Origin of the sequence: Actinocatenispora comari, from assembly GCF_017312725.1 — a bacterium.
GTDB classification, from domain to species: Bacteria; Actinomycetota; Actinomycetes; order Mycobacteriales; family Micromonosporaceae; genus Actinocatenispora; species Actinocatenispora comari.
In genome coordinates, this window is the sequence record NZ_BOPO01000116.1 from 55391 (window position 1) to 98857 (window position 43467).

Annotated in this window: 39 protein-coding genes (1 of these 39 running past the window's edge); 15 read left to right on the forward strand and 24 right to left on the reverse strand. The window is 72.7% G+C overall.

Annotated elements, in window-relative coordinates; all coding sequences use genetic code 11:
* On the forward strand, positions 1–945 hold the 3' portion of the coding sequence (locus NUM_RS28340) for an SAM-dependent methyltransferase (RefSeq protein WP_207128009.1). The gene continues 63 nt to the left of window position 1, outside the view; 945 of the gene's 1008 nt are visible here — the last part of the coding sequence; its start codon lies beyond the left edge, outside the window; the stop codon is at positions 943–945.
* 105 nt (positions 946–1050) lie between these two features.
* On the opposite strand, the gene NUM_RS28345 is transcribed toward NUM_RS28340, so the two are convergent.
* From NUM_RS28345 to NUM_RS28370, 6 genes are all read right to left on the reverse strand, one after another.
* Positions 1051–2940, reverse strand: coding sequence for a bifunctional metallophosphatase/5'-nucleotidase (locus NUM_RS28345; protein WP_207128010.1), 1890 nt, complete (start codon positions 2938–2940; stop codon positions 1051–1053).
* Positions 2941–3131: 191 nt separating this feature from the next.
* Positions 3132–4007 carry a helix-turn-helix domain-containing protein gene (locus NUM_RS28350; RefSeq protein WP_207128011.1) on the reverse strand — a complete coding sequence of 292 codons (876 nt, stop codon included), beginning with the start codon at positions 4005–4007 and terminating at the stop codon, positions 3132–3134.
* Positions 4008–4095: 88 nt separating this feature from the next.
* Positions 4096–5877, reverse strand: coding sequence for a glycoside hydrolase family 36 protein (locus NUM_RS28355; RefSeq protein ID WP_207128012.1), 1782 nt, complete (start codon positions 5875–5877; stop codon positions 4096–4098).
* 33 nt (positions 5878–5910) lie between these two features.
* Entirely contained in the window at positions 5911–7239 is a 1329-nt protein-coding gene (locus NUM_RS28360; RefSeq protein ID WP_207128013.1) for an ABC transporter substrate-binding protein, read from the reverse strand.
* A gap of 50 nt (positions 7240–7289) precedes the next feature.
* Positions 7290–8120: a carbohydrate ABC transporter permease gene (locus NUM_RS28365; RefSeq protein ID WP_207128014.1), complete on the reverse strand. Its 831-nt coding sequence runs from the start codon at positions 8118–8120 to the stop codon at positions 7290–7292.
* Positions 8121–8131: 11 nt separating this feature from the next.
* Positions 8132–9133, reverse strand: coding sequence for a carbohydrate ABC transporter permease (locus NUM_RS28370; protein ID WP_207128015.1), 1002 nt, complete (start codon positions 9131–9133; stop codon positions 8132–8134).
* A gap of 328 nt (positions 9134–9461) precedes the next feature.
* Here NUM_RS28370 and NUM_RS28375 point away from each other — a divergent pair, with 328 nt between their 5' ends.
* Positions 9462–9989 (forward strand): CGNR zinc finger domain-containing protein, encoded by a 528-nt coding sequence (locus tag NUM_RS28375; RefSeq protein ID WP_207128016.1) that lies wholly within the window; start codon positions 9462–9464, stop codon positions 9987–9989.
* 106 nt (positions 9990–10095) lie between these two features.
* Here the strand turns inward: NUM_RS28375 and NUM_RS28380 are convergent, their stop codons facing one another.
* From NUM_RS28380 to NUM_RS28390, 3 genes are all read right to left on the reverse strand, one after another.
* Positions 10096–10806 carry a DUF2625 family protein gene (locus NUM_RS28380; RefSeq protein WP_207128017.1) on the reverse strand — a complete coding sequence of 237 codons (711 nt, stop codon included), beginning with the start codon at positions 10804–10806 and terminating at the stop codon, positions 10096–10098.
* A 12-nt stretch (positions 10807–10818) separates the two neighbouring features.
* Positions 10819–11643, reverse strand: coding sequence for a sugar phosphate isomerase/epimerase family protein (locus NUM_RS28385; RefSeq protein WP_207128018.1), 825 nt, complete (start codon positions 11641–11643; stop codon positions 10819–10821).
* Between the two features lie 107 nt (positions 11644–11750).
* Positions 11751–12680, reverse strand: a complete 930-nt coding sequence (locus NUM_RS28390; protein WP_207128019.1) for a Ppx/GppA family phosphatase — start codon at positions 12678–12680, stop codon at positions 11751–11753.
* Positions 12681–12837: 157 nt separating this feature from the next.
* On the opposite strand from NUM_RS28390, the gene NUM_RS28395 reads away from it, so the two are divergent.
* Positions 12838–13653, forward strand: a complete 816-nt coding sequence (locus NUM_RS28395; RefSeq protein ID WP_207128020.1) for a polysaccharide lyase family 7 protein — start codon at positions 12838–12840, stop codon at positions 13651–13653.
* Between the two features lie 103 nt (positions 13654–13756).
* Complete coding sequence (locus NUM_RS28400; protein WP_207128051.1) at positions 13757–14557, forward strand: hypothetical protein; 801 nt, start codon at positions 13757–13759, stop codon at positions 14555–14557.
* A gap of 13 nt (positions 14558–14570) precedes the next feature.
* On the opposite strand, the gene gdhA is transcribed toward NUM_RS28400, so the two are convergent.
* The 3 genes from gdhA to NUM_RS28415 form a co-directional block, all read right to left on the reverse strand.
* Entirely contained in the window at positions 14571–15920 is a 1350-nt protein-coding gene (gdhA, locus tag NUM_RS28405; protein ID WP_207128021.1) for an NADP-specific glutamate dehydrogenase, read from the reverse strand.
* Between the two features lie 362 nt (positions 15921–16282).
* Positions 16283–16963, reverse strand: a complete 681-nt coding sequence (locus tag NUM_RS28410; RefSeq protein WP_207128022.1) for a response regulator transcription factor — start codon at positions 16961–16963, stop codon at positions 16283–16285.
* Positions 16964–16975: 12 nt separating this feature from the next.
* A complete protein-coding gene (locus NUM_RS28415) occupies positions 16976–18280 on the reverse strand; it encodes a sensor histidine kinase (protein WP_207128023.1) in 1305 nt (434 codons plus the stop codon).
* A 165-nt stretch (positions 18281–18445) separates the two neighbouring features.
* On the opposite strand from NUM_RS28415, the gene phoU reads away from it, so the two are divergent.
* From phoU to NUM_RS28435, 4 genes are all read left to right on the forward strand, one after another.
* On the forward strand, positions 18446–19090 hold the full coding sequence (gene phoU / locus NUM_RS28420; RefSeq protein ID WP_207128024.1) for a phosphate signaling complex protein PhoU: 645 nt from the start codon (positions 18446–18448) through the stop codon (positions 19088–19090).
* A 268-nt stretch (positions 19091–19358) separates the two neighbouring features.
* The gene (locus NUM_RS28425) at positions 19359–20213 is read left to right on the forward strand and encodes an alpha/beta hydrolase family protein (protein WP_207128025.1); all 855 of its coding nucleotides are present in this window, start codon (positions 19359–19361) and stop codon (positions 20211–20213) included.
* Positions 20214–20433: 220 nt separating this feature from the next.
* Positions 20434–21954, forward strand: coding sequence for an alpha-amylase (locus NUM_RS28430; RefSeq protein WP_207128026.1), 1521 nt, complete (start codon positions 20434–20436; stop codon positions 21952–21954).
* Positions 21955–22322: 368 nt separating this feature from the next.
* Complete coding sequence (locus NUM_RS28435; protein ID WP_207128027.1) at positions 22323–23351, forward strand: LacI family DNA-binding transcriptional regulator; 1029 nt, start codon at positions 22323–22325, stop codon at positions 23349–23351.
* A 72-nt stretch (positions 23352–23423) separates the two neighbouring features.
* Here NUM_RS28435 and NUM_RS28440 read toward each other — a convergent pair whose 3' ends face one another.
* Positions 23424–24167 carry a phosphoglyceromutase gene (locus NUM_RS28440; protein ID WP_207128028.1) on the reverse strand — a complete coding sequence of 248 codons (744 nt, stop codon included), beginning with the start codon at positions 24165–24167 and terminating at the stop codon, positions 23424–23426.
* 127 nt (positions 24168–24294) lie between these two features.
* Complete coding sequence (locus NUM_RS28445) at positions 24295–24618, reverse strand: hypothetical protein (RefSeq protein WP_207128029.1); 324 nt, start codon at positions 24616–24618, stop codon at positions 24295–24297.
* 243 nt (positions 24619–24861) lie between these two features.
* On the opposite strand from NUM_RS28445, the gene NUM_RS28450 reads away from it, so the two are divergent.
* Entirely contained in the window at positions 24862–26100 is a 1239-nt protein-coding gene (locus NUM_RS28450; RefSeq protein ID WP_207128030.1) for a globin domain-containing protein, read from the forward strand.
* A gap of 8 nt (positions 26101–26108) precedes the next feature.
* On the opposite strand, the gene NUM_RS28455 is transcribed toward NUM_RS28450, so the two are convergent.
* Positions 26109–26609, reverse strand: coding sequence for a type III secretion system chaperone family protein (locus tag NUM_RS28455; RefSeq protein WP_207128031.1), 501 nt, complete (start codon positions 26607–26609; stop codon positions 26109–26111).
* Between the two features lie 49 nt (positions 26610–26658).
* Positions 26659–27987, reverse strand: a complete 1329-nt coding sequence (gene mshA, locus NUM_RS28460) for a D-inositol-3-phosphate glycosyltransferase (protein WP_225918912.1) — start codon at positions 27985–27987, stop codon at positions 26659–26661.
* 128 nt (positions 27988–28115) lie between these two features.
* Between mshA and NUM_RS28465 the strand changes: the two genes are divergently transcribed.
* The 3 genes from NUM_RS28465 to NUM_RS28475 all read left to right on the forward strand — a co-directional run bounded on the left by NUM_RS28465 (position 28116) and on the right by NUM_RS28475 (position 30287).
* Positions 28116–28883, forward strand: a complete 768-nt coding sequence (locus NUM_RS28465) for an SDR family oxidoreductase (protein WP_207128033.1) — start codon at positions 28116–28118, stop codon at positions 28881–28883.
* A gap of 255 nt (positions 28884–29138) precedes the next feature.
* Positions 29139–29924, forward strand: a complete 786-nt coding sequence (locus NUM_RS28470) for a class I SAM-dependent methyltransferase (protein WP_207128034.1) — start codon at positions 29139–29141, stop codon at positions 29922–29924.
* 57 nt (positions 29925–29981) lie between these two features.
* The gene (locus NUM_RS28475) at positions 29982–30287 is read left to right on the forward strand and encodes a YrhK family protein (RefSeq protein ID WP_207128035.1); all 306 of its coding nucleotides are present in this window, start codon (positions 29982–29984) and stop codon (positions 30285–30287) included.
* A 254-nt stretch (positions 30288–30541) separates the two neighbouring features.
* Here the strand turns inward: NUM_RS28475 and NUM_RS28480 are convergent, their stop codons facing one another.
* A complete protein-coding gene (locus tag NUM_RS28480; protein WP_207128036.1) occupies positions 30542–31066 on the reverse strand; it encodes a chloramphenicol phosphotransferase CPT family protein in 525 nt (174 codons plus the stop codon).
* A 177-nt stretch (positions 31067–31243) separates the two neighbouring features.
* On the opposite strand from NUM_RS28480, the gene NUM_RS28485 reads away from it, so the two are divergent.
* Both NUM_RS28485 and NUM_RS28490 read left to right on the forward strand, forming a co-directional pair.
* On the forward strand, positions 31244–32803 hold the full coding sequence (locus NUM_RS28485; protein WP_207128037.1) for an esterase-like activity of phytase family protein: 1560 nt from the start codon (positions 31244–31246) through the stop codon (positions 32801–32803).
* Between the two features lie 189 nt (positions 32804–32992).
* A complete protein-coding gene (locus tag NUM_RS28490; protein WP_207128038.1) occupies positions 32993–33868 on the forward strand; it encodes a hypothetical protein in 876 nt (291 codons plus the stop codon).
* A 358-nt stretch (positions 33869–34226) separates the two neighbouring features.
* Here the strand turns inward: NUM_RS28490 and ccsB are convergent, their stop codons facing one another.
* From ccsB to hemL, 6 genes are all read right to left on the reverse strand, one after another.
* Positions 34227–35276 carry a c-type cytochrome biogenesis protein CcsB gene (ccsB, locus tag NUM_RS28495; protein WP_225918910.1) on the reverse strand — a complete coding sequence of 350 codons (1050 nt, stop codon included), beginning with the start codon at positions 35274–35276 and terminating at the stop codon, positions 34227–34229.
* Positions 35277–35281: 5 nt separating this feature from the next.
* Entirely contained in the window at positions 35282–37141 is a 1860-nt protein-coding gene (resB, locus tag NUM_RS28500) for a cytochrome c biogenesis protein ResB (protein ID WP_207128039.1), read from the reverse strand.
* Complete coding sequence (locus NUM_RS28505; RefSeq protein ID WP_207128040.1) at positions 37142–38017, reverse strand: cytochrome c biogenesis CcdA family protein; 876 nt, start codon at positions 38015–38017, stop codon at positions 37142–37144.
* Positions 38018–38180: 163 nt separating this feature from the next.
* Positions 38181–38786: a TlpA family protein disulfide reductase gene (locus NUM_RS28510; protein WP_207128041.1), complete on the reverse strand. Its 606-nt coding sequence runs from the start codon at positions 38784–38786 to the stop codon at positions 38181–38183.
* Between the two features lie 4 nt (positions 38787–38790).
* Positions 38791–39438 (reverse strand): histidine phosphatase family protein, encoded by a 648-nt coding sequence (locus tag NUM_RS28515; RefSeq protein WP_207128053.1) that lies wholly within the window; start codon positions 39436–39438, stop codon positions 38791–38793.
* A gap of 32 nt (positions 39439–39470) precedes the next feature.
* Complete coding sequence (hemL, locus tag NUM_RS28520; RefSeq protein ID WP_207128042.1) at positions 39471–40841, reverse strand: glutamate-1-semialdehyde 2,1-aminomutase; 1371 nt, start codon at positions 40839–40841, stop codon at positions 39471–39473.
* A gap of 203 nt (positions 40842–41044) precedes the next feature.
* Between hemL and NUM_RS28525 the strand changes: the two genes are divergently transcribed.
* A complete protein-coding gene (locus NUM_RS28525) occupies positions 41045–41635 on the forward strand; it encodes a Uma2 family endonuclease (RefSeq protein WP_207128043.1) in 591 nt (196 codons plus the stop codon).
* Between the two features lie 42 nt (positions 41636–41677).
* On the opposite strand, the gene NUM_RS28530 is transcribed toward NUM_RS28525, so the two are convergent.
* Positions 41678–43467, reverse strand: a 1790-nt coding sequence (locus NUM_RS28530; RefSeq protein ID WP_370467075.1) for an AAA family ATPase, incomplete at its 5' end; no start/stop codon positions are given.

The window sequence follows — 43467 nt, forward strand, 5'->3', positions numbered from 1 at the left end:
CGGGGGTTCTTCCGCACCGGCGCCGGGCCGGCCGGGCACTTCCGTACCAGCGCGCAGACGGTGCCGATGGCCCGCGCGATCGGCACCCTGCTGGTACGGCTGGACGCGGCGCTCGGCCGACCGGCCCAGCTGGACGTGGTGGATGTCGGCGCCGGCGGCGGCGAGTTGCTGACCGCGCTCGCCGCCGGTGCACCCGCCGAACTGGCCGGTCGGGTCCGGTACGCGGGCGTCGACCTCGCACCGCGGCCCCGGCTGCTGCCGTCCACCGTCGGCTGGCGGCACGACCTGCCGGCACGGGTCACCGGGCTGCTGCTGGCCACCGAATGGCTCGACAACGTACCGGTGGACGTGGCCGAGGCCGGCCCGGACGGGGTGCCGCGGCTGGTCCTGGTCGACCCGGCGACGGGCGCGGAGACGCTCGGCCCGCCGCTGACCGGCCGCGACGCCGACTGGCTCGACCGCCACTGGCCACTGACCGGGCCCGGGGCGCGCGCCGAGATCGGGCACCCGCGGGACGACGCGTGGGCCGACACCACCGCCCGGCTGGTACGGGGCGTCGCGGTCGCCGTCGACTACGGGCACCGCGCCGGCGACCGCCCGTACCCGGGCACCCTCACCGGCTACCGGGACGGCCGGCAGGTCCCGCCGGTACCGGACGGGTCGACCGACCTGACCGCGCACGTGACGTGGGACTCCCTGCTCGCACCGGGTGACCTGCTGGTACGCCAGCGCGAGGCGCTGCGCGCGCTCGGGGTCACCGGTACCCGGCCGCCGCTCGCGGACGCGACGACCGACCCGGCCGGGTACCTGCGCGCGCTGGCGGCGGCCACGCACGCCGCCGAGGTGACCGACCCGACCGGGCTGGGCGGCCACCACTGGCTGCTGCGACCGGCCGGTATCGCCCTCGCCGCACTGGGCCTCCCCGACCCACCCCGCCCGCGGTGAACCGATCGCGGAGTCGGTCGAGGGATCGCGGTACGAGAGCGCGCCTTCCGTCGCACGATCCCCCGACCGGCGGGCGAACTCCCTGATCGACGGTACGGGGGCGGGTCAGCGCGGGCCGCGGACGCCGGGCGGTTCGGGGCGCGCGTGCGGACCGGGCCGCTTCGGCGGCGTGTACGCGGGGGCGTGGTGGGCGTTGGCGGCGGTGGCACGGCCCAGTTCCGGCGGCGACACCACCTTCCGCAGCCGCAGGTACCGGACGAAGCCCTCGTGGTCGAGGCTGTGCCGCACCGCGTCGGTGTACTCGGTGAACGCCGGGTAGCCGTCGTAGGCGAGCACCGTGTACGCGTTGGTCGCGACCCGGTAGCCGCGGGCCAGGTCGAGCGGCTGCCCGTCGATCGTCACGGTCGCCGGATCGACCCGCTGCCCGACCGGCTTCGTCACGTCGTAGACGTAGCCGACCTGCCGCGACACCGCGACCGGCGCGTACTTCACGGTGCCGTCCGGTTGGGTCTGCCACTGCTGTTCCAGCCCGCGGTGGAACGCGTCGCCGGTCATCGTCACGGTCACGATCGGCGAGTCGAACCCGTACGACTTCCACGCCGCGCCGTAGGAGATCACGCCGTCCTCGCCGGATCCCTTGGCGTACGGGAGATCCGTGGTGAGCGCGCTGCGCCCCTTCGGCGGCAACACCGGCAGGAAGCCGAACTCGGCGGTGGCCCGCGGCCCGTCCTGCGCCGCGTCCCACACGATGAAGTCGGCAACGAAGTTGCCGAACGTGCTCTCCCCGTCGGGGTTCGGGGTGCGCACCAGATCGCCGGTCTGCCGCGCGATCGGCGTCGCCGACAACCGGTCCGCCGCGGCCGACCAGTAGTCGACGATGTCCTGCACCTGCGGGTCGGTCGGCACGTCCCGGGTGACCGGGTGGTTGGTGGCGGTGGTCAGCTCGCGGACGAACCGGCCGGTCGTCGGGTCGAGCTTGAGCCCGACCTCGGTGATCAGCTGGCCGTAGCAGCCGGCCTCGGTGACCGGCCGCGGCACGCCGTCCGGCCCGGGGACCATCATGTTGAACCGGCAGTGCCAGTGCCCGGTGACGATCGCGGCGATGTCCGGGTCGGCCACCGCGGCCAGGTCGAACGCCGGCCCGGTCGGGTTGGTACCGGAGTTGTAGTCGCTGCCGGCGACCCCGCCCTCGTGCATCACCACGATCAACGCGTGGACGCCCTTGCGCTTCAGCGCCGCGGCCGACCGGTTCGCCGCGGCGATCAGGTCGGTGGTGGCCAGCGTCGGCTGGTACGAGCAGTTGAAGCCGGGGCCCTCCACGCAGCCCTCGACCGTCAGGTGGATGAACCCGATCGGAATCCGCCGCCCGTGCCCGGCGTCCACGTACTCGATGTTGTACGCCGGGGCGACGAGCCGGTTCCCGTCGCGGTGCACCACGTTTCCGGTGTAGTACTTCCAGTCGGCGCCGTGGAAGCGCCGGCCGGTGGAGTCGACGAAGTCGACGAACGGCTCGTCGTACGGGTAGCGGTGGCCGTCCTGCATGTGGTGCAGCAGGAAGTCGGTGCTCTTGTCGAGCTCGTGGTTGCCGACCGAGGAGAACCGCAACCCGAGCGCGTTGAGTACCTCGATGGTCGGCTCGTTGTTCTGCGCGTCGACGTAGTAGGGCCAGCCGGAGAAGTTGTCCCCGGACGAGCAGAGGATCGAGTTGGCGTGTCCCTGCTGGATCCGCTTCAGGTGGGTGGCAAGGTATCCGACGCCGCCGACCTGGAGCTTCACGCCACCGGCACCGGTGATGATGCCGCCGTCGGTGTCCGCCGGCGGCTGCAGGTACCCGTGCAGGTCGGTGATGTTCACCAGCTGCACGTCGACGTACCCGTTGGCGCTGGCGGGATCGGCGGCCGCGGCGGTGGACAGGGTGGTGGCGCCGACCGCGGCCGCGGCGGCGAGACCACCGCTCGCGGCGAGCACGGTACGGCGACTGATCGGGGTGGGCATGGCTCTCCCGTCGTCCCGGGACACCCGCGATCCGTGACTGTCCACAAAGGACTACGAGGGGCCGGGTCGGGGGTGGTGTGCCGGGGCGGCACACGCTCCGACCCTACGAGCGCGCGGCGACGAGCCCCATACCGTGTCGCGCTACGGTTTTGCCCGATGCTGCCGCGGTTTCCCGCGCCCGGCGCCGATCGTCACACCGGCTGGTGACTGCGCACCCGGGCGCGGTACGCGCTGGGCGACAACCCGTACCGGGCGTGGAACTGCCGGCTGAAGTAGTACGGCGAGGAGAAGCCCGCGTCCGCGGCGATCCGGCCGACGGCGCGGTCGGAGAACTCCAGCAGCGAGGCCGCCTTGCGCAGCCGCACCGCGAGCACCACGTTCACGATCGAGTCGCCGACCTCGCTGCGGAACAGGTGGGACAGCCGGGACGCGGACAGCGACACGTCCCGGGCCAGCTCGGCCACCGTGACCGGGCGGGCCGGGTCGGCCACGATGCGGTCCAGCACCTGCTGGATCCGCGGGTCCAGCAGCTGCGCCCGGCGCTGTTCGTGCACGACCGCGGCGAGCAGCAGGATCTCCTCGATCGCGTTCAGCGCCAGCTCGGTGGCGAAGATGCCGGTCCGGCTGCGCGGCGTCTCCACCACCCGACCCTCCGGCGCGTGCACCGTCGCCTTCGTCGCGTTGCGGTGCACCCGCTCGAACGCCCCGACGGCCTCGTGCAACCGGTCGCCGGTACCGAGCCGGGTCAGGCTGAACCCGGGCGCCAGCTCCGGCAGCCGCAACCAGGAGAACCACGCGGTCCGCGGCTGGAAGTGCGCCCACCAGTAGCCCCAGGGCGGCCCGTCCGGCGCGGCCCGGTAGTGCTGCACCGCACCGGGCGCGATCACCACCAGGTCGCCCGGTTCGATCGTCACGTGCCGGCCGTCGGCCCAGTAGTCGGCACGGTTGGCGACGGTCAGGCTGACCATCCAGTTGCGGGCGCCGTTCTCCCGGTACACGGTGAAGCCCGGCGTCTCGTCGAAACGGCCGGCACACAACAGATCCGGCGCCGGAACCTCCGTGTACACCGCCGCTCCCTCCCCCGCCACCCGCCGGCGCCGACGCGCCCGGCCACCGACACCGGCGCCCGACCGCGCTCGGCCGGTGCCGCGCCGATCAGCCGACCGACAGCTCCACCAGCCCGGCGCGGGGTACCGCGATCCGGGTCAGGCCGGGCGACAACGCCGTCGCCGGCAGCGGCACCGGATCGCCGCAGTGGTCGCGCACCGCGGTCACCCGCGCACCGTTCGCCGCCGTCAGGTCGACCAGCAGTCCGTCCGAGCCGGTGGCGTTGACCAGTATCACCGTCGCGGGGTCGGTGTCGTCAACGGTGACCGGCAGCTTCGCGTACGCGGCGACGATCGTCTCGCCGTCGCCCCGGGCGCGGACCACCGGGTACGCGAGGTCCGGTCGGGACGGTTCGATCGCCCCGACGACCAGGGTGTCCGAATGCGCGGTGTGGAACCCCAACCAGTGCGACAGCATCCGCCGGTGCTCGGCCGGCAGCTCGGACAGCTCCACCGACACCTGCGGCACACTGAACAGCGCGCACAGCAACTGTTCCGCGGCGTACACGGCGGATCCGGTGGGATTCCACAGGATCGGGTCGGAGTGCACGGTACGACCCGGCAGCAGCAACCGTACGTCGAGTGTCCGGGTCCGGTTGTCCACGATGTCCATCGGGCAGTCCGCGGCGCGGAACAGGTTGCCGTAGCGCTGCATCGCCGGCCCGGTGTAGTTCTGCCGGAACTCCAGCAGCACCGTCGAGCGGCGCCTGGTCAGCTCGGCCCGCAGCTCGGTGAGCCAGCGCGCCACCGCGCTCTCCACGTCCGGTACGTCGGTGCCGGCCCCGGCCGGCGGCGGGTCGGCGACCAGCCAGGCGTCCAGGAAGTCGAGCTTGAACCCGTCCACGTCGGTCGAGTCCAGCAGCCGGGCGCACACGTCGGTCAGGTGCGCCCGCACCTCCGGGTACCGCGGGTCGAGGATGTCGGCGTCCTGCGCGGACAGCGAGCCCAGGGTGCGGTCGGCGAACCGGGCCCGGGCCGGACTGCGCCGGCCGAGCAGCGGTGGCGCCAGCCACAGCAGGTAGCTCAGCCCGGCCGCCCGCACCCGCGCCACGTGCTCGGTCAGGTCGCCCATCTTGCCGGCCGCGACCTCCCAGTCGCCGCAGTACCAGTAGCCGCGGGAGGTGTCGTCGGTCTGCCAGCCGTCGTCGACGATCAGCGAGCCGAACCCGAGCGAGCGGGCGTCCGCCGCGGCCCGCTCGACCCGGTCCGCGGTCAGCTCCTGGTGCATCGAGTACCAGGTGCAGTAGGTCGGCGCGCGACCGGCGGGCGGTGCCGGCATCGGCGGCTCCGGCAGCAGTGCGTCCCACCACGCCGCCACGTCGGCCAGCACCGACCAGTACGCCCGCCGGCGGCGGTCGACGCGCAGCACCACCGGATCCTCGGTACCGGACAGGGCGATCCTCACCGTGCACCGGAACCGGGCCGACTCCTCCCGGACCCCCTCGCGCCGGACCTGGATCCGGTGCGAGGTCTCGGACAGCGACCAGCAGGCCACGTTGCGGTCCGCGGCGTCGACGAGCGCGCCGACGGGCGCGGACCGCAGCAGGCTCACCGACCGCCGGGACCCCCACTCCGCCGGCAGGTGCCGGCGCTGCGCGTAGTCCGGCTGCCAGTACACGGTGGCGTCGTCCACCGGTACGTCCCAGTCGAGGTCGAGGCTTCCGGCGCCCGGCGGCGCGGTCACGTGTATCTCCAGCACGTCCGGCGCGACGGTGGCGATCTTCGCCACCGGCTTGCCGGTGTCGGCCTCGACGTGCAGTCGGATCCCTTGTACGTCAAGCGAATCCACGGGTGGCGGCGCGGTGGTGAGGGTGACCGGGTCGGTCGGCATGCGCGACTACCTTTGCTTGGTGGTGATCTTCCGTCACTTGGTGGCGATCTGCTGGTTGAGCTTGCCGACGAGGCTGCGAGCGGTCGCCGGGACCGGCTTGCCGCCCTGGAACATCGGCTGGAAGGCGTTGTCGATCGCGGTCTCGCAGGCGTTCCAGACCGGCGTCTCCGGCAGCAACGTGGTGGGGCCGGTCGCCGCCTGCTGGAACGGGCCGAAGTCCTGCCCCTTGCCCTTCCAGTAGTCGAGGTAGGACTGCCCTTCGGACTTCAGCGCCGGCCAGACGTACCCGCCCGAGCCCATGATGTGCTGCGACTCGGCCGACGCGAACCACTTGACGACCTCCCAGGCAGCCTTCTGGTTCTTGCCGGTCCTGGCCATCGCGAACGAGAGCCCGTTGACGTTGTTGGCCGCGCCCTTCGGCCCGGACGGCAGGTTGGTCACGCCGACGGTGAACTTCACCTTCGGCGCGATGAACGGCAGGATCGCGTTGACGCAGGGGTACATGGCGACCTGACCGCGGTTGAACAGGTCCAGCGCGGAGCCGGCCGACGGCGGGAACGCCACGTGCCACTTGTTGATCAGGTCCGACTGCCACTGCAGCGCCTGGATCGCCTTCGGCTGGTCGAAGGTGAACTTCCCGAACGGCTTGTCCATGAACGTCCCGCCGTTCTGCGGGATCCAGTTCAGGTACTGCGTCTGGTTGTGGTTCTCGGCGCAGAAACCCCACTGCTTGACGTGCTGGGGATCGAAACCGGCCTGGTCCGGGTGCTTGCCGTTCCGGTCGACGGTCAGCTTGCGTGCCAACGCGAGCAGCGTGCCCGACCCGTCCGGCGCCCAGGTGAGCTGACCGGGGTGCGGCAGCCCGGCCGCCTTGAACAGGTCCGCGTTGTACACCATCCCCGTGATGCCGAAGTCGGCCGGCATCCCGTACAGCTTCCCCTGGTACTTGTAGGAGTCGACGACCTGCGGGTAGAACGCCGAGGTGTCCACCGAGTCCTGCTTGATCAGGTCGGAGAGGTCGACCAGCACCCCCTGGGTGACCAGTTCCGGGAAGTACGACACGGTGTTCCAGAAGATGTCCGGCCCCTTGCCGGCGGCCACCTCGGTGGTCAGCTTCGACCAGTACTGCGGGTAGGGCAGCTGCTCGACCTTGACGGTGATGTCGGGGTGCTTCGCGTGAAAGGCCGCCGCGGACTTCTCGTAGCCGGGCTGCTGGGTCTCGTCCCAGATCCGGAACACCACGGTGCCCTTGCCGCTGCCCTGGCCGCCGCCGCTCGCGCCGCCGCCGCAGGCGGCCAGTCCCAGCGCCGCGGCACCGCCGGTCATCGCGGTGAGCACCGAGCGCCTCTGCCATCCGTGCATGGTGCAGTCTCCTCGGGTCGTACGAACGAACGAAGATGGGTGCTGCGCGGTCACTTCAGGCCGGTGAGGGCGACCGAGCGCACGATGGAACGTTGGAACAGCAGGAAAACCACGATCAGCGGCACCAGCGCGACGAAACTGCCGGCCATCATGAGGTTGTAGTCGGCGCCGAGATTGCCTTGCAGCGACGCGATCCCGACCGTCACCACCCGGGTGGAGTCGGACGAGCTGATGATCAGCGGCCAGAGGAAGTTATGCCAGGAGAACACGACGGTCAGGATCGTCAGGGTGCCGAGGATCGGCTTGCTCAGCGGCAGGATCACCCGCAGCAGGATCGACATCGTGCCGGCGCCGTCGATGCGCGCCGCGTCCTCCAGATCGGCCGGCAGCGTCTGGAAGAACTGCCGCATCAGGAAGATCCCGTACGGCGAGCCGAGCACGTACGGCGCGACCAGCCCCATCCAGGTGTCCACCCAGCCGATCTGCCGCATGATCAGGTACAGCGGGATCATCGTCACCACGTTCGGCACCATCAGCGTCGCCACGTACGCCCAGAACAGCAGTTGCCGCCCGGGGAACCGCATCCGCGCGAAGGCGTAGGCGGCGAACGTGGTGAACACCAGCTGCCCCACCGTGAGTACGACGGTGAGCAGCACCGTGTGCCACAGGTACGCGACGAACGAGACGTTCGCGATCGAGCCGTCGAACAGCGAGACGAAGTTGTCCAGCGTGCCCGGGACCGCCGGCAGCCACGGCGCCGTCGAGTTCAGTTCCGGCGCCGTCTTCAGCGACGTGAACACCACCATCAGGTACGGGAAGACCGACACGAACGCGCCGACCACCAGCACCGCGTACACCGCCACCCGCGCGGTCGCCTTCATCGTCGCCGCTCCTAGCTGTAGTCGTAGGTGGTGCGCTTGCGGAAATAGAGCACCTGGGCGAGCGTCAGCAGCAGCAACAGACCGAACAGCAGCATCGCCAGGGCCGAGGCGTACCCGTCGTCGAAGTTCTGGAACGCGGTGGCGTAGATCTTGAAGTTGAGCACCGTGGTCGCGTCGTCCGGGCCGCCCTTGGTCATCGCGAACACCGTGTCGAACACCTGGAACGACCCGATGATGCTGGTGACCAGCACGAAGAACATGGTCGGCCGCAGCAGCGGCAGGGTGATCGCGAAGAACTGCTGCACCCGGCCGGCGCCGTCCAGCCGGGACGCCTCGTACAGGTGCTCCGGGATGCCCTGCAGACCGGCCAGGAAGAACAGCATCGTGTAGCCGGTGCCGCCCCACACACCGACCGCCGCCACCGCGGGCAGCGCCCAGGTACCGGACGACAGCCAGGCGATCGGATCCACCCCGAACAGGCCGAGGAAGCTGTCCAGTGCGCCGTTCTGGGTGGAGAAGATCCACTTCCAGACCTCGCCCATCACCACCGGCGTGGCCATCCACGGGATCACGAAGAACGCCCGCAGGAACCGGATCCCGCGCAACCTGGTGTTCAGCAGGATCGCGAGCAGCAGCGCCAGGACCGTCTGGGTCGGGATCGCGATCAGCACGTACAGCGCGGTCACCGCGACCGAGTGCCACACGGTGCCGTCACCGGCCATCCGCCGGTAGTTCGCCAGCCCGACGAACTCCGGCGGCGCCAGCATGCTCCACCTGAACAGGCTGACGACCGCCACGATCACCACCGGCGCCAGCAGGAACGCCAGCACTCCGAACAGGCTCGGACCGAGGAACGCGTACGCGGTGGCCGCTTCGCGCAGCCGCCGCGCGCCACCGGCACGGCGGGACGCCCGTACCGTGCGTGCCGGTACGACCCGGTTGGTACCGGAACCGGCACCCGGCGATGCCGGAGCACCACCCGGCGCGCGAGACGTTGCCGCGGACCCTGGCATGGCCGACACCTCCGCCCTCCGTACGCATGCATGCGGACGCTGCCGGGCGACCCGGCGTGGCGGCGGCAGGAAGCGGCCGGCGCGGGCCCGGATCACCCGGTTGTCCAGGGATGTTGTTCGGGATCGAGGCTAGGATCCGGCCCCGCGCAACGACATGGCCGCTGTTGCCGTGCTTTTGCCCGATCCTGCTGCCCCGGCATCCGCGGCACTGCGATCGGAGGGCCGTTTCACCCGCCGCCCGGTGGGAACATCACGGACGGGTATGAGGAATGCCCGTACGGTGCCCCGCCGGTTGGTTACGGACCGCGATTTTGTCTAACGTAGGTCCGTGGACTTCGACGCGTACGCGCAGACGGCGGTCACACTGGCGAACCTCCCGGCCGACGACCCGGTCGATCCGGCGGTCGCCTTCGGTCCGGACACCCGGGCCGCACAGCAGGCCGGCGAGCGCGACCTGGTCGCCGTGCGGCGCGCCGGCAAGCGGCTGCGACGGGTGTTCGAGCTCGGTGCCGGCGGCCGCGACACCGACGCCGTCGACGAGCTGAACGCGCTGCTGGTCGCCTATCCGGTGCAGCCGCACATCTCCGGACACGACGGCAAGTCCTGGCACGTGCACGTCACCGGCCGCGGTTCCACCGCCAGCGCCGAGCACATCGCCGGCGCGGTCTGGGGGTTGTCGGTGTGGCTGTGTGAGAACGGCAGCGACCGGTTCGGCGTCTGCGCTGACGAGCACTGCGGCAACGTCTACCTGGACACCTCGTCGAACAACTGCCGCCGGTTCTGCTCGGAGCGCTGCGCCACCCGCTCGCACGTCGCCGCGCACCGCGCCCGCAAGCGCGCCGCCGCGGTCGGCTGACCCGCGTCCCGCGCGCTGCCCGTCGCGCCGGCTGAGCACGGTGGTACGCGGCCGGCAGCGATCGCCGCGACCCGGCACACCACGATCGGGCGCGGGCGGTGGGTGATCAGTGGCGGGCGGCGCGTTCGGCGGTCAGCTCGTCGAGCAGACCGTAGAGCTCCTCGGCGCCGACAGCCTCGCGATCGGAGTCGGCGAGCTGCGCCCGCCCCTCCTTGGTGTACACCGGGGGGTAGAGCGACAGCAGCCGGTCCGGCGGCACCGCGGACACCTCCGCCTCCCAGCCCGGCCAGCGCAGGTCGTGGTAGAAGTCCACGATCGCGCCGCCGACCAGCAGGGACAGCCAGTCGCGGTAGGCCCAGGACAGCGGCTCCCAGCGCAGCGTGTCCGGCCCTAGGTAACAGATCTCGCCCGGCTCACCCGGCAGCACCACGGTGTCCACAGTGGACTCCGGGTCGCGGCCGCGGATCACGTACCGGCCGCCGAGCACGTCGGCACCGACGAGCAGGTGACCGGCCGCCTCCGGATCGGGGTTGACCGCTGCCAGGTCGGGCAGCCGGCGCTGCGGGCACCCGCCCCCGTACACCCGGAGCCAGCCGTTGTCGACCAGCGCGCCGCCGGTGTGCAGGGCCATCGCGCCGAGCCAGCTGTCCGCGGTGGCGCCGATCTGCCGCAGGCACCGCTCGCCGGCCGCCGGATCGACCGGTAACACCTCGACCGAGACCGCGCCGTCGGACAGCATGGCCGAGATCTCCGGCCATGCTGGACTGCCCTGCAGCACCAGGTCGCGGCGCGGCCTGGCCCGTCCGGTAACCGCCATGGGGGTAAGCCTCTAGACGTCGGCAGTGGAGGGAAGAGTCAGATGGGTCCGGGCGAACGCGAGCGTCTCGGCCAGCGCCGCCTCCCGGCCGGCCCGGTCCATCTTGCGGGTGGCGATCTCGACGCCGACCGACTGCAGGTGGCCGTCGGTGGCGAGCTTGCGAAGCACCTCGGCGCACGGCATCGTGCCGCGGCCCGGAATCAGGTGCGCATCCCGACCCGGTGAGTTGCCGTCACCGAGATGCAGATGGGTGAGCGCCGAACCCATCCGGTCGGCGAGCGCCAGCGGATCGGCGCCGGCGGCCGCGCAGTGCGAGATGTCCAGGGTGTAGTCGTGGTAGCCGACCACCGTCGGGTCCCAGTCGGGCGAGTAGGGCACGAAGCGGCGGCCGGCCATCTTCACCCAGTACATGTTCTCCACGGCGAACCGGACACCGCGGTGCGCGGCACGCAGCTTGTCCAGCCCGGCGGAGAACGTGCGGGCGTACTCCCGCTGCCAGAAGAACGGCGGGTGCACCACCACGGTGCCGGCGTTGAGCTCCTCGGCCATCACCGCGGCGCGGCGCAGCCGCTCCCACGGATCGGGGCTCCACACCCGCTGGGTCATCAGCAGGCACGGGGCGTGCACGGTGCCGATCGGGACGTTGTAGTGCTCGGCCAGGCCGCGCAGCGCGCCGATGTCCTGGCTCACCGCGTCGGTCCACACCATGACCTCGACGCCGTCGTACCCGAGCTTCACGGCCAGCTCGAAGGCCACCGCCGTCGGCTCCGGATAGACCGCCGAGGTGGACAGCAGGACCGGGACCGGGTGCCGACTGTGCTTTGCGTCGGATGTCACCGGTACAGCGTAATCGCCATCGCCGCGAGCGGCATCATCACCCTCCGTAGACCATTCCGACACGGCACCCTCACCACGCTGACCTGCGGAATCACCGGACACCGCGGTCAGGTACCGCGGAGCCAGTCGAGCCGGCGCAGGATCACGCCCTCACGCAGGGCCCACGGGCACAGATCGACCGCGGCCAGTTCCAGCCGGCTGAGCGCCTGTTCGGCCACCACGCCGCCGGCCAGCAGCTGGTGGGCCCGGGCCGCGCTCACCCCGTCGAGCTCGGCCAGCCCCGCGGACGGGATCCGCCGGACGAACCCGAGCACCTGGTGCAGGCCGGTACGGGTGAGGCTGCGCGGCACCCGGATGCCGGCGCCGGACGGTGCCGCGCCGGCCAGCCGGGCCAGGCTGCGGAACGTCTTGGAGGTGGCGACCGCGCGGTCCGGCCGCACCGAGCCCAGCTCGGCGAGCACGTCGTCGAGCAGCCCGCCGACGTGCTCGGTCAACCCGGCCAGCTCGGCCGCCGAGGGCGGGTCGGCGGACAGCCACTCCCGGGTGAGCCGACCCGCGCCCAGCGGTACCGACAGGGCGACGTCGGGCGACTCGTCGATGCCGCACGCCACCTCCAGCGAGCCGCCGCCGATGTCGAGCACCAGCAGGGTGCCGGCGGACCAGCCGAACCAGCGCCGGACCGCGAAGAAGGTCAGCCGCGCCTCGTCCACCCCGGTCAGCACCTGCAGGTCGACGCCGGCCTCGGCGCGGACCCGGTCGAGCACCGTGGCCGAGTTCGTCGCCTCCCGCACCGCCGAGGTGGCGAACGCGAGCAGGTCGTCGGCGCCGATCCGCTCGGACTCGGCGTGCGCCTCGCGTACCGCGTCGACGAGCGCGTCGGCGCCGGCGGCGGTGAGGGTGCCGCCCGGGCCGATCTGCTCGGCCAGCCGCAGCGTCCACTTCATCGAGGTCACCGGCCACGGGTGGGCACCCGGATGGGCGTCCAGCACCAGCAGATGCACGGTGTTGGACCCGACGTCGATCACTCCGAGCCGCACGAGTGCGAACCCTAGCGGGTCGGCCCGCACCGCCGCCGTACCGGCGCGAACGGTGCGGATGATTCACATCCGTGAACGCTGTCTTGACTTGTGGCACCTGTTGTCCAACGATGCCGGAACAAGACCGAAACGCCCGTGTCCGGTACCTGGAGGAGACATGCGCCGTACCCACCGCCGCGCCCGCCGGGCCGCCCTGGCCGTCGCGATCGCCGTCCTGGCAACGGTTCCCGGCACCACCGCGACCGCCGCGCCGTGGCACGGTGAGTCCGTGCCGCCGAACCTGCGCACCGACGTACCGCCGGGCGGGAACTTCGACCTGTCGGTGTGGGAGCTGCAACTGCCCATCGGCGCACCCGGATCGCCGACCACGATCCCGTCGTCGCAGCTGGTCGGCGACGACGGGTACAGCAATCCGGCGTACTTCTGGACCGACTCCCACGACGGCTCGATGACGTTCTGGGACCCCGAGTCCGGCGTCACCACCCCGCACTCGCACTACCCGCGCAGCGAGCTGCGGGAGATGAACCGGGACGGCAGCGCCGCCGACTGGTCGCTGCCCGGTACCCACCGGCTCGACGCGCGGCTGCGGATCGTGTCGGTGACCAGGAGCGTCTGCGTCGGGCAGATCCACCTCGGCAGCGGCGGCGACTCCACCAAGCCGCTGGTCGAGCTCTACTACGCGCCGAACGGCGACATCACCCTCGGCACCGAGAACTCGCCCGACGGCGGGCAGACCCGACACCCGGTCGGCAACGTGCCGCTGGGCACCCAGTGGACCTACCGGATCGCCGTGACCGGCGGCGACACCGTGCAGCTGACCATCGACGGCGACACCACGAGCTACCCGATCCCCGGCTCGTTCGACCGGTACCACCAGTACTTCAAGGCCGGCGACTACAACCAGTCGGCATCCGACAGCACCAGCAACGGGGCGAAGGTCAAGTTCTACTCGCTGACCGTCACGCACGGCTGAGTACGGCGGCAGGCCGGGCCGGCGCGTCCGCGGGTAGGTTCGCCGGTCCGGCCGGTGGCTGCGTAGGCTTGCCGTCGTGGCAGGAAAACGCGCTCTGGTGCAGGTGACGGTGGAAGACCCGGACGAGCCGCGGAGCCGGGAGGTCCCGCTCGACTTTCCCCGGGAGTGGATCGAGTTCACCGACCCGACCGACGACGAGCACGTGGTGCGCGCCGACCTGACCTGGCTGCTGTCGCGCTGGCAGTGCATCTTCGGCGCCGGCTGCCACGGCATCGTCGCCGGGCTGGCGGAGAACGGCTGCTGCTCGCACGGCGCGTTCTTCACCGACGCCGACGACGAGAAGCGGGTCCGCGCCGCGGTCAAGAAGCTCACCCCGGAGACCTGGCAGCACCACACCACCGGGTTCAAGAACTGGACCGAGGTGGACAGCACCGACGGCGAGGCGGACGGCCGGAAGACCCGGGTCGTCGACGGCGCCTGCATCTTCCACAACCGTCCCGGCTTCGCCGGCGGGTACGGCTGCGCGCTGCACGCCCAGGCGCTGCGCGACGGCGTGCACCCGCTGGAGTACAAGCCGGACGTGTGCTGGCAGCTGCCGGTCCGGCGGCTGCAGGAGTGGGAGGACCGGCCGGACGGCACCCGGGTGCTCGTCGACACGCTCGGCGAGTACGACCGGCGCGGCTGGGGCGAGGGCGGCCACGACCTGCACTGGTGGTGCACCTCGTCGCCGGAGGCGCACACCGGCGGCGAGGCCGTCTACCAGTCGTACGAGCCGGAGCTGACCGAGCTGATCGGCAAGGAGGCGTACGGGCGGCTCGCCGAGCTGTGCGCCGCCCGGGCGAAGCGCGGCCTGGTCGCCGAACACCCGGCCACCACCGCCGCGCCCAAGCGCCGCAAGAAGTAGCTCGACCCTCGGCTCAGATGATGCCGAGGGCGAGCATCGCGTCGGCCACCTGGATGAAGCCGGCGATGTTGGCGCCGGCCAGGTAGTTGCCGGGCGCACCGTACTCGTCAGCGGTCTCCAGGCAGCGGTCGTGGATGTTGCGCATGATCACCGCGAGCCGCTCCTCGGTGTGCTCGAAGCTCCACGAGTCGCGCGAGGCGTTCTGCTGCATCTCCAGCGCGCTGGTGGCGACGCCGCCGGCGTTCGCCGCCTTGCCCGGCGCCACCACCACCCCGGCCTCGGTGAACCGGCGGACCGCCTCCGGGGTGCACGGCATGTTCGCGCCCTCGGCCACGACCCGGCAACCGTGCTCGATCAGCGCGGTCGCGTCCGGACCGTCGAGCTCGTTCTGGGTCGCGCACGGCAGCGCGACGTCGCAGGGCACCTGCCAGACCGAGCCGCGGTCGCTGACGCGCGCGGACCCGCCGCGCGCCACGGCGTACTCGGCGATCCGGGCCCGGCGGACGTTCTTGACCTCCTTGAGCAGGTCCAGGTCGATGCCCTTCTCGTCCACCACGTAGCCGGACGAGTCGGAGCAGGCGACGACGGTACCGCCGAGCTGGTGCACCTTCTCGATCGCGTAGATCGCCACGTTGCCCGAACCGGACACGACGACCCGCTTGCCGTCGAAGGAGTCGCCGCGGGTGTCCAGGATCTCCTTGGTGAAGTAGACGGTGCCGTACCCGGTCGCCTCGGTACGCACCTGGGAGCCGCCCCAGCTGAGCCCCTTGCCGGTCAGCACCCCGGACTCGTACCGGTTGGTGATCTTCTTGTACTGGCCGAACAGGTAACCGATCTCCCGGCCACCGACGCCGATGTCGCCGGCCGGCACGTCGGTGTACTCGCCGAGGTGGCGGTACAGCTCGGTCATGAACGCCTGGCAGAACCGCATCACCTCGGCATCCGAGCGGCCCTTCGGGTCGAAGTCGGAGCCGCCCTTGCCGCCGCCGATCGGCATCCCGGTCAGCGCGTTCTTGAAGATCTGCTCGAACCCGAGGAACTTCACGATGCCCAGGTAGACCGACGGGTGGAAGCGCAACCCACCCTTGTACGGCCCGAGTGCCGAGTTGAACTCGACCCGGAAGCCGCGGTTGAGCTGCACCTCGCCGGCGTCGTCGACCCACGGCACCCGGAAGATGATCTGCCGTTCCGGCTCGCACATCCGGCGCACCACCGCGGCGTCGACGTACTTCGAGTGCTTGGCCACCACCGGGCCGAGGCTCGCCAGCATGTCGTGCACGGCCTGGTGGAACTCGGTCTCACCCGGGTTGCGGCGCAGCACCTCGGCGTAGACGTCGGCCAGCGTGTCGTCTGAAGCGGTCACCCGCGTTCCCCTCGTCCGTGTTGTCCTTCTCGTCGAGGGGCCGGCCGTCCGGCAGCCACCGACGGCTGCGCGGCCGGCAGCGCTGCCGTCACGCGCACCCCGCCCGGCACCGGCCCGGGGCCAGCACCGACACTATGCGGTCACGCTCCAGCACGCCAATCGTCCGCACCGCCCGACCGCGATGCGAGAAGCCGACCGGACACCGTTGTTGGTTTACCTGGTTTGATCCCGCGGTGATGTGAGGTCACGGCAGCGAGCCGAGTCCGATTCGTTCGCTGGCAAGGCGGAGGAGGCGCCGTGTGCGTCAGCACACAAGCCGACGACAACGCCGCCAGCGGACGAATCGGGCCGGCGCGGCGACCCTAAGACTCGAACTTGTAGCCGAGGCCGCGGACGGTGACGATGTAGCGGGGGCTGGAGGGCTCCGGCTCGATCTTGCCCCGCAGCCGCTTCACGTGCACGTCCAGCGTCTTGGTGTCGCCGACGTAGTCGGCGCCCCAGATCCGGTCGATCAGCTGGCCGCGGGTCAGCACCCGGCCGGCGTTGCGCAGGAACATCTCCAGCAGCTCGAACTCCTTGAGCGGCAACGAGACCCCGTCACCGCCGACGGTGACCACGTGCCGGTCGACGTCCATCCGTACCGGGCCGGCGGCGAGCGTCGGCGACTCGGCCTCGGTCGGCTCGGACCGGCGGCGCAGCACGGCGCGGATGCGGGCGACGAGCTCGCGCGGCGAGTACGGCTTGGTCACGTAGTCGTCCGCGCCGATCTCGAGGCCGACCACCTTGTCGATCTCCGCGTCGCGGGCGGTGACCATGATGATCGGAACGCTGGAGCGCTGCCGGATCTGCCGGCACACCTCGCTGCCGGACATCTCCGGCAGCATCAGGTCGAGCAGCACGATGTCGGCTCCGGTGCGCTCGAACGAGGTGAGCGCCTCGGTGCCGGTGGCCGCGACGGAGACCTCGAAGCCCTCCTTGCGCAGCATGTACGACAGGGCGTCGGAGAACGACTCCTCGTCTTCCACGACCAGTACGCGGGTCACGGCTGTCCTCTCTCACGCGCGCCGGGCGGGCGCGCCGGGTTGTACCTCTGCTTGTCCGATGTCTTCGGCGATCTCACCCGGGTTGTGCTCCACCGCGATGTCGGCCGGCGGGCGGCCGGGTAGCCGCAGGGTGAACGTCGAGCCGACCCCGACGGTGCTGGTCACGTCGACCCGGCCGCCGTGGTTGGTGGCGATGTGCTTGACGATCGCGAGGCCCAGCCCGGTACCCCCGGTGGCCCGCGAGCGTGCCTTGTCGGCGCGGTAGAACCGCTCGAAGATGCGGTCCAGGTCGCGCGGCTCGATCCCGATCCCCTGGTCGATCACCGACAGCAGCACGGTGTCGGCCCGGTGGTCGGTGCGCACCGTGACGGTGGTGTGCTCCGGCGAGTACGCGAGGGCGTTCTCGACCAGGTTCGCCAGCGCGGTGGCGAGCTGCGTCTCGTTGCCGTACACGGTGTGCCCGTGCTCGCCGTCGGCGACCACGGAGATCTGCTTGGCCTGGGCGGTGGTGCGGGTGCGGTCCAGCACCTCGGCGACCAGCCGGTCGGCGGCCACCGGTACCGGGTCGGGCAGCGGTTCGGCGCCCTGCAGCCGGGACAGTTCGAGCAGCTCGGTGACCAGCCGGCCGAGCCGGGACGACTCGTGCGCGATGCGTTCGGCGAACCGGCGGGACGCCTCCGGGTCGTCGAGCGCGTCGACCAGCGCCTCACCGAGCAGTTGCAGCGCGCCGACCGGGGTCTTCAGCTCGTGGCTGACGTTCGCGACGAAGTCCCGGCGGACCCGGGCGACCCGGTGCGCCTCGGTGACGTCCTCGGCCTCCATCGCGACGTACCCGCCGGTCAACCCGACCAGGTGCACCCGGACACCGGTGCGGTCCGGGCCGTCGGCGGCGGCGCCGGGCAGGTCGCGCCGGTTGAGTTCGAGGTCGACGTCGCGCTGCTGGCCGGGCTGGGTGACCCGGCCGCCGAGGGTGCGCAGCACCGAGTGCGGGGCGAGCCCGGTCGCCTCGGCGCGGACCAGCCCGAGCCGGCGCGCCGCCGGGTTGGCGAGGACCACCTCGCCGCCGCAGCCGAGTACGACGAGGCCGACCCGCAGGGCGGCGACACTCTCCTCGACCAGCGCGGCGTGCGTGGGTCGGCTGACTGGTTCCGGCACGGTGGCGGCCTCCCGGTCCGGCGGTGCCGGCTGATTCGACGGGGCCTCCCCCGATGCGGCGGCGCTCGACCGACCGTGCCGGCCGCGCAGGGCCGCGATCGCGCCGAGGCCGCCGACCAGCAGCCCGACGAGCCCCCCAACGCCGAGTGCTGCCCAGTCCACGCGGCGATCGTAGGCCGGGTAACGCCCAGGTGAAGGAGCATTTCACCACAAACCCGGCGTGGTTCGGGGAATGTTCACACCCTGGGAAGGCGGCGTTCACCACCGTTCACCGCGGGTACGCCCCGGCTGCCTACCGTCGGAGCCGCACAGACGTCAGGGGGGACGATGCGAGACGAGTATCAGGTGCAGCTGGCGCTGGTCGGCGAGCTGCTGTCGGCCATGGCCGAGCACGTCGGTACGGCCATGCGGCACGCGACCGCCGGCCTGCTCGGCGCCGACCGGGCCGCCGCCGAGTCGGTGCTCGCCGACCACCCGAACCTGATCGCCCAGCGCGACCAGGTCGAGGCGCGCACCTACGAACTGGTCGCGCTGCAAGCGCCGGTCGCCGCCGACCTGCGTACCCTGCTCACCGCGCCGCGGGTCGCCACCGACCTGGAGCGGATGGGCAACCTGGCCCGGCACGTGGCCCGCGCGGCGCTCCGCCGGTACCCGGAGCGGGCGGTGGTGGACGAGCTGGCCGGCGTATTCGCGTCGATGGCCGACACCGCGGTACGGATGGCCGACAAGATGCGCGCCGTGGTCGCCGACCACGACGCGGACCTCGCCGCGCAGCTGGACCGGGACGACGACGAGCTCGACGAGCTGCACCGCCGGATGTTCGGCATCATGTTCGCCGCCGGCTGGAGCCACGGCGCGGAGGCCGCGGTCGACGCCGCGCTGCTCGGCCGCTACTACGAGCGGTACGCCGACCACGCCGTCAACGCCGCCACCCAGGTCATCTACCTGGTCACCGGCGAACACGCCGGCTAGCCGGCCTGGCACCGGCGAACACGCCGGCTGGCGGGCCCGGCGCCGGCGAACACGCCGGCTGGCGGCCGGCCCGAAGCCCGCCGCCGAGCGGGCGGCCGGGCCGCCGCCGGCACGCCGGCCACGCGCCCACACCGGTTCACCGCGGCGATGCTGGGGGTGCCGCCGCGGTGAACCGGTGTCGGAGCGGCGGTGAACAGCTCGCGGCGGCGCGCTGACCGGCCGCGACGGGCCGGCGATCGGCTCCGAGCCAGGCCGTATGATCCGCCGCATGGCGATCCCCCCGGCCAGTACGCCCGACGTCCTCGACCTCACCGATCCGGTACGCCCGGCCTGGCGCGACGACGCGCCCCGGCCGGTGCGCACGTACCTGTGGCGCCCCGCCGGCACGCCGCGCGGCACCGTACTGCTCTCGCACGGCAGCGGCGGCGCCGCCGAGACGCTGTCCTGGCTGGCGGAGGCGCTGGCCGCGGCCGGCTTCCTCGCCGTCGGGGTGGACCACCACGGCAACAGCTACCCGACCGGGTACGTCGCGGAGGCGTTCGCCTGCTGGTGGGACCGGCCCCTGGACCTGACCGTGGCGCTGTCCGAGGTGGCCGCGCACGAGGAGACCGGGCCGGTCGGCGTGGCCGGGTACTCGGCCGGCGGCTACACCGCGGCGGCACTGCTCGGCGCCCGGATCGACCGCGGCATCTACAGCGACGTCGTGCACGAACGGATCCCCTCGGCGCCGAACCCGGAGTACCCGAACATCGTCGAGGAGCTGAAGTCCCGGCTCACCGAGGCCGACCTGGACCAGTGGATCGACCACTGCGGGCGCAACTACCGGGACGCGCGGGCCCGGGCCGGGTTCCTGATCTGCCCGGGGATGGCTCCGGCCCTGGACACGGACAGCCTGCGGCACATCGAGGAACCGGTGTCGATCTGGTCGGCCGGCGCCGACGACCAGACCCCGGCGCCCGAGTACGCGCTCCGGTACGCCTCGCTCATCCCCGGCGCGACGCACCAGAGCGCCGGCGACTCGGTCGAGCACTACGCGTTCCTCGCCGACAACGAGGCCGGCGCCCCGGCCCGCCGGACCGTGGCCGCCGCCGCCGTCGACTTCTTCACCCGCACCCTCGGCTGAGGGTCGCGCCCTCCGGGTCGGTCCCGGTGGAACGCCGTGCGGCTCGTGCAAGGATTTTCTGAATCTTGCGGTGGAAGGGTTGACAGGGGTGTTGTCGGGCTAGCAGGGTCTTATCGGACGAAATCCGACGTACGGGTCGAGCGTGCTTGCCGGTTCGCCCGTGCGGCCGGAGCCCGACACGCCCAGGGCCGGCGCCACGCGCCGGCGGGACGGAGGTCCGATGGGGAGCAGAACGCGGGTACTCACCCGCCTGGTGGCGGTGACCGCGCTGGCCGCGTCGCTGACCGTACCGGCGGCGGCGCACGCCGACACCTCGCCCGAGCGGGCCGGTACCGCCGTGCCCGGGCAGGACGCGGGCGGGTCCGGCGGGTACGCGGCCGCGGACGCCGGCGGGCGCGACGTGATCGCCACCCTGTTCGAGTGGCCGTGGACCTCCGTGGCCGACGAGTGCACGAACGTGCTCGGCCCGGACGGCTACGGCGCCGTGCAGGTGTCCCCGCCGCAGGAGTCGGTGACGGTCGACGGCCACCCGTGGTGGGAGGTGTACCAGCCGGTCAGCTACCAGCTGACGAGCCGGATGGGCACCCGGGACCAGTTCGCCGCGATGGTGCGCAGCTGCCACGACGCCGGGGTGAGGGTCTACGCCGACGCGGTGCTCAACCACATGACCGGGCAGGGCAACACGGGCTACGGCGGCAGCACGTTCCCCGACAAGTACGACTATCCGGGGCTGTACGGGTCGCAGGACTTCCACCACTACCCCGGCGACTGCCCCGAGTCGGACGGGCAGATCCACGACTACGGCAACGCGACCGAGGTACGGGAGTGCGAGCTGGTCAGCCTGGCCGACCTGCGCACCGAGAGCGACTACGTGCGGGGCAAGCTCGCCGACTACCTGAACGACCTGCTCGGGCTCGGGGTCGACGGGTTCCGGCTCGACGCGGCGAAGCACGTGAGCCCGGACGACATCAAGGCGATCGAGACCAGGCTGTCCCGCTGGACCTACATCTACCAGGAGGTCAGCTACGGCGCCGGCGAGGCGGTGCAGCCGTCGCAGTACGAGGGGACCGGCAACCTGCTGGAGTTCCGGTACGGCACCAGCCTGAAGTCGGCGTTCGACGGCCGGCTGGCCGACCTCGCCGGGCTCGGCACCAGCGCCGACCCGAAGGGCATGGAGCCGAGCAACCTCGCGGTGTCCTTCGTGGACAACTGGGACACCCAGCGCAACGGCAGCACACTGTCCTACCAGGACGGTGCGAGGTACACGCTGGCGGACGTGTTCCTGCTCGGCTGGGACTACGGCACGCCGAAGGTGATGTCCAGCTTCGCCTTCGACAGCGGCGACCAGTCGCCGCCGGCCGGCCCGGACGGTATGGTGTCCACAGTGGACTGTGACAACGGCTGGGTGTGCGAGCACCGGCGCCCGCAGGTGGTCGGCATGGTCGGCTTCCACAACGCGGTCGCCGGCACCCCGGTGACGAACTGGTGGGACGACGGCAGCAGCCGGATCGCCTTCGGCCGCGGCGGCAAGGGTTTCGTCGCGATCAACAACGAGACCGGGACGATGACCGAGACGCTGCAGACCGGTCTGCCGGCGGGTACCTACTGCGACGTGGTCCACGGCGCCGCGTCCGGCGGCGGCTGCACCGGGCCCACCGTCACCGTCGGCGCGGACGGTACCGCCCAGGTGACCGTCGCCCCGACCGACGCGGTGGCCATCGACGTGTCGGCCACCGGATGACCCCGGACTGACCGTACGGCGACCCCGCCGTACGGTCAGCCGGCTCGGGGAGCTCCGCGAGCGGCGTACGGAACACCCGCAGCGCCGGCGTCACGTGGTTGCGACGCTGACCGGGACGAGCAGGGCGGCGAAGCAGGCCAGCGGTGAGCCGGTGCGCTGGGGGGCCTGCTGCAACCCCTGCTCCTGCGCGGCGCGCCCAGCGAACCGGGTCCGCGGGGCGAGCCGGCGCAGCGCCGGAAGCGTTGCGCCGGGCTCGATCCCGGCGCACCCGGCCGGTCAGCGGCGCGGCCCCGGCGAGCGCGCCGCCGGCCAGCCGGGTCAGCAGCGGCCGTACCCAGTAGCACGACCGGTCGGTAGAGTCGCGAGGCGTGCATCCTCCACGGCTGGCCGACATCGCGGCGCAGGCACGGGTCAGCGAGGCGACGGTCAGCCGGGTGCTGAACGACCGGCCCGGCGTTGCGGCGGCCACCCGGCAGGCGGTGTTCGCCGCCCTCGACGTCCTCGGGTACGAGCGGCCGGCCCGGCTGCGCCGCCGCAGCGCCGGCCTGATCGGGCTGATCACCCCGGAGCTGAACAACCCGATCTTCCCGGCGTTCGCGCAGGTCGTGGAGCGGGCCCTGACCCGGTACGGGTACACCCCGGTGCTGTGCACCCAGACGCCCGGCGGCTCCACCGAGGACGAGCTGGTCGACCAGCTGCTGGAACGCGAGATCACCGGCATCGTGTTCGTCTCCGGCCTGCACGCCGACGCCACCGCCGACCTCGGCCGGTACGAGCGGCTCGGCTCCCGCGGCGTCCCGTACGTGATGATCAACGGGTACCGGGCGGAGCTGAACGCGCCGTTCGTCTCGGCCGACGACCGGGCGGCGATGCGGCTCGCGGTCGAGCACCTGGCCCGGCAGGGCCACGAGCGGATCGGGCTGGCGGTCGGGCCGCGCCGGTTCGTCCCGGTGCAGCGCAAGATCGACGGCTTCACCGCGGCGCTGCGCGACACCCTTGGCGCGACCGGCGAGCAGGCCGCGGAGCTGGTGCAGCACTCGCTGTTCGGGGTCGAGGGCGGTACCGCGGCGGCGAACGCGCTGCTGGACCGCGGTGCCACCGCGCTGGTCTGCGCGAGCGACCTGATGGCGCTCGGCGCCATCCGCGCGGCCCGGGACCGCGGCCGGTCGGTACCGGCGGAGGTGTCGGTGGTCGGGTTCGACGACTCGCCGCTGATCGCGTTCACCGATCCGCCGCTCACCACGATCCGGCAGCCGGTCGAGGCGATGGGGCTGGCCGCGGTGGACGCGCTGCTGGAGGAGATCGGCGGCACCCCGACCACGCACGCCGACTTCGTCTTCCCGCCGGAGCTGGTGGTACGCGCCTCCACCGGCACCGGCCCCCGGATGCCGACCTGACCACCACCGGCCCGCCGTCGGTCGCCGGCGGAGCGGCCGGCGCGGTCCGAGGCGGACCGCGCCGGGAGGGGGTCAGCGGCCCTGGTTGGCGACCGCGGCCGCGCCGGCGGCGGCCGCCTCCGGGTCCAGGTATTCCGACTTCACCTTGCGCAGCTCGTCGTCCAGCTCGTACGCCAGCGGGATGCCGGTGGGGATGTTGAGCGCGGCGATGTCGTCGTCGGAGATCTGGTCGAGGTGCTTGACCAGGGCGCGCAGCGAGTTGCCGTGCGCGGCGACGAGCACCGTGGCGCCGGTGCGCAGGTCCGGCACGATCGCGTCGTACCAGTAGGGCAGGAACCGCTCCAGCACGTCCTTGAGGCACTCGGTGCGGGGCATCAGCTCCGGCGGCAGCGCGGCGTAGCGCGGGTCGCCGGCCTGCGAGTACTCGGCGTCGTCGGCGATCGGTGGCGGCGGCGTGTCGTACGACCGGCGCCAGATCATGAACTGCTCCTCGCCGAACTCGGCGAGCGTCTCCTTCTTGTTCTTGCCCTGCAGCGCGCCGTAGTGCCGCTCGTTCAGCCGCCAGGACCGGCGCACCGGGATCCAGTGCCGGTCGACCCCGTGCAGCGTGATCTCGGCGGTACGGATGGCGCGGCGCAGCACCGACGTGTGCGCCAGGTCGGGGGCGATGCCGTGCTCACGCAGCAGCTCGCCGGCTCGGGTGGCCTCGGCCCGACCCTTGTCGTTCAGGTCGACGTCGACCCAGCCGGAGAACAGGTTCTTGGCGTTCCACTCGCTCTCGCCGTGCCGAACCAGGACCAGCTTGCCCACACTCATGCGCACTCCCTCGCGTCGCGACCGCTCGCCGTCCCATCTTTGCGCGCCGGGCCGCGGCGACCGCAGCGGGGCCGGTCGGGTCCACTGGATGGCTGGCACGACCGCGCGGCCGGCTCGGACCGAGCGGTCAGCTCCACTGGGTGGCGCCGTCCAGCTGGTACGACGTGCCACCGCCGCCGACCCGGCGCATCACCACGCCGACCGCGGTCCCGTCCAGGTCCCACGCGGCCGGCTCCCAGCCCTGCGCCTCCAGCGCCTCCACCGCCCAGAACAGCCGGGCGGCCACCATCCGGCTGCGGCTGGTCGGGTCGGTCATCTCGTGCGCGCTGTTCGTCACCACGAACACGTACCGGTGCGGGTAGTCGTCGAGCAGCCGCGGGTTCTGTTCCAGCGCCTCCACCGGTAACCAGCGTTCCTGGTGGACGGGGTTGGTCTGCGAGTACATGGGCACCTTCGCACGCTGCTGCCGGATCGGGACGGATCGCAGTATGTCGCATCCGGCCGACCGGCCGGGCCCCACGGCGATCTGGAAAGCTACCCGCAGGTACCCGAACTGGCGGACGGCATCGACGAGGAGCAATGTAGTGACCGGCGAAAACCCCCGCCGAACCGGCCGTCACCAACCGTCCGGCCTTACATCACGGCCAGTTTCCTGACACTATCCGGATTCGGACAACTGCCACCGAAGGACATCATGACCGACGCGAGCTCCGACTACGAGCAGCTGCTCGCGCTGCATCACGCCATGCAGCTGCGTCGGTCCCTGCGCGAGGAGGGGCGCCGCACCGCGCCGGTCACCGCCCGCCGGCCCACCGGGTACCCGGAGCGCGAGGGCGACCAGGCGCTGATGGTGGCGAGCCTGGAGACCATCGGTTCGTCCGCCGACGAGGTGGTCCGCTCGTTCTACGCGCAGCTGTTCCTCGGCCGGCCGTACCTGCGGGGGCTGTTCCCGGCCGGGCTGCGGGCCGACGGCGACCGGCTGTTCAACGCGCTGATCGGGCTGGCCGAGGCGCTGTCCGACCTGCCCCGGCTGGTCGAGTGGCTGGAGCAGCTCGGCCGTGACCACCGGAAGTACGGCATCCGCCCGGCGCACTACGACGCGGTCCGGCAGGCGCTGGTCGGCGCGCTGCGCGAGCACGCCGCGGCCGGCTGGCGGCCGGAGTACGAGCAGGCCTGGCTGCGGGCGTACGACTTCGCCGCGGCGGTGATGCAGTCCGCCGAGGCGGCGTCCACCGACCCGCCGTACTGGCAGGGCACGATCGTCGCGCACCACCGTCCGTACCTGGACATCGCGGTGATGAAGGTGCGCACCGACGTGGCCTACCGCTACCGCGCCGGGCAGTACACGACGATCGAGGTGCCGGCGGTGCCGCGAGCCTGGCGGCCGTACTCGATGGCCACCGCGCCCCGACCCGACGGCGTACTGGAGTTCCACGTCCGGGCGATCGACCTGGGCCAGGTGTCGACCGCGCTGGTGCACGACATGGGGGTCGGTTCGACGCTGCGGTTGGGCCCGCCGATGGGGTCGGCGGTGATCGAGACGACCGGCGAGCGGCCGCTGCTGGTGGTCGCCGGCGGGACCGGCCTCGCGCCGTGCCGGGCCATCGTCGAGCAGGTGCTGACCACCCAGCCCGGCCGGCCGGTCCGGCTGGTGTTCGGCGCCCGGCAGACCCAGGAGCTGTACAACCTGCCGATCCTGGCGCAGCTGGCCGAGCGGTACCCGGCGTTCACCCTGGTACCGGTGGCGACCGACGACCCGGACTTCCCGGGCCCGCGCGGTGCGCTGCCGGAGCTGGTCGCCTCGACCGGCCCGTGGCACCAGCACGAGGTCTACCTGTCCGGCCCGCCCGGCCTGGTGCACGCCCTCGACCGCGTCCTGTCCCGCCTGCAGGTCCCACCGGAACAGATCCACCACGACCCCGTGCCGGACTGACGAACCGGTCAGCCCCGCCGGGTGGGGTCGGCGAAGTGGGCGAAGGCGCGCAGGTTCGCGAGCGACTCGCCGCGCTTGACGCGCCACTCCCACTCGCGGCGGATGGCCGAGCCGAAGCCGATCTCCAGCATCTCGTCGAAGCTCTCGTCCGCGTAGGTCAGCACCGAGCCGAGCAGCCGGTCCAGCTCGTCGGCGGTGACCGCGGTCAGCGGTACCCGGCCCATCAGGTACACGTCGCCGACGGTGTCGATGGCGAACGACACGGCGTACATCCGGGCGTTGCGGCGCAGCAGGTACGCCCAGAGCTGCTCGCGGTTCTCGTCCGGTTGGCGCATCACAAACGCCTCGATGCGCAGCGTGTGCTGGCCGACGATCAGGTTGCAGGTGGTCTTCAGCTTGTGCGTGCCCGGCAGCGTCACCGCGTAGCTGGCCGCGCCGGTGGGTTCCCAGTCCAGCTCCGCCGCGGCCAGGCTCTGCTCGATCAGCTCGGTGATCTCGGCGTCCGTCATCCCGTCATCACAGCACGCCGCGGCGCCGGACCGGGCGCAGGCCCGGCGGTCAGGCGCAGGCGCGGGTGCGGCGGCGGTTCTCGCCGATCGCGTCGGTGTAGACGTCGAGCAGGCCGTCCGCGGTGCGGTCCCAGGAGAAGTGCGCGGCGTGCCCGACCCCGGCGACCGCGAGCGCGGCCCGCCGGGCCGGCGCACCGAGCAGGTCGCCCAGCACGGTCGCCCAGCGGCCCGGGTCGTGCCCGTCGACCAGCACGCCGGTCTCGCCGTGCCGGACCGCGGTGGTCAGGCCGCCGACCGCGGCCGCGACCACCGGGGTACCGCAGGCCTGCGCCTCCAGCGCGACCAGCCCGAACGTCTCGTTGTGGCTCGGCACGCAGACCAGGTCGGCGCACCGGTACAGCTCGGCGAGGCGGGGGCCGGGCTGCGCCGGCAGGAACCGGACCCGGTCGGTGACGCCCAGCTCGCCGGCCAGCCCGTGCAGGTAGTCGGGGCGGGCGGTGGCGTTGCCGCTGGCGCCGCCGGCCACCACGGCGACCACCGGCCGGCCGAGCGCGGCCTCCCGATCGCGCAGCCGGGCCAGCGCGCGCAGCAGCACGTCCGGCGCCTTCAGCGGCTGGATCCGGCCGACGAACAGCACGATCAGCGCGTCGGTGGGCAGGTCGTGCCGGCGGCGCAGGTCGGCGGTGGTGTCCGGGCCGGACGCGGCGAACCGGTCGCCGGGGGTGAAGCACTCCAGGTCGACGCCGGGCAGCACGACCGACACCCGGTCCGGCGCCGCGCCGTACCGCCGGATCAGGTCGTCGGCCTCGGCGGCGGTGTTGGCGACCATCCGGTCGGACTCGGCGACCACCTGGTCCTCGCCGATGATCCGGGTCGCCGGCTCGGCCTGGTCACCGACGGCGAGCTGCGCGTTCTTGACCCGGCCGAGGGTGTGCGCGGTGTGCACCAGCGGCACCCCCCAGCGGTCCGCGACCAGGTAGCCGGCCTGCCCGGACAGCCAGTAGTGCGAGTGCACCAGGTCGTACCAGCCGGCCGGGCGGGCGGCCTCGGCGCGCAGGATGCCGGCGGTGAACGCGCACAGCTGCGCCGGCAGGTCGGTCTTGGTGAGCCCCTCGTACGGCCCGGCCGGCACGTGCCGCACCCGCACCCCGTCGGTGAGCTGCGCGACCGGCGGCTCGCTGCTGGCGGTGGCCCGGGTGAAGATGTCGACCGCGACGCCCCGGGCGGCGAGCCGCTTCGCCGCCTGCACGATGTACACGTTCATGCCGCCGGAGTCGCCGGTACCCGGTTGGTGCAGCGGTGAGGTGTGCATGGACAGCAGCGCGACCCGGTGCGGGCGGTCCAGCTCCGCCCGGCCCGGCCCGGCGCACAGGTGCATGTTCGGGGTGCCGCGCGAGACCATCAGTCCTCCTTCGCTCCCCCGTACCCATCTTTGCCCGGTGATACGACAATCACCGAACTACCCGGCCCCGTCAGTGACGGATCTCGCATGGCAGGATCGGGATCATGGCTGACACGAACCGTCCGCTGGCCGTGGTGACCGGCGCGTCCAGCGGGATCGGCGCCGCGAGCGCCCGCCAGCTGGCGGCCGCCGGGTACCACGTGGTCGCGGCGGCGCGCCGGGCCGACCGGATCACCGCGCTGGCCGCCGAGCTCGACGGCACCGCCGTGACCTGCGACATCACCGACGCGACGCAGGTGGCGGCGCTCGCCGACACGGTGTCCGGGCTGCCCGGCGAGCTGCGGGTGCTGGTCAACAACGCCGGCGGGGCGTACGGGCTGGAGCCGGTCGAGTCCGCCGACCTGGCCGACTGGGACACCATGTGGCGGGTCAACGTCGTCGGCACCCAGCGGGTCACCGCCGCGCTGCTGCCGCAGCTGGTGGCCAGCCGGCGCGGCACCATCGTCATGATCACCTCCACCGCCGCGTACGGGGTGTACGAGGGCGGCGCCGGCTACACCGCGGCCAAGCACGCCGAGCAGGCGGTCGCCGAGACGCTGCGGCTGGAACTCGCCGGCCGACCGGTACGGGTGGTCGAGATCGCGCCGGGCATGGTCGCCACCGAGGAGTTCTCGCTGACCCGGTTCCACGGCGACGCCGACCGCGCCGCCAAGGTGTACGACGGGGTCGCCGAACCGCTCACCGCCGACGACGTCGCCGAGTGCGTGCGCTGGTCGGTCGAGCTGCCGCAGCACGTCAACATCGACCGCCTGGTGGTGCGCCCGCTCGCGCAGGCTGCCCAGCACAAGGTGATCAAGGGCAAGATCGGCTGATGACGCCCGGGTCGCGGACCGGTGGGTCGGGTACGGCCGAGCGCGCCAGCCCGGCCAAGCCCGTCACCCGGCGCCCGGCCGCGCGAGCCGACCCAGCGCCGGTCACGCGGTGCCCGGCCGCGCGAGCCGACCCGGCGCCCGTCACGCGGTGCCCGGCCGCGCGAACCGACCCGGCACCGGTCACGCGGTCGGCCGGGCGGGCCGACCCGGCGAAGCTGGTCGCCCGGTGCGCCGACGGTCCGCCAGGCGGCTGACGTGCCGGAGCGGCCGTACGGGTCGATCACCCGCGGCACCACCAACCCGAACCGGCTGCGCCGGGTCGACCGGTACCTCGCGCACCGGTACGGCCGGCTGCTGCGCGGCGCCGACGATCCGCTGGTGGTCGACCTCGGGTACGGCGCCTCGCCGGTCACCACGCTGGAACTCGCCGCCCGGCTGCGTACCGTGGCGCCGGCGGTGCGGGTGGTCGGGCTGGAGATCGACCCGGCCCGGGTGGCGGCGGCGGCACCGGCGGCCGACCCGCCGCGGGTCGAGTTCCGCCGCGGCGGGTTCGAGCTGGCCGGGCTGCGGCCGGTGCTGGTGCGCGCGTTGAACGTGCTCCGCCAGTACGCCGAGGGGGAGGTGCCGGCGGCCTGGGCGGCACTGCGGCGCGGGCTCGCGGCCGGCGGTGCCGCGATCGACGGTACCTGCGACGAGCTGGGCCGACTGGCCTGCTGGGTGACGCTGACCGGCGCCGGGCCCGCGAGCCTCACCCTGGCCACTCGACTGTCCACTCTGGACAGTCCGGCGTCGTTCGCGGAACGGCTGCCGAAGGCGCTGATCCACCGCAACGTACCGGGCGAGCCCGTGCACGCCTTCCTGTCCACACTGGACACCTGCTGGCGGGACGCGGCGCCGTACGCCGACTTCGGGGTACGGCAACGGTTCGCGGCGGCGGTGACCGCCACCCGGGCGGCCGGCTGGCCGATCGAGAAGGAACCCGACCGCTGGCGGCGCGGCGAACTCACCGTCGCGTGGCCCGCCGTCGCCCCTAGGCTGTGAGGGCGTGGCCGCCGCCCGGCCACGCGGACGAGTCCCGACGCAGCAGAGGAGTCGACCGTGCCGCTCGACCCGAACCCCAGCCACGACCGCAAGCCGCCGCTGGTGCTGCACATCGGCCGCGAGGAACTGACCATCCGGCAGCGGTACGAGGTGGTGAGCATCCTCAACGACATCCTGGTCGGCTGCTGGTTCCTCGTCGGCAGCGTGCTGTTCTTCTACCCGGCGCACGAGCGCCTGGCGATCTCGCTGTTCGTCGTCGGCAGCATCGAGATGCTGGTCCGGCCGCTGATCCGGCTGGCCCGCCGGCTGCACCTGCAGCGGCTGCATCCACGGCTGCCCACCGAAACCGCCCGCGACTTCTGACCCGCCACCCGGGGCTCGCTGCTCGGGGCTCGCTGCTCAGGGCGTTGCCGCTCGGGGCAGTGCTGCTCGTGACCCTGCCACTCGGGACCCTGTCGCTCGCGCCCCTGCCGCTCGGGGCAGTGCTGCTCGGGATACTGCCGCTCGGGCCCCTGCCGCTCAGGGCAGTGCTGCTCGGGGCAGTGCCGCTCGTCGGTTGGTCGAGGCGAGCGCGGCGGCTCGGTGGTCGTACGACCACTGCCGAGTGTGGCAACCGTTCAGCCGGCCGAGGCGAGGGCGGCGGCGACGTGCCGGGCACAGGCGGCCGGGTCGGTGGCGGTCGTGTCGACGACCAGGTCGTACGACATTCCGGCATGTACCCGGAGCGCCTGGTCGGCGGCCATCCCGGCGATCCGGTCGGCGCGGGCCGCCTCCCGGGTCGCCGCGACCACCGGATCGCACCGCACGCCCACCCACAGCACGTCGAGCCCGGCCAGCGCGGCGAGCCACCGCTGCTGTCCGGCGCCGCCGGACAGCAGCACCTCGTCGACGATCAGGTGCGCGCCGGCCGCTGCCATCGCGGCCAGGCCGGCCATCCAGGTCTCCTCCAACCGGCGGAACTCCGGGCCGACGACGATCCCGCCGTCCGGACCGAACTCGATGCCGCCGCCGGCCGCCGGCAGTGCTGCCACGAAGGTGTCCACGCCGAAGGTCAGCCACGGCTCGGGCAACGCCGCCTGCAGCGCCCGGGCGATGCTCGACTTCCCCGAGCTGGAGCCACCGTTCAGGAAGATCACGTCCACGACCGGTCACCGTAGCCGCGCCGGCCCGGCGGCACGACCGATATCCGGTGGGCGGTTGCGCGCGCGTGTTCCACGGAGCTTCGCCGCGCCGTCATCCGCGGTACACCGGTGCCGGCACACGATGTCCCTCGGTTGCCGGCGGAGGATCCTGCGCCGGCTCGTGACCAAGGAGGACACGTGCGGAAGACGATGGCCGGTCTCGCCGCGGCGGTGGCCGTGCTCGGCGTCGGTACCAGCGCCTGGGCCGGCCCCGCCACCGGCCGGAGCTACCAGGTACGGGCCGGGCACACGGTGCGGGTGGCGGCGCAGGGCCAGCCCGTCCGGTACACCCAGCCGGCGCACGGCACCGTGCGCGTCGGCGCCGACGGCGAGCTGCGCTACCACGCCGACGCCGGGTTCACCGGGACGGACAGCTTCACGTACACCGCGAGCGACGCCGTCTCGCTCTACCGGCAGCAGGTGCCGGCGCTCGCCACCATCGGCGGCGTGCCGATCAGCGGCGAGTCGTACGGGTCGTCGCTGGCACCGGTGCCCGGGCACCGCGACGAGTACTACGGGCTGACCGACCGCGGGCCGAACGTGGACGGGCCGGACGGCAGCAAGGTCGAGCCGCTGCCCGACTTCGCGCCGAGCATCGGGAAGTTCAAGCTGCGCAACGGAAAGGCGGTCCGGCTGCGCACGATCACGCTGCGCGCCGCGGACGGTACCCCCGACAACGGCCGGGTGAACACGGTCGCCGACACCGGCGAGACCATCACCGACCTCGACGGCGACACCCTCGCCCCCTCGCCGTACGGGTACGACCCGGAAGGGCTGGTCGCCGCGGCCGACGGCACGTTCTGGATCTCCGACGAGTACGGGCCGTTCGTCACCCACTTCGACGCCACCGGGCGGCAGCTCGGCCGGCTTTCCCCGTACGACGGGAGCCTGCCGGCGGAACTGAAGCACCGGGAGCCGAACAAGGGCATGGAGGGGCTGACCATCACCCCGGACGGGCGCACGCTGGTCGGCATCATGCAGTCCGCGCTGCACCAGCCGGACCTCACCGAGAAGGTGAAGAACGTCGCGCTGGACCGCATCGTCACCTACGACCTGCGCACCGGCGTCAGCCACGAGTACCCGTACCTGCTGCACGATCCGGACGACACCGGCACCGCGGTCAGCGAGATCACCGCACTGTCGGCGACGAGGTTCCTGGTCGACGAGCGGGACGGTGACGTCGAGCCCGGCGCGAACAAGAAGCTCTACCAGATCGACCTGACCGGCGCGAACGACATCGGTCCACATGCGACAGTCCCGGCTGCCCGCTACGACACCGATCTCGGCCTCACCGTCGACGGGAAGTCGCTGGAACAGCTGGCCGGCCGGCACGACACCGCCGACACCGCCGCGATCCTCGCCACCGCCGGCATCACCCCGGTGCGCAGCACGCTGCGGCTCGACCTCGGCGCGCTGACCACCTCACTCGGCGCTGACGGTCAGTTCTTCGGCCACGACAAGGTCGAGGGCGTCGCCACCACCGACCACGGTCGCACCCTGGTCATCAGCAACGACAACGACTTCGGCATCGACGGCCTGACCACCGACACCCCGCCGTACGGGCTGCACGTCAAGTCGCTGCCCACCGGCGCCCAGGACACCGGCGAGTACCTCGCCATCGACATGTCCACAGTAGACACCGCAACCTGGACGGTCCCCACCCGTACCGTCACCGTCCGGCTCCACGTCCACCACTGACCACCCGCATCACTCCCGGCGCCCCGGCCAGCCAGGCCGGGGCGCCGTTCCGGCTCACCCGCCCCACCAACGATCAGCCAGGCCGGATCACGGTTGGCTGCGGACAGTGATCGAGCCCATACGACAAACCCTGACAGGCAGCACGTTCGGTGGCCATGTTTGTCATGTCTCGTCGTTAACGTCACGTTCATGCCCTCCGTCAAGCACGAAGCGTTGATCGAGATGTTTCACCACACCCCGTCGCTCGCCGCCGCACTGCTCGGCGACGTTCTCGGCACCAAGTTGCCCGAGTGGCACCACGCCCGACTCGACGCAGCGGAGGCCAACGAGCTCCCGCACACCGAATATCGTGCCGACGCCGTCGTGACACTCTGCGAGACCGACCAGCCCGTCCTGGCGGTCGTCGTCGAGATCCAGTTGCGGCAGGACCCGGCCAAACGGTGGAGCTGGCCGGTCTACCTGGCGACGCTCAGGGCAAGACTCAAGTGTCCTGTCGTACTGCTCGTGGTCTGCCCCGACGTCCGCGCCGCCGCCTGGTGCGGCGAGCCCATCGAGCTGGGGCACCCCGGCTGGATGCTGCAGCCTCTGGTGGCCGGTCCCCACCAGATCCCTGTCTCACCCGATTCCGCCGATCTGGCCGTGCTGTCCAGCATCGCCCACGCCGCCGGGCCGGCCCAGCGACGAGCCCTCGATGCTGCGACCGTCGCGCTCGACACGATCGATCCCGACCTGGCAAGGCGCTACATTGACATTCTGTTCGCGGCGTTGTCCGAGACAGGCCGCCGCTACCTGGAGGAACTGATGTCCACACACACCTTCGAGTACCAGAGCGAGTACGCCCGCCGCCTCCTCGCCGAAGGCGAGGCCAGGGGCGAGGCCAAGGGCGAGGCCAAGGGCAAGGCCAGGGGCGAAGCCACCCTGCTCATCGAGGTGCTCGACGCACGGGGCTGGCACGTTCCAGACGACATCCGGGCCCGCATCGTCGAGTGCACGGACTCAACCCAGCTCAAGCGGTGGGCGCGCAGCGCCGTCACCGCCACGTCCTTGGACGAGGTCTTCGACTGAGAACGACGGAGCATCGAGCGGCCCCGGTCATCGAGCGGCCCCGGTCATCAAGCGGCCCCGGTCATCAAGCGGCCCCGGTCATCAAGCGGCCCCGGTCATCGAGCGGCCCCGGTCATCGACCGGGGCCGCCCTTCGTCATTGGGCCGCGGTGAGGGTGCTGGTGACGGCGGACCAGGCTGCCGGAGGCATCAAGCAGGGCGGGCCCGTGCTGTCGCGTACCGCCCCCACGCCGGGCAGGTTCCCGGCCACCTCAACACCGGATGAAGGAACCGGGGCGCGCCAGTTCCCACCGGTGTGCCGCTGAACGGCGAAGGCCCGGCGCTTCCACGAGCGCCGGGCCTTCGAAGCGGTACCGGGGTCAGCCGACGCCGGCGTAGGAGTGCAGGCCGGTGACGACGAAGTTGACGCCGAACAGGTTGACCATCATGACCGCCCAGCCGACGATCGCGATCCAGCCGGACCAGCGGCCCCGCAGGCTCGGGGTGGCGCGGGCGTGCAGGAACGCCGCGTAGACCACCCAGGCGATGAACGACCAGGTCTCCTTGGGGTCCCAGTTCCAGTAGGTGCCCCAGGCGTGCTCGGCCCAGATCGCGCCGCACATGATGGCGAACGTCCAGATCGGGAACGCGAGCGCGTGCAGCCGGAAGCCGAGCCGTTCGATGCTCTCCGCCGCCGGCAACCGCTCGCCGAGCGTCAACGGGAACCGCAGCGGCCGCTCCACGTAGTCGTCGCCCTCGATCCGCTGCGCCCTGGCCTCCACCGCGAGGGCGTGCTCCCGGCGCTCCTGGATCAGGTACAGCGACATGGTCACGAAGCCGACCATGAACAGCCCGGACGCCACCGTCATCGCGCTGACGTGAATGATCAGCCAGTACGAGTTGAGCGCCGGCACCAGCGGCCCCGCCGTGGCGTACAGCTTCGCGGCGTCCAGGCAGAGCAGGATCGCCACCACCAGCGACACGAACAGCCCCAGGTGCCGCACCGACGACCGCTTGTACGCGACGACCAGCCAGGCCACCGTGGCGATGAAGCACGCAGTGAGCACGTACTCGTACATGTTGCCCCACGGCACCCGGTGCGCCGCGAGCGAACGGAACACCAGGCAGGCGGCGTGCGCGACGGCCGCGACCGTCTGCACGGCCAGGGCGATCCGGCCGATCATCGCGGCCCGGCCGGCGTCCACCGGTGGGCGGTGGCCCACCTCGTCGTCCTCGCCGTCGGCGACCACCGGGATCTCGGTGCCGTCCGTGGCGACCAGTACCTTCGCCGCCTGCCGCGGTTTGCGCGCGGCGATGCGGGCGACCACGCCCTGCCGACCGAAGGCGTACTCGATGGCGTAGCCGACCATGGCCACGATGTAGCCGAGGACCGCCGCCACCATCAGGCCGTCGGAGATCGAGGAGTACACGACCGTCAGTCCTTTCCTCGTGCCTGCGCGCCTTCGGCGCTCGTCTCTGCCTGCGCTGTGCCGTCGGTGCCGGGGTGTCCCTGCGCCGCGCCGTCGGCGCCGGTCCGGGTCTGCGCGGCGCCGTCGGCGGCGGTCGTCCGTGCCGCACCGTCGGCGCCGCCCGGCGGGTCCACCGCGTCGTCGGCGGCGCCTCGGGTTCGGGAGGGACCGCCGGCGGCGGCCACCAACCGGTCGAACTCGTCGGCGAAGCCCGAGTACTCGTTGCGGGCCAGGCCGCCGGCGCTCACCGCGCTGCCCGCACCGTCCGGGGTGAACCGGAACCAGACCCGGCGGCGCCGGATGCTCAGCGACCCGAGCAGCCCGGCGAGCATCGCGATGCCGGCGATCAGCATGATCCGGGACGCCGGATCGCGCCGGATCTGCAGCGTCGCCCACCGCTTCACCCCGACGAACTCGACCTTCGTACCGTCGTCCAGTGTCCAGCTCTGGCCGGGCCGCAGCAGCCGCGGCTTGCCGACCTCCTTCAGCTGGCCGTTGTCGATCTGGCTCTGGTCCAGCGTGTACACCGAGTGCGGGATGCCGGCGTCGGTACCGGTGTTGCCGCGGTACGCGAACAGCATCAGGCCCGGGTCACGCAACCCCGGGTACGTCGACGCCTGGCCGCCCTGCTTGGCCGTGGTCGGGAAGAACACGCCCTGGAAGGCCATCTGCAGGTCGACGTTGCGCTTGCCGGTCTTCGGATCGACGTTGGCGTCCGGGAACAGCGCCACCCCGTTGCTGGTGAAGTTGCCGTCCTGCGGGATGAACGGCGAGGTCGTCGTCTGCGTCCGACCGTACCGGTCGGTGTACCGGATGACCGGCGAATAGCCGTTGCCGACCAGGTAGACCGAGGCGCCGTTGATCCGCAGCGGATGGTTCACCGACAGGTTGTACTTGTGCGAGCCGCCCTGCCCCGGCACCTCGTAGGTCATGTCCGCGGAGTAGTGCAGCGGCTGGCCGTTGGCCTGGAAGCTGGCGTGGAAGCCGGTCATGGTCAGGCAGAACGGCGGCAGGTCGCTGCCCTTGATCCGCGACCCGAGGCTGTACTCGTCGTACTGCTGCAGCGTGTTGCAGAAGCCGTTGTCCGCGCCCTGCATGATCAGCCGACCGCCGTGCCAGCCGTAGCCGGCGCCGTACGCGACGCCGACCAGCACCGCGACCAGCGAGAAGTGGAACAGCAGGTTGCCGGTCTCGCGCAGGAACCCCTTCTCCGCGCTGACCGTCACGCTGCCGTCGTCGTGCCGGCGCAGCGCGGACCGGAACCGCGCGCCGCGCAGCTTCTTCTGCGCCAGCTTCGCCGCCTGCTCCGGCTCCGACTCGACCCCGAACTCCCGGTGCACGCGCAGCCGGGACAGCTGCCGCGGCGCGTCCGGCGGGGTACGCCGCAGCGCGCGGACGTGCACCCGGATCCGCGGCGTGAGGCAGCCGACCAGCGACACGAACAGCAGCAGGTAGATCGCGGCGAACCAGGGCGACGAGAACACGTCGAACATCCCGGCCTTGTCCAGGATCGGCGCCAGCGTCGGATGCTGCTGGTAGTACGTGTCGACCTTGTCGGAGTTCAGGTTGTACTGCGGGAGCAGCGAGCCGGGCGCCGCCGCCACCGCGAGCAGGAACAACAGCAGCAGCGCGGTACGCATGCTGGTCAGCTGGCGCCACCAGCGCCGCGCGGTGGCGAGCACGCCGTGCCCGGCCACCCGCCGCGCCGAGTCGGCCGCCGGCCGGCTGGACAGCGCGTTCTCGTCCTCGCGGCCGGCCTCCGCCAGCTGCTCCGGCGCGCGGTTCTTCTCCTCGACCCGCGTCTCGGTCTCCTCGGTCGTGGCCATCTACACGCTCACCCTTCCGGCGCCGACCTCAACCTGCAGCCAGATCGTGAAGGCGTCCCAGGCGCCGGTCGCGAGCGCCACGCCGACCAGGATCAGCAGTACGCCACCGATCCGGGTCACCCAGACGCTGTGCCGCCGGATCACCCCGAACACCTGCAACAGCCGACGGAACCCGAGCCCGAACACCAGGAACGGGATGCCCAACCCCAGGCAGTACGCGACCGCGAGCAGCACGCCGCGGCCCACCGAGCCCTGCACCGCGGCCAGGCTGAGCACCGCGCCGAGGGTCGGGCCGACGCACGGGGTCCAGCCGAGCGCGAACACCGCGCCCAGCACCGGCGCACCGACCAGCCCGGCCGCCGGTACCCGGTGCATCCGGGCCTCCCGCTGCATGCCCGGGATCACCCCGAGGAACGCCAGCCCGAGCACGATCACCAGCGCACCGATCACCCGTTCCACCGCGACCCGGTGTTCCAGCAGCGCGCTGCCCAGGCTCGCCACCACCACGCCGGACAGCACGAACACCACGGTGAAGCCGGCGACGAACAGCAGCCCGCCGGCGAGGATCCGGCCGCGCACCCGGGCCCGGCTGCGCGCCGCGGCAGGCGCCGCCACCGCCACGCCCCCCGTCGCGGCGGCCGCCCCTTCGGCCGGGGCAGCCTCGCCGCCGGACGGGGGCACCGCTCGGCCGCGCGGGTCGGTACCGAGCGCCGCGTCCAGGTCGGCGCCGGCCAGACCGGTCACGTACGAGACGTAGCCGGGGACCAGCGGCAGCACACACGGCGACAGGAAGCTGACCAGGCCGGCGACCAGGCTGACCGCCAGGGCCAGCAGCAGCGGTCCGGACGCGGCGACGTGCGCGAAGCTGGCACCCATTAGTGTCCTGCGCCGGAAGTTGGTTGCTTTATGGCGAGCCTCAGGGGTTCGCTGCCAAGGCGGAGGTGCGCCCGCATACCGGTGTTGTATGCGGGCGTGCCGACAACGCCGGCAGCGGGCGGCTGAGGCCGGCAGAAAGTGAGCGAACTTTCGGCGTAGGACACTAGTCGCCCCGTGCGACCTTCTCGACCATCGGCCGAAGCTTGTCGGCGAGGATCGCGCCCCGCTGTACGGCGGCGATCCGGCCCTTGGCGTCCACGATGATGGTGGCCGGGATCGTGTTCGGCGGGACCACCCGGAACGCCAGCGCGACCTTGCCCGCCGGGTCGAACCAGGTCGGGTAGGTCATCCCGCGGCCCTGGACGAACGCCTTCGCGGCGTCCCGCTGGTCCCGGATGTTCACCCCGACGAACGTGACGCCCTGGCCCTTCGTCGCCTGGTACACCTGCTCCAGGTCGGGCGCCTCGGCCGCGCACGGGTTGCACCAGGACGCCCAGTAGTTGATCACCACGACGTGCCCGCGCAGCGAGGCCAGCGACAGCGTCCTGCCGCTGCCCAGCAGGGTGCCCGACACGCTCGGCGCCTTGTCCCGGTCGCCCGGGTCGAACTGCTGCGACTTGCCGTCACCCGCGACGTACCGGTTCTGGCCGCCGTTCTGCTGGTTCACCGCGCCGCTGCCGGTCGAGCAGCCGGCGGCGAGCAGCGCGCAGGCCGCCAGTACGGCGGTGGCGATGCCCAGCCGCCCGGCGAGTCGACGCAGTGACCGCATGGTCTCAGGCTCCGTGCTCGGCGGCGACCGGCGAGGACGCCACCAGATCGGCCGCGGGCTCGGAATAGGAGATGCCGGTCAGCCGGTCGCCCTCGAAGTGGAACGAGGTGAGGCTGGCCAGACCGCACTGCCGCTTGCGCGGGTCGTGCCACAGCCTGCGACCCTCCGCGTACCGCCGGAGCAGCCAGATCGGCGACTGGTGCGAGACGCACACCGCCTCGTGCCCGGCCGCGGCGTCGCGCGCGTCGTGCAGCGCGGCGGTCATCCGGCGGGCGATCTCCAGGTACGGCTCGCCCCAGGACGGGCGGAACGGGTTGCGCAGCTTCGGCCACACCGACGGGTTCTTCAGCGCGCCGTCGCCGACCCCGAACCGCTTGCCCTCGAACCAGTTGCCCGACTCGATCAGCCGCGCATCGGTGTCGATCGACAGGTGCAGCGTCTCGGCGATCGGCGCCGCGGTCTGCTGCGCCCGCTCCAGCGGGCTCGCCACCAGGTACGTCACGTCCCGGCCGGCGAGCGCCGCGGCGGCGGCGTCGGCCATTCGCTCGCCGCGCTCGGACAGCCGGTAGCCGGGCAGCCGCCCGTACAGGATCTTCTCCGGGTTGTGCACCTCGCCGTGCCGTAGCAGGTGCACGGTGGTGGTCAGCGGCATCGTCGGCTCCGGCTCGGTGGGCACATCGGGGGTCACGGAGTGTCCAGGTCCGCTGCTGCGGCGGCGGCGCGGGCCGCGTCCGGCAGGGCGGCGGCGATCTGCTCCACCGCGGCGGCGTCGTGCGCACCCGAGACGAACCACACCTCGAACGCGCTCGGCGGCAGGTAGACGCCGCGGTTCAGCATCGCGTGGAAGAACGCCGCGTAGGCGGCGGTGTGCTGGCGCTTCGCGCCGGCGAAGTCGCGCACCTCGGCGTCGGTGAAGAACACCGAGAACATGGTGCCGGCGAACGACACCCGGTGCGGCACGCCCGCCCCGGTCAGCGCCTTGTCGGCCAGCTCGGCGATGGTGTGCGCGGTGGCGTCGAGCTGCTGGTACAGCTCGGGGGTGCAGCCGCGCAGGGTGGCCAGGCCGGCGGCGCAGGCCAGCGGGTTACCGGACAGGGTGCCGGCCTGGTAGACCGGGCCGTTCGGGGCGAGCTGCGCCATGATCTCGCGCCGGCCGCCGAACGCCGCCGCCGGCAGCCCGCCGCCCATCACCTTGCCGAACGTGTACAGGTCGGCGTCGGCCGGGTCCAGTTCGCTCCAGCCGCCGCGGGCGGCCCGGAACCCGGTCATCACCTCGTCCACGATCAGCAGCGCGCCGTACCGGTGGGCCAGCTCGGCGAGCTTGGCGTTGAACCCGTCGCGCGGCGCGACCACGCCCATGTTGCCGGCCGCCGCCTCGGTGATCACCGCCGCGACCGTGTCCGGGTTCGCCGCGAAGGCGGCCTCGACCGCCGGGAGGTCGTTGTACGGCAGCACGATCGTGTCGGCCGTCTCGGCCCCGGTCACCCCGGGCGAGTCGGGCACGGCGGCCCCGGCGCGCTCGGCCGCCTCGGCCAGCGTGGCGACGCCGGAACCGGCCGCGGCGAGCAGCGCGTCCACGTGCCCGTGGTAGCAGCCGGCGAACTTGATCACCTTGGTCCGGCCGGTCGCGCCCCGGGCCAGCCGGATCGCGCTCATCGTCGCCTCGGTACCGGAGTTGACCAGCCGCACCTGCTCGACCGGGGTACGGGCGACGATCTCCTCGGCGAGCGTCACCTCACCGGGCGTCGGGGTACCGAAGCTGGTACCGGCGGCGGCCGCGGTGGTCACCGCCTCGATCACGCTCGGGTGCGCGTGCCCGAGGATCAGCGGCCCCCACGAGCAGACCAGGTCGACGTAGCGCCGGCCGTCCGCGTCGAACAGGTACGGCCCGGAGCCGCGCACCACGAACCGGGGCGTGCCGCCGACCGCCTGGAACGCGCGGACGGGTGAGTTGACCCCGCCCGGCACCACGGCGCGGGCACGATCGAACAGGTCCTGGGAAACGGGGGCGTCGCTCGGGTAGCCGGCGCCGGCCGTCGAGTCAGCTGAGGTCACAACTCCGCCATTGTGGCAGGTCCTTCTACGCGCTGTCGGAGACCCCCGGAACCGGGTCGCTACCTCACATCGGGCGGGGCCGCAAGCCGCCCCGCCGTACCTGTGGACAACGGGGCCGCGACCTGTGGACAACTCGGTCGTCGTCGGGTCAAGCGACCATCATTGCCGCATGACCGCTGCCCACCGACACGAACAGGAGCATCATGATGGCCATGCCGGCGATGCGCGATGAAGGCGACCTCAAGGCCGCGGGCCTGGTGCTGCCGCCGACCGGTCCCTGGACCGTCGACGACCTCGCCAAACTCCCCGACGACGGCCTGCAGTACGAGCTGTTCGACGGGATGCTCGTCGTGAGCCCGGCCCCGGTGCCGGCCCACCAGAGTGCCGTCGTCGAGCTGCTGGCGCTGCTGCACGCCGCCTGCCCGCGCGACCTGAAGGTCCTCGTGGCGCCGCTGGACTACCAGCCCGACCGGTTCAACTCGGCGCAGCCCGACCTGCTCGTGGTGCACCGGGAGGACGTCGGGGAGACGAACATCCAGCGACCGCTGCGGCTCGCGGTCGAGGTGCTGTCGCCGTCGACGAAACGCAAGGACCTGACCGTCAAGCTGGAGACGTACGCCCGCACCGGCGTCGCCGCCTACTGGATCGTCGACCCGGAGAGGGAGACGATCCGGGTCCTCGAGCTGGTCGACGGGCGGTACGAGCAGGTCGGCGAGGTCACCGGCGACGAGCAGCTCACCGTCGAACACCCGTTCCCGGTGACACTGCATCCGGCGACCCTGCTCGACACCTGACCTCGCCGGCCCGACTCGACGGTCACCCGGCGCCCCTGGCAGTCAGCCGGCGACCGGCTCGCCGAGCGGCTGCAGCGTCGGTACCCAGGCGATCTGCCGCTGCCAGAGCTGGTGGCGTGCCCTGACCCGGCCGGCCTCACCGTGCGCCACCGCCAACCGGCGCGCCGGCCACCGCACCGGGTCGAGCAGCCGGTAGGTCGCGCTGGTCGCGGTCAGGTCCACCTCGACCAGCGCCGCGTCCACCAGATCGGCGATCGCGACGCAGGCCGTACCGCGATCCAGCCAGTCGGCGGTCAACCACTCCACCGCGGCCAGGTCCAGCGCCCCCGGCCAGGCCGCCAGCCAGCGCAGCAGCCGCGCCGCCGGCGGCGACAGCAACCGGTACGACCAGGCGAGGTTCGCGTTCAGGCTGACCTGCCGGTCCGGCACCCCGACGCCGTCCCCGGCCAGCTGCCGGCTCACCGGCCGATCCGGGTCCGTCGACCCGTCCAGGTCCGCCGACCCCTCCCGGTCCAGCGACCCGTCCAGGTCCGCCGACCCGTCCCGGCCCAGCGACCCGTCCAGGTCCGCCGACCCGTCCCGGCCCGGCGACCCGTCCGGGGCCGCTGGCCCGTCCGGGTCCAGCGGCCAGCCCAGGCTCGGAGGCTGGTCCCGGTCTGCGGACCAGTCCAGGTTCGCCGGCTGGCGCGGGTCCATCCGCCCGTCCGGGCCCGTGGGCCGGTCCAGGTTCGCCGGCTGGCGCGGGTCCATCGGCCAGTCGAGGTCCGCCGGCGGGGCTCCCGCCCCCAGCACAGCGTCCGGGTCGGCGTCCGGGCCGCCCAGCAGGTCGGCGACCACCGCGGCCGGTAGCGCCCGCAACCGCGGGACGGCGAGTTCCAGCGCCGCGGGCAGCCCGGCGAGCTGCCCGGCCAGCCGGGCGAGACCACCGGCCCGACCGTCACCGGACATACCGACCATTCCGGCCCGACCGTCGCTGGACATGCCGGCCCGGCCGTCCCCGGACCGGCCGTCACCGGGGGCGCCAAGCCGGTCGGCCAGCAGTTCGGTCGACTCCACCCGGCCGAGCGGGTCGAGGTGCCAGAGCATCTCGCCGGGTACGCCGAGCGGGGTGCGGCTGGTCGCGAGCACCCGCACCAGCGGGCAGCTGGCGAGCAGCCGGGCCAGCAGCGCGCGGACCGCGCCGCGCGCCACCTCGCAGGTATCCACCAGCAGCAGGCACCGGCGCGGCTGGAGATGCTCGATCAGCACGTCGATGGCGCGCTGACCGGGCCCGGGCCGTAGCCCCAGCTCCGCTGCCAGCAGGCCGGCCACCGACCGGTCGCGGGCGTGCCTCGACCCGAGTTCGGCCAGGTCGATCAGCCAGGCGCCGTCGGCGAGCCGGTCCGTGGCCGGATCGGTCGCGCCGTGCGGCGGCACCGGCTGTACCGGCCGGAGCAGGTCGCGGGCCACCTCGACGGCCAGCCGGGTCTTGCCGACGCCGCCGGTACCCCAGACGGTGACGAGCCGGTGCCGGCGGACCAGCGCGGCCAGTTCGGCCCGGTCCCGGGCCCGCCCGACGAACCTGGTCAGCGGCTCCGGCAGGTTGTGGCACCGGTCGTCCACGGTCTTGGGCCGGGGGAAGTCCTGCGGCAGGCCGGGCGCGACGATCTGGTACAGCCGGGTCCGGTCGTCGAAGCCGCGCAGCCGGTGCAGCCCGAGATCGGTGAGCCCGACGCCGTCGAGCCGCGGCGGCGTCGTGGCCTCGTCGCGCCCGGCCGCGGTGGCGGTGCCGAGCCCGGCCGCGGTGGCGGCGCCGAGCCCGGCCGCGGTGGCGGCGCCGAGTCGGGCCGCGG

Bases quoted from the DNA above. Each gene is read 5' to 3' on its own strand.
- NUM_RS28345 (WP_207128010.1), bottom strand. From the start codon at position 2,940: ATGCCCACCCCGATCAGTCGCCGTACCGTGCTCGCCGCGAGCGGTGGT.
- NUM_RS28355 (WP_207128012.1), bottom strand. From the start codon at position 5,877: ATGCCGACCGACCCGGTCACCCTCACCACCGCGCCGCCACCCGTGGAT.
- NUM_RS28360 (WP_207128013.1), bottom strand. From the start codon at position 7,239: ATGCACGGATGGCAGAGGCGCTCGGTGCTCACCGCGATGACCGGCGGT.
- NUM_RS28365 (WP_207128014.1), bottom strand. From the start codon at position 8,120: ATGAAGGCGACCGCGCGGGTGGCGGTGTACGCGGTGCTGGTGGTCGGC.
- NUM_RS28370 (WP_207128015.1), bottom strand. From the start codon at position 9,133: ATGCCAGGGTCCGCGGCAACGTCTCGCGCGCCGGGTGGTGCTCCGGCA.
- NUM_RS28380 (WP_207128017.1), bottom strand. From the start codon at position 10,806: ATGGCGGTTACCGGACGGGCCAGGCCGCGCCGCGACCTGGTGCTGCAG.
- NUM_RS28395 (WP_207128020.1), top strand. From the start codon at position 12,838: ATGCGCCGTACCCACCGCCGCGCCCGCCGGGCCGCCCTGGCCGTCGCG.
- phoU (WP_207128024.1), top strand. From the start codon at position 18,446: ATGCGAGACGAGTATCAGGTGCAGCTGGCGCTGGTCGGCGAGCTGCTG.
- NUM_RS28425 (WP_207128025.1), top strand. From the start codon at position 19,359: ATGGCGATCCCCCCGGCCAGTACGCCCGACGTCCTCGACCTCACCGAT.
- NUM_RS28430 (WP_207128026.1), top strand. From the start codon at position 20,434: ATGGGGAGCAGAACGCGGGTACTCACCCGCCTGGTGGCGGTGACCGCG.
- NUM_RS28440 (WP_207128028.1), bottom strand. From the start codon at position 24,167: ATGAGTGTGGGCAAGCTGGTCCTGGTTCGGCACGGCGAGAGCGAGTGG.
- NUM_RS28450 (WP_207128030.1), top strand. From the start codon at position 24,862: ATGACCGACGCGAGCTCCGACTACGAGCAGCTGCTCGCGCTGCATCAC.
- NUM_RS28455 (WP_207128031.1), bottom strand. From the start codon at position 26,609: ATGACGGACGCCGAGATCACCGAGCTGATCGAGCAGAGCCTGGCCGCG.
- mshA (WP_225918912.1), bottom strand. From the start codon at position 27,987: ATGCACCTGTGCGCCGGGCCGGGCCGGGCGGAGCTGGACCGCCCGCAC.
- NUM_RS28465 (WP_207128033.1), top strand. From the start codon at position 28,116: ATGGCTGACACGAACCGTCCGCTGGCCGTGGTGACCGGCGCGTCCAGC.
- NUM_RS28490 (WP_207128038.1), top strand. From the start codon at position 32,993: ATGCCCTCCGTCAAGCACGAAGCGTTGATCGAGATGTTTCACCACACC.
- resB (WP_207128039.1), bottom strand. From the start codon at position 37,141: ATGGCCACGACCGAGGAGACCGAGACGCGGGTCGAGGAGAAGAACCGC.
- NUM_RS28505 (WP_207128040.1), bottom strand. From the start codon at position 38,017: ATGGGTGCCAGCTTCGCGCACGTCGCCGCGTCCGGACCGCTGCTGCTG.
- NUM_RS28510 (WP_207128041.1), bottom strand. From the start codon at position 38,786: ATGCGGTCACTGCGTCGACTCGCCGGGCGGCTGGGCATCGCCACCGCC.
- NUM_RS28515 (WP_207128053.1), bottom strand. From the start codon at position 39,438: ATGCCGCTGACCACCACCGTGCACCTGCTACGGCACGGCGAGGTGCAC.
- NUM_RS28525 (WP_207128043.1), top strand. From the start codon at position 41,045: ATGATGGCCATGCCGGCGATGCGCGATGAAGGCGACCTCAAGGCCGCG.